At 57.1% G+C, this 57,671-nt stretch carries 39 protein-coding genes and 1 tRNA gene (1 of these 40 running past the window's edge); 21 read left to right on the plus strand and 19 right to left on the minus strand.

Annotation, left to right across the window (positions count from 1 at the left end; translation table 11 throughout):
- Positions 1-224 precede the first annotated feature (224 nt).
- Together LOH53_RS00010 and LOH53_RS00015 are read left to right on the plus strand one after the other, a co-directional pair.
- Positions 225-1,598 carry an FAD-binding oxidoreductase gene (locus tag LOH53_RS00010; protein WP_230065672.1) on the plus strand — a complete coding sequence of 458 codons (1,374 nt, stop codon included), beginning with the start codon at positions 225-227 and terminating at the stop codon, positions 1,596-1,598.
- Between the two features lie 87 nt (positions 1,599-1,685).
- Positions 1,686-2,327, plus strand: coding sequence for a hypothetical protein (locus tag LOH53_RS00015; RefSeq protein ID WP_230065673.1), 642 nt, complete (start codon positions 1,686-1,688; stop codon positions 2,325-2,327).
- Between the two features lie 8 nt (positions 2,328-2,335).
- Here LOH53_RS00015 and LOH53_RS00020 read toward each other — a convergent pair whose 3' ends face one another.
- From LOH53_RS00020 to LOH53_RS00035, 4 genes are all read right to left on the minus strand, one after another.
- The gene (locus LOH53_RS00020) at positions 2,336-3,703 is read right to left on the minus strand and encodes a DUF4032 domain-containing protein (protein WP_230065674.1); all 1,368 of its coding nucleotides are present in this window, start codon (positions 3,701-3,703) and stop codon (positions 2,336-2,338) included.
- A gap of 177 nt (positions 3,704-3,880) precedes the next feature.
- A complete protein-coding gene (locus LOH53_RS00025; RefSeq protein ID WP_230065675.1) occupies positions 3,881-4,981 on the minus strand; it encodes an ABC transporter ATP-binding protein in 1,101 nt (366 codons plus the stop codon).
- A 186-nt stretch (positions 4,982-5,167) separates the two neighbouring features.
- Entirely contained in the window at positions 5,168-5,965 is a 798-nt protein-coding gene (otsB, locus tag LOH53_RS00030) for a trehalose-phosphatase (protein WP_230065676.1), read from the minus strand.
- Positions 5,952-7,427, minus strand: coding sequence for an alpha,alpha-trehalose-phosphate synthase (UDP-forming) (locus tag LOH53_RS00035; protein WP_230065677.1), 1,476 nt, complete (start codon positions 7,425-7,427; stop codon positions 5,952-5,954). The genes otsB and LOH53_RS00035 overlap by 14 nt, the downstream gene beginning before the upstream one ends.
- A 161-nt stretch (positions 7,428-7,588) precedes the next feature.
- On the opposite strand from LOH53_RS00035, the gene LOH53_RS00040 reads away from it, so the two are divergent.
- Both LOH53_RS00040 and LOH53_RS00045 read left to right on the plus strand, forming a co-directional pair.
- Positions 7,589-8,491, plus strand: a complete 903-nt coding sequence (locus LOH53_RS00040; RefSeq protein WP_230065678.1) for a DsbA family protein — start codon at positions 7,589-7,591, stop codon at positions 8,489-8,491.
- Between the two features lie 126 nt (positions 8,492-8,617).
- Positions 8,618-8,691 (plus strand) — tRNA-Thr (locus tag LOH53_RS00045).
- Between the two features lie 263 nt (positions 8,692-8,954).
- On the opposite strand, the gene LOH53_RS16970 is transcribed toward LOH53_RS00045, so the two are convergent.
- The gene (locus tag LOH53_RS16970) at positions 8,955-9,131 is read right to left on the minus strand and encodes a helix-turn-helix transcriptional regulator (protein WP_376992022.1); all 177 of its coding nucleotides are present in this window, start codon (positions 9,129-9,131) and stop codon (positions 8,955-8,957) included.
- A 398-nt stretch (positions 9,132-9,529) separates the two neighbouring features.
- Between LOH53_RS16970 and LOH53_RS00050 the strand changes: the two genes are divergently transcribed.
- The 9 genes from LOH53_RS00050 to LOH53_RS00090 all read left to right on the plus strand — a co-directional run bounded on the left by LOH53_RS00050 (position 9,530) and on the right by LOH53_RS00090 (position 33,503).
- Entirely contained in the window at positions 9,530-11,392 is a 1,863-nt protein-coding gene (locus tag LOH53_RS00050; protein ID WP_230065679.1) for a lipase family protein, read from the plus strand.
- Positions 11,393-11,992: 600 nt separating this feature from the next.
- Positions 11,993-13,426: a hypothetical protein gene (locus LOH53_RS00055; protein ID WP_230065680.1), complete on the plus strand. Its 1,434-nt coding sequence runs from the start codon at positions 11,993-11,995 to the stop codon at positions 13,424-13,426.
- A 194-nt stretch (positions 13,427-13,620) separates the two neighbouring features.
- Positions 13,621-18,798 (plus strand): DEAD/DEAH box helicase, encoded by a 5,178-nt coding sequence (locus LOH53_RS00060; protein ID WP_230065681.1) that lies wholly within the window; start codon positions 13,621-13,623, stop codon positions 18,796-18,798.
- Positions 18,798-21,659, plus strand: a complete 2,862-nt coding sequence (locus tag LOH53_RS00065; protein WP_230065682.1) for a helicase-related protein — start codon at positions 18,798-18,800, stop codon at positions 21,657-21,659. Before LOH53_RS00060 ends, LOH53_RS00065 begins: the two co-directional genes overlap by 1 nt.
- Entirely contained in the window at positions 21,656-25,669 is a 4,014-nt protein-coding gene (locus tag LOH53_RS00070) for an Eco57I restriction-modification methylase domain-containing protein (protein WP_230065683.1), read from the plus strand. The genes LOH53_RS00065 and LOH53_RS00070 overlap by 4 nt, the downstream gene beginning before the upstream one ends.
- Positions 25,666-26,526 (plus strand): hypothetical protein, encoded by an 861-nt coding sequence (locus LOH53_RS00075; RefSeq protein ID WP_230065684.1) that lies wholly within the window; start codon positions 25,666-25,668, stop codon positions 26,524-26,526. The genes LOH53_RS00070 and LOH53_RS00075 overlap by 4 nt, the downstream gene beginning before the upstream one ends.
- Positions 26,523-29,531 carry an McrB family protein gene (locus LOH53_RS00080; protein ID WP_230065685.1) on the plus strand — a complete coding sequence of 1,003 codons (3,009 nt, stop codon included), beginning with the start codon at positions 26,523-26,525 and terminating at the stop codon, positions 29,529-29,531. Before LOH53_RS00075 ends, LOH53_RS00080 begins: the two co-directional genes overlap by 4 nt.
- Positions 29,531-30,745, plus strand: a complete 1,215-nt coding sequence (locus LOH53_RS00085; RefSeq protein ID WP_230065686.1) for an McrC family protein — start codon at positions 29,531-29,533, stop codon at positions 30,743-30,745. Before LOH53_RS00080 ends, LOH53_RS00085 begins: the two co-directional genes overlap by 1 nt.
- 355 nt (positions 30,746-31,100) lie before the next feature.
- The gene (locus LOH53_RS00090) at positions 31,101-33,503 is read left to right on the plus strand and encodes a HelD family protein (protein WP_230065687.1); all 2,403 of its coding nucleotides are present in this window, start codon (positions 31,101-31,103) and stop codon (positions 33,501-33,503) included.
- 230 nt (positions 33,504-33,733) lie between these two features.
- Here LOH53_RS00090 and LOH53_RS00095 read toward each other — a convergent pair whose 3' ends face one another.
- The 5 genes from LOH53_RS00095 to LOH53_RS00115 all read right to left on the minus strand — a co-directional run bounded on the left by LOH53_RS00095 (position 33,734) and on the right by LOH53_RS00115 (position 38,065).
- Positions 33,734-34,837 (minus strand): DUF4192 domain-containing protein, encoded by a 1,104-nt coding sequence (locus LOH53_RS00095; RefSeq protein ID WP_230065688.1) that lies wholly within the window; start codon positions 34,835-34,837, stop codon positions 33,734-33,736.
- 82 nt (positions 34,838-34,919) lie between these two features.
- Positions 34,920-35,888, minus strand: a complete 969-nt coding sequence (locus LOH53_RS00100) for a hypothetical protein (protein WP_230065689.1) — start codon at positions 35,886-35,888, stop codon at positions 34,920-34,922.
- Complete coding sequence (locus LOH53_RS00105) at positions 35,888-36,454, minus strand: hypothetical protein (protein ID WP_230065690.1); 567 nt, start codon at positions 36,452-36,454, stop codon at positions 35,888-35,890. The genes LOH53_RS00100 and LOH53_RS00105 overlap by 1 nt, the downstream gene beginning before the upstream one ends.
- Before the next feature lie 97 nt (positions 36,455-36,551).
- Positions 36,552-37,058 (minus strand): SRPBCC family protein, encoded by a 507-nt coding sequence (locus LOH53_RS00110; protein WP_230065691.1) that lies wholly within the window; start codon positions 37,056-37,058, stop codon positions 36,552-36,554.
- A 122-nt stretch (positions 37,059-37,180) separates the two neighbouring features.
- Positions 37,181-38,065, minus strand: coding sequence for an oxygenase MpaB family protein (locus LOH53_RS00115; protein WP_230065692.1), 885 nt, complete (start codon positions 38,063-38,065; stop codon positions 37,181-37,183).
- A gap of 770 nt (positions 38,066-38,835) precedes the next feature.
- Here LOH53_RS00115 and LOH53_RS00120 point away from each other — a divergent pair.
- Together LOH53_RS00120 and LOH53_RS00125 are read left to right on the plus strand one after the other, a co-directional pair.
- On the plus strand, positions 38,836-39,270 hold the full coding sequence (locus LOH53_RS00120; protein WP_230065693.1) for a helix-turn-helix domain-containing protein: 435 nt from the start codon (positions 38,836-38,838) through the stop codon (positions 39,268-39,270).
- Complete coding sequence (locus tag LOH53_RS00125) at positions 39,263-39,709, plus strand: hypothetical protein (protein ID WP_230065694.1); 447 nt, start codon at positions 39,263-39,265, stop codon at positions 39,707-39,709. The genes LOH53_RS00120 and LOH53_RS00125 overlap by 8 nt, the downstream gene beginning before the upstream one ends.
- Before the next feature lie 1,009 nt (positions 39,710-40,718).
- On the opposite strand, the gene LOH53_RS00130 is transcribed toward LOH53_RS00125, so the two are convergent.
- Complete coding sequence (locus LOH53_RS00130; protein WP_230065695.1) at positions 40,719-42,050, minus strand: DUF6414 family protein; 1,332 nt, start codon at positions 42,048-42,050, stop codon at positions 40,719-40,721.
- Positions 42,047-43,249 (minus strand): ATP-binding protein, encoded by a 1,203-nt coding sequence (locus LOH53_RS00135; RefSeq protein WP_230065696.1) that lies wholly within the window; start codon positions 43,247-43,249, stop codon positions 42,047-42,049. Before LOH53_RS00135 ends, LOH53_RS00130 begins: the two co-directional genes overlap by 4 nt.
- A gap of 919 nt (positions 43,250-44,168) precedes the next feature.
- Between LOH53_RS00135 and LOH53_RS00140 the strand changes: the two genes are divergently transcribed.
- Entirely contained in the window at positions 44,169-45,494 is a 1,326-nt protein-coding gene (locus LOH53_RS00140; protein WP_230065697.1) for an AAA family ATPase, read from the plus strand.
- Positions 45,495-45,856: 362 nt separating this feature from the next.
- A complete protein-coding gene (locus LOH53_RS00145) occupies positions 45,857-46,186 on the plus strand; it encodes a hypothetical protein (RefSeq protein WP_230065698.1) in 330 nt (109 codons plus the stop codon).
- Positions 46,187-47,149: 963 nt separating this feature from the next.
- On the opposite strand, the gene LOH53_RS00150 is transcribed toward LOH53_RS00145, so the two are convergent.
- The 5 genes from LOH53_RS00150 to LOH53_RS00170 all read right to left on the minus strand — a co-directional run bounded on the left by LOH53_RS00150 (position 47,150) and on the right by LOH53_RS00170 (position 52,801).
- A complete protein-coding gene (locus LOH53_RS00150; protein WP_230065699.1) occupies positions 47,150-48,781 on the minus strand; it encodes an FAD-dependent oxidoreductase in 1,632 nt (543 codons plus the stop codon).
- Between the two features lie 640 nt (positions 48,782-49,421).
- On the minus strand, positions 49,422-49,868 hold the full coding sequence (locus LOH53_RS00155; RefSeq protein ID WP_230065700.1) for a hypothetical protein: 447 nt from the start codon (positions 49,866-49,868) through the stop codon (positions 49,422-49,424).
- Between the two features lie 169 nt (positions 49,869-50,037).
- On the minus strand, positions 50,038-50,478 hold the full coding sequence (locus LOH53_RS00160) for a DUF2177 family protein (RefSeq protein WP_230065701.1): 441 nt from the start codon (positions 50,476-50,478) through the stop codon (positions 50,038-50,040).
- Positions 50,475-52,343, minus strand: a complete 1,869-nt coding sequence (locus LOH53_RS00165) for an AMP-dependent synthetase/ligase (RefSeq protein ID WP_230065702.1) — start codon at positions 52,341-52,343, stop codon at positions 50,475-50,477. The genes LOH53_RS00160 and LOH53_RS00165 overlap by 4 nt, the downstream gene beginning before the upstream one ends.
- Positions 52,340-52,801: a MarR family winged helix-turn-helix transcriptional regulator gene (locus LOH53_RS00170; protein ID WP_230065703.1), complete on the minus strand. Its 462-nt coding sequence runs from the start codon at positions 52,799-52,801 to the stop codon at positions 52,340-52,342. The genes LOH53_RS00165 and LOH53_RS00170 overlap by 4 nt, the downstream gene beginning before the upstream one ends.
- 142 nt (positions 52,802-52,943) lie before the next feature.
- Here LOH53_RS00170 and LOH53_RS00175 point away from each other — a divergent pair, with 142 nt between their 5' ends.
- Positions 52,944-53,813: a DUF1295 domain-containing protein gene (locus LOH53_RS00175; RefSeq protein WP_230065704.1), complete on the plus strand. Its 870-nt coding sequence runs from the start codon at positions 52,944-52,946 to the stop codon at positions 53,811-53,813.
- 220 nt (positions 53,814-54,033) lie between these two features.
- Here the strand turns inward: LOH53_RS00175 and LOH53_RS00180 are convergent, their stop codons facing one another.
- Positions 54,034-54,708, minus strand: coding sequence for an SDR family NAD(P)-dependent oxidoreductase (locus tag LOH53_RS00180; protein WP_230065705.1), 675 nt, complete (start codon positions 54,706-54,708; stop codon positions 54,034-54,036).
- A 227-nt stretch (positions 54,709-54,935) separates the two neighbouring features.
- On the opposite strand from LOH53_RS00180, the gene LOH53_RS00185 reads away from it, so the two are divergent.
- Together LOH53_RS00185 and LOH53_RS00190 are read left to right on the plus strand one after the other, a co-directional pair.
- Complete coding sequence (locus tag LOH53_RS00185) at positions 54,936-55,805, plus strand: aldo/keto reductase (protein WP_230065706.1); 870 nt, start codon at positions 54,936-54,938, stop codon at positions 55,803-55,805.
- Between the two features lie 68 nt (positions 55,806-55,873).
- Positions 55,874-56,575: a type 1 glutamine amidotransferase domain-containing protein gene (locus tag LOH53_RS00190; protein WP_230065707.1), complete on the plus strand. Its 702-nt coding sequence runs from the start codon at positions 55,874-55,876 to the stop codon at positions 56,573-56,575.
- Between the two features lie 108 nt (positions 56,576-56,683).
- Here LOH53_RS00190 and LOH53_RS00195 read toward each other — a convergent pair whose 3' ends face one another.
- On the minus strand, positions 56,684-57,172 hold the full coding sequence (locus tag LOH53_RS00195; RefSeq protein ID WP_230065708.1) for an SRPBCC family protein: 489 nt from the start codon (positions 57,170-57,172) through the stop codon (positions 56,684-56,686).
- A 171-nt stretch (positions 57,173-57,343) separates the two neighbouring features.
- On the opposite strand from LOH53_RS00195, the gene LOH53_RS00200 reads away from it, so the two are divergent.
- A protein-coding gene (locus LOH53_RS00200; protein ID WP_230065709.1) for an NAD-dependent succinate-semialdehyde dehydrogenase crosses the window boundary here: on the plus strand, positions 57,344-57,671 show its start. Its footprint extends 1,049 nt past the window's final position; 328 of the gene's 1,377 nt are visible here — the first part of the coding sequence; it begins with the start codon at positions 57,344-57,346; the stop codon falls past the right edge of the window.

A 57,671-nucleotide genomic window follows, 5' to 3' on the forward strand; every position in this document is an offset into this window, starting at 1 on the left:
ACCCGGGTTTAGCGGGTGGCGGCACTCCAGTACCCGCGTTCTTGCCACCACTGGGGCTTAGGGTCCAGCAGCGGCGTTAGCAGCAGGCCTATGCTCAAGTTCGCATCACTATCCCAAGTGCCTTCCATGGACGTCGTTCTTCTTCGCCGGACTTAGCTCCTAGACTGAGGGGGCCCACGTTGGGCGGCGAGGCTACTGGCGCGAGATGGAAGTTGGAAAAGTACGTGGATATAGGACTACTCCAAGAACTGAAGTCAGTAGTGGCCCCGGAGCAGGTGAGCACTTCTGCGCAAGACTTGAAGTTCTTCGCTTCGGATCAGGGCCCCATCACGGCGTATTGCGAACCGGACGTTGTGGTGTGGGCGGAATCGGTGGCTGATGTTCAGGCCGTGGTCCGCTTAGCTGCCATTCATGACATTCCCATTGTGGCCCGCGGGGCAGGCACCGGTGTCTCGGGAGGCGCCCATGCAACGCCTGGCTCGTTGGTGCTGGTGCTGGACCGGATGAATGCGATCTTGGAACTGAACGCGCAGGATGAGATTGCTCGGGTGGAACCAGGTGTCATCAACGCTGACCTCAATGACGCGGCGGCCGTCCATGGCCTCATGTATGCCCCGGACCCCGCCAGCTACAAGACGTCCACCATTGGCGGTAACATCGCCACGAATGCAGGCGGCTTGCGATGTGCCAAGTATGGCGTGACGCGCGACGCCGTCCTGGCGTTGGATGTGGTGCTCGCGGATGGCACTCTCATCCATACCGGGCACAGAACATTCAAGGGCGTGGCCGGCTACGATCTCACGGCCCTGTTTGTTGGGTCTGAGGGGACTCTGGGCATCGTTGTGGGAGCCACCGTGAGGCTGAAATATCTACCCGTAGACATACGAACTCTTGCCGTATTCTTCCCCGACGTGCGCTCCGCCGCTGCAGGCGTGCTGGCCCTCGGGAAGGCTCGTGTACAGCCTTGCATTCTAGAAATGATCGACGGCGCCAGTCTAGAAGAGCTCGACTCTCACCACGGCACCGACCTCGCCACCCGCGGCAACGCGTTGCTGTTGGCACAATTTGATGGATTGGCGGCTTCCCAAGAGAGCGACATTGCAGCGGCTGCTTTAAGCGATCTGGGCGGCGTGGTGAGCCGGGAAGATCCGGCCGAAGCGGAACGTTTGGTGGATCTGCGCCGGCACAACCGCGGTTTGGATCTGGACTCTGACATCACAGTGGGTGAGGACGTGGCACTGCCACGTTCCCAACTGGTCCACTACGTTGCCGCCTTGGAGGATATGGCTCTTCGGCACGGAGTGGGAGTTCGGATCATTGCCCATGCTGGCGACGGCAATCTTCACCCTACGTTCTGGGTACCGGAGGCGGAGCCGGCCAAAATCGCGGCACTCAATGCCGCCTTGGACGAATCCATCGAAAAAGCCTTGGAACTGGGAGGCACCATCACCGGTGAGCACGGAATCGGTCAGTACAAGCTGCGCTGGTTGCCGTTGGAACAGTCGGAAAAGGTGCGCCACATCCAGCAAAACATCAAAGATCTCTTCGATCCACAAGGGATTCTGAATCCAGGCAAAGCCATCGTAATGGCACTATGACTTGACTAACACCTGCTCTTTCAGGCAGTGTACTGGCGGGGGGTATGTAGTCCGGACCCGGGCTCACAGATGACGTTCGGAAGCCCAATGAACTATTTCTCGCATGTTCCCAGCAGAGCTTTGCGCCGGAAAGCGCTAGCATCCACAGCCCTAGCTGCCTTGTGTCTTGGCGCAACGCTGGGCATAGCGACCACCGCCAGCGCTTCGCCGTTGGCCCAAGAAAACGTCGTGAACCAAGAGCAGGTAGCGGCAACGACGGCTTCATCGGCACCGTCACCAAGTAGTGAGAGCCCAACCCCAGATAAGATTACCGCTCCACCGCCAGCGACGACCAAAGCTCCGGCACAAGTAAAAATGCCGGAGCAAGCTCCCGCGCAAGTTCCTGTTCAGGCGCCCGTCGAGGCGCCCAAGCCGGTGGAGACCACGGCACAAGCCACCGAAACGGTTACCCCGGTAGCTTCAGAAACGCCGTGGCCTACGTATGTGCCTAGTGCCACCTCGTCCAGATCCGTCACCGCAGTCCCGGCTGAAGCAACCGTGGATGTTGCGAAAAATGCCGAGATGTCACTGAGCAACGAGACCTCTCGCGGACCTGGCCTAATGATTGTGATGCTCATAGTGCTGGGTGTGGTGGCGATCGTTGGGGCCGGAGTAGCCGTCTACGCTTTCAAGTACCTAAGGACTCGCAATAGTGGCGGACCGGGCAGTGGCGGCCAGCACAGGGGCTAAGAGCCCCTTTAGTCGTCGTCGGAGCTATCTTGGAGTACGCCGCTTTCCAGCAGTGCGATCGTAGCGGTGTCCGTACTGAGCATGATGGCGTCCTCATCCCTGCGGTACCGCAGGATGGTATCCACATAAGACTGCACGGCTTCGGCGAGAGGGACGTTGCGTTCTTCCTCTTGGGATTTGTACCAACGGTGCTCCAAGACTTCATGGACCACTTCCGCCGGTTCCAGTTTGCCGCCTAGCTCGCGGGGGATGGCGCGGACAATCGGTTCAAAGATGGAACTGACCCACTCGTGCGCGCTGATTTCCTCATCAACCGGCACGCCCGAGTCGGCACGGAACGAGTCCATGGCGTTCAGGAGTCGCCGGGCCTGGTTCTCCTGGGCGTCGATGCCTGTCAAACGCAGCAGGCGGCGCTGATGGTGGCCGGCGTCGACCACCTTGGGCTGAAGCTGAATGGTGGAGCCATCCGGGGTGGTCTTGATGGCATACTCTTCGACGTCGAAGCCGAGCTCGTTCAGACGCCGGATGCGGGCGCCCACTCGCCATCGGTCTTCCAGCTCAAAGGATTCCTTCTCGGTCAGCTCAGCCCAGAGACGCCTATAGCTGTCCATGATGAGCTCGCTGGTGGCTACGGGATCCACCTTTTCCTCGATGAGCCCGCCTTCTAGCAGGTCCATGAGTTCTCCGGCGATGTTCACCCGCGCAATCTCGAGATCGTACTCGCGCTGGCCAGTTGAGAGGTCCGGGTACAGTTCACCGGTTTCCGCGTCTACCAGATACGCGGCAAATGCGCCGGCGTCGCGGCGGAACAGCGTGTTGGACAGGGAGACGTCTCCCCAGTAGAAGCCCACCAGGTGCAGGCGTACCAGCAGGAGTGCCTGGGCATCGATGAGGCGGGTGAGTGTCTCGCGGCGCAGCTTCTGTGAAAAAAGTGCTCGGTAGGGCAGGGAGAACTTGAGATGGCGGGTGACCAACACGGGGTCCAGGGGAGCGCCAGTCGGGGTGGTGCGTCCGGTGATGACGGCCACCGGCTCCACGCACGGGACGTCGAGGCGGGCCAGTTTGCGCAGCATGTGATACTCGTGCCGGGCCACGTGCTCGGAGGTTTCCTTGATGGCGATGACTGAGCCGTCGAGGTGGGCGAAGCGCACCACGTGGCGGGAGATTCCGCGAGGGAGAGCAGCCAAGTTCGCCGCCGGCCATTCCTCCAACTTGATGTGCCACGGCAGGTCCAATAGGCCGGGATCGGTGGCGGCAGCCGTAATGTTCAGCGATCCCATGACAGCGGCTGGCGGCGCGGACTGGCGCGGCAGTTTACCGATCTGCTCGAAGTCTGTGGGTTCGTGGTTCCACTGTGCGCCGGAAGTCTCAGTCATGGGCTTTATTCTCTCTTAAAAGGTCAGGCGCGGTTGCGTGCCGGAAAGATCCGGCAGGCAACCGCGCCTCAATGCCACTACAAAGTTCCCGAAGTGCTGGGCCATAAACTTGGGCCCACGCGCCCGAGGGCCACACGAAAAGTCGCGCAGGCGACTTTCCGCGGGAGGGCGTGGGGACTAGTTGGCGGCTATCGGTTCGTTGTTCAGGCGCGCACCGGAGGTGGCGTCGAACAGGTGGACGTGACCTACCTGCGGGCGGACGTGGATGGAGTCGCCCTTCATCGGTGGGCGGCGGCCGTCTACACGGACCACCATGTCGCGCTCGGCGCCGTCAATGGTGGTGTGACCGTAAACGTAAGCGTCGGCACCCAACTCTTCAACGACGTCGGCCTCTACCGCGAGGCCTTCTCCGGCGCCAACGAGTTCAAGATCTTCGGGGCGGATACCCAAGGTGACGGTGTTGCCGGCGGCGGCACCAAGAACACTGGGGTTGACCGGGTAGATGGACCCACCGAATTTCACGCCACCGTCAACGACGGGCAGTTCCAGCAGGTTCATGGCGGGGGAGCCGATGAAGCCGGCCACAAACACGTTCTGCGGGGCATCGTAGAGCTTGCGCGGGGTGTCAACCTGCATGAGCACGCCGTCCTTGAGCACGGCGACGCGGTCACCCATGGTCATGGCCTCGACCTGGTCGTGGGTCACGTAAACGGTGGTGACGCCCAGGCGGCGGGTCAGGGATGCGATCTGCGTACGGGTCTGGACACGTAGTTTAGCGTCCAAGTTGGAGAGCGGCTCATCCATGAGGAACACCTGAGGGTTACGGACGATGGCGCGGCCCATGGCAACGCGCTGACGCTGACCACCGGAGAGGGCCTTCGGCTTGCGGTCCAGGTAAGCCTCGAGGTCCAGGAGCTTTGCGGCTTCCTTGACGCGGGTCGCGCGCTCTTCCTTCGGCACACCGGCGATCTTCAGGGCGAAGCCCATATTGTCCGCCACGGACATGTGCGGGTACAGCGCGTAGTTCTGGAAAACCATGGCGATGTCGCGGTCTTTCGGCGGAACATCGGTGACGTCGCGGTCACCAATGAGGATTCGGCCGGAGTTGACGTCTTCCAGACCTGCGAGCATGCGCAGGGAGGTGGATTTTCCGCAACCGGAGGGGCCGACGAATACGAGGAATTCGCCATCGGCGATCTCAATGTTGAGCTTGTCAACGGCGGGCTTCGTGGTGCCCGGGTAAATGCGCGAAGCGTTGTCAAAAGTTACTGTAGCCACAGTAGTAGTTCCCTTCATCGGCAGGTACGTGCCGAACGATCCTCAAGTGAATGGTGGTTATTCAGTTATGTGGTTATGCAGTCATTCAGTTATGCAGAACAGACTTGACCTAGGGCGCGGTCGGCTCTGATATATGAAGTATGACACATTTGTGCTCTGAGTTGGCCAAAATTTCGGCCCCCGTCCTCATGGCGTGCGGGGCGCTCCGGAAGACGTCCTGATGGAGAGCAAGAGTTCCAACACGGCAGGGAGTGCTTGGGCGCAGGGGATGCGGAAGGACGCCGCGGTGGCTCCGGGGCCGACCTTGATGCCTAGATCGCCTGTGGTCAAGGCGGCAAAGGCGTGTTCATCGGTGACGTCGTCTCCGGCAAAGACGATGGCATCGGCGCCTGTTACTTCACGCAATAGCGCAATGCTCTCACCCTTGTTGGAGCGGATGGCGGAGACTTCCAGCACCATCTTGCCCTCCGTAATAAACAGTCCGTTTTCTCGCTCCAGGGCGTTACGGACATGTTCGACGGCGTCGCTGGCGGCTTCCGCGCTGGCCTGGCGGTAATGCAGGACGACGCCGGCTGGCTTGCGTTCGGCCACCGTGCCGGGGTGGGTAGCCACCACAGCATCCACACAATGGAGTGCCCGTGCCAAGGATTCCTGTTGGGAATCGTTGAGTTTCAGTGGCGTGGAATCGGGCCCCAGCCATATTTCGGCGCCGTGGCTTCCCACCAGCAGAGCTTCCTCTGGAGGGGTGGCAACGGCCCGCAAACTAGCCAGAGCGCGCCCGGACACGAGCGCCGTCGTGGTACCTTCCAAGCCTGAAAGCGCGGCAAAAGCTGCGGCAGCGGCGGGGAGTGGGCGGGCGTCTTCTGCCCGGGAGACAAGTGGGGACATGGTGCCGTCAAAGTCCATGGCCACGAGTAAGTGCGGGACGTGGCCGACGCGCACCAGTGCGTCGTATAAAGGAACGGGTAAGTCAGCGATCGTCACGAACGGCCTCATTTTGCAAGGCGGTGAGGAAGTCCTGGCTCCAGCGCTCGACGTCGTGGGTGAGGATTTGGCGGCGCATGGAGCGCATGCGGCGGCTCGATTCAGCGGGGGAGAGCTCGATGGCGCGGGTGATGATGGCCTTCAAACCGTCGATGTCATGCGGGTTGACCAGGAGGGCCTGCTTGAGCTGGTCTGCGGCGCCGGTGAATTCGCTCAGCACCAAGGCTCCGGTGTTATTTGACCGGGCGGCCACATATTCCTTGGCCACCAAGTTCATGCCGTCACGCAAGGCCGTCACGAGCATGACGTCCGCGGCCAGGTACAAGGCCACCATTTCTTCCACGGGGTAGTTGTGATGGAGGTAGCGGATGGCCGTGTTCGAGATGGTGTCGAACTGGCCGTTGATCCGGCCCACCATGCCCTCGACTTCCTCACGCAGGAGCCGGTAAGTTTCCACGCGCTCGCGGCTGGGGCTGGCGACCTGAATCAGGGCAGCATCCTGGACAGTGATGACCCCATCGGTGAGAAGTTCCCCATAGGCCTTGAGCCGGTGGGTGATGCCCTTGGTGTAATCGAGGCGGTCCACGCCCAGCAGGATGGTCTTGGGGTTGCCCAGATCAGCGCGGATCTGACGTGCGCGGGCAATGATGTCAGGGCGTTCCGCCAATTCCTGAATTTGGCGCACGTCAATGGAGATGGGAAAGGGCTCGGCGCGGGCAATATGGCTGACCGAGCCGTCATTTTCCTTCACATGAACCTGCTGGGCCTTGACGCTGGCGCCGAGGAAGCGCCGGGCTGAGCGCAGGAAGTTGGCGGTGTCATTGGGGCGTTGGAAGCCGATCAGATCCGCACCGAGCAGTCCGTTGATGATGGCCTGGCGCCAAGGGAGCTGGGCAAAGATCTCCGGGGGAGGGAAGGGGATGTGGTTGAAGAAACCGATCCGCAAATCTGGGCGCAGTTGGCGCAGATACCGGGGCACCAACTGGAGTTGGTAATCCTGAACCCAGACGGTGGCATTTTTTGCCGCGGCGCCGGCGGCTGCTGCGGCAAAGCGACGGTTCACCCTTTGGTAGGCGTCCCACCACGTACGGTGGAACTCCGGAGGGGCAATGACGTCGTGATAGAGCGGCCACAGGGTGGAGTTGGAGAAGCCCTCATAATACAGTTCCACCTCGTCATGGGAGAGCGGGACCGGGATCAAGTCCATGTTCTCGTGATGGAAGGGATCCAAGGTTTCATCGGGCGCGCCGTGCCAGCCGACCCAGGCACCGTCGCGGACTGCCATGACCGGGGCCAACGCCGTAACCAGGCCTCCCGGGGAACGCCGCCAGCCGCCGTCGTCCGTGGCAGTAGGAATCCTGTCCACCGGCAACCTGTTGGAAACCACCAAGAAGTCCGCCGATCCGTACTCAGTCCCGGAATGACGGGCCTCGTCGGGGTGGGACTGGACTTTGTGCGGCACGGAAATCTCCCTATGTAGGTGGCTGGCTTGGGGATAGTTTAGCCGGTGGTAGCGAGATGGGGCAGAGGTGGAGCCTTAAGCCTGCTCCAAGGTTTGTCCTTTAGGATTGATTAGAGAAGCCGCAGCGCGGCCATTGCGCCATGCCATCGACACGAGGAACTATGAGCCCTAAGAACGAAAAACGCTTGACCAACGCCGAGCGCACCGCACTAGCGCGTGAGCAGGCCAAGAAAATTCGGGATACGCAGCAGAAGAAGGAAAAGACGCGGAACTGGATTATCCGCGGCAGTGTCCTTCTGGTTGCTGTGGCGATTGTGGTGATCATTGCGATTGTGGTGCTGCAGACGTCCAAGAGCAATGAGCCGGTGGCCGCAACGGGGGCCGTGCCGGCAAATGCGAACTCCTATGGTGGCGTCACCGTGGGTAAGGATGGGGCCATTGTGGCTCCGGTGACCAAGGAAACCACAGTAGACATGGCGAGCCTGCCGCCTGCGCCCACTGCGCAGCCGACTGCCGTTTCCGGTCTGGACAAGTTGGGTCTGGCAGCAGCACCTGCTGACAAGCCCGCGCAGGTAGTGGTGTACCTGGACTTTATGTGCCCGGCGTGCAAGAACTTTGAAACGGCGTACGGCCCCACGCTGGATGGTCTGCGTAATTCAGGGAAGATCACGGTGGAGTACCGTCCGCTGAACTTCCTGGACCGTTTCTCCTCCGGAACCAACTATTCCTCGCGCTCGGCAGCTGCCGCGGCATGTGTGGTTGATAAGTCCCCGGATAAGTACAAGGCGTTTGTGGACTCGCTCTACAAGGAACAGCCTGCGGAGAATAGCAAGGGCCTGGATAATGCCACGCTGGTGAAGTTGGCTTCAGAGGCCGGCGCCGCAGATATCAATAGCTGCGTGAATGATAAAACGTTCCGTCCGTACATTGCGTTCGGTGGAGCGCTTGCCGTAGCGCGGGGCATTGCTGCCACGCCGACGGTGTTTGTGCAGGGTCAGCAGTGGATGCCGGAGAAGGACAAGGACTTCAACGCTTTCCTGACGACGGCGCTCGCAGCTAAGTAGAGTTTGTTTCTGTACTGGTAAAAAATTGTTTCCTTGCTGGTAAAAACCGGCCTCCGACTATGTTGGGGGCCGGTTTTCAGTTCCCGCGCATCCTACGGTAACCTTGTAACGCGCTTGATTGCGTTTGCCTCCTTAGCTCAGTTGGCCAGAGCACCGCTCTTGTAAAGCGGGGGTCATCAGTTCGAATCTGATAGGGGGCCCAAAAAGCCCGGATTTACAGGGATTTTGGATGCGAGAATGGCCCCTATTCGGGGCCATTTTTGCTTAACTCATACATAACTCATCCGTTTGGGTCATCCTTTTCATCATTTTCGGCTGCTGGGGCTGCTTAAGGAGGGTCCTCTAGGGGCTCCGATCCATCCTCGGGTGGGGCCCTTCGTCCTTCGCTGGCCCATCGTATCCGTCATCTGGTAAAGCCTGTCCATCCGTTGGTCGAGGTTCCCAGGGTATTTTGCTGCTCTTCCTAGTGGGGAAGTTGCGAGTCGGATCGGAGTTCGAGCCAGGCTTCTAAATCCTCCCTGCTGACGCGAACCTGCCGCCCGATCTTGTAGGCGTGAGGCCCGATTCCCTTCGCGCGCCACTGGTAGAAAGTTTGCAGTGGGATCCACAGTTCGTGGCAGATCTCGGTGGGCAGGGCCACGCCAAAACTGTTGTCGATGAGGAAACACTGGGCAGTGCCTGCTTATACATGTCAGCCTCTATGATTTTTCGGATCGATACCTATTCATGGCGATTCAGCAGCTAAACGACATGACCGGCGTCATTCGATTGTGGTGGGGATGGGCGGTTCTCGATGCAACGAGGTCGAGACGAACGCCTTCTTTGGTTCACCGACAGCCAGTGAGAAGTGTTGACGGCCAGGCATTCCCCCCATTCAATTTTGACTTGCTAATTGGCGGCGTTGCCTTTGTGGAATGATGTTGTCTATGCTCAGGCCGTCCGCAACGAAGAGATCTCAGTTGATTCGCTGTTAGTTGCCCGGACGCCCTTTGCATTCATCACTGAACGCCCTTGAGGGCGGCGACGAATGGGGTTTTCTTGTCTAACGAACCGATCTTGCTGTTCTTACATGGCGTCGGAGATGGCGACCGGGATGACAATTGGAAGACAGTACTCAATGAGAATCTGGTCAGTATTGGCTACCCCGAACTGGATACAGAGCGAGCAATCGCACCCAAATATGCGAACGCACTAAAGGGCTGGGACGAAAAAGTTCCACTGCCAGGGTTGAAGGCTAAGCAGCCTCTTCGTGAGGCGGCCAAGAAGAACCGTCGAGACTTCGAGCGTCGCACGGGAGCGCTCGAGCTCAGATTGGGACGTCCTGATCGCGGTATAGGTTGGGTAGGTGGCGAGGCGGTCATTGATGCAGCCTTTAAGCAGCGTCTTTTCGTCCAAGCTCGTAACTACTTGACGGATCCACAGATCCGCGCGCAAGTCCTCCACCGCATCCTCAACGCGCTTCCAGAGTCCGGGCGTCTCGTGATTGTGGGCCACAGCCTCGGCTCGGTAATCGCAGCCGACCTCGTTCGTCGATTGCCTACCGGCCTTGAGGTTGCAGGCATGGTGACTATCGGAAGCCCACTGGCGAGTGGCAACTTCGATGTCGACAAATTGAGGGAGACTCTCAGAGAGCCGCCAACGAACCTGCAGTGGTGGGTGAATTTCTGGAACGGCCTCGACCCTGTCGCGGCCCATCGCGGAGTCTCATCCGTCTTCCCATGGATAATCGATCTTCGCATCGATACGGGGCTGAGTCTCCATGTCCATGACGCAGCGGTGTATCTGGCCGACGAAACCGTGGCGGAGGCTATCGGCTTCGGAGTGTTCGGGTCCAGGTCAAGAGAACTTGCTCGTGTCAAAAAGGGGCTCGACATCCCCATGGACACCGCGGAACAGCTGATTATCCTAGCGTTGAGATACGCGCACCTTATCAAGGAAGAGCTCAGCGGTGATCTGAAGGATCGCTATGCTGGTGCGCTTCGGCAAGTGCAAGCGACCGTCGTCGACGCCATCGGGAGACGGAATAGCCGCGAGAAGCGAGCGATGCCGTTCGAGATAGCACGACTCGCGTTCGACCTCTCAGATCCAGACGCGCTTGTACCCGAACCTCTACCGGGTCGCCATATCGGGAAGGACGATGCAGTTGCTCTCCTGACGTCGATAGCTGCCCAGAACATCATTCAGCCATTTGAAATCTCGGTTCCGAAGGACAAGCTTCTGGTCGCCATAAAGGAACTCTCTGCAGAAATGGGACTGGGTAGCCAGTACGGCGCCGATGTGATTACTGCCGCCAAACGTGCGCAGGAAGCGCTGAACGGTGGCCGCGGAGTGAATTGGGTTAAGTGGGGTGTCATGGGTGCAGGCGCGGTGGCGATTGTGTTGGCAACCGGAGGACTGGCATTGGCGGCAGGTGCCGGCCTTACCGGAGCCGCGGTAATCACCAGCGCCCTGGCGGCGTTCGGCCCGGGCGGAATGATCGGTGGGTTGCTGACTGCGGGAACCCTCGTTACGGCAGGTGGCGGTGGCGTCGCATTTGGACTTGCCAGTCCCGGCACCACTGCTGCAACCGTCGAGGCAGTCGTCACGCACCAGCTGTCAGCGGTAATTCTGCGGCAACTACAACACCTCGAGCAAGACCAGACCTTGTGGAGGACACTGGTTGAGACCGAGATCGAAGTGCGGCGTCAACATGAGCGGCTCGACGAATTTTCCGACAAATCGGCCCAGTCAGTCAAGGAACTGACGCAAAAGATCAGTGCCATTGAACATGCGCTGAAGTACCTAAAAGACCACGGCCTTGAGCCAGACATTGATTCCAACACAGAAGCTGAGGCGGATGGAAGCCGCGAGCAGGGCCCGCATAGTCGTCAGGCCGACGACGACGAAGCCAGCTACCGCTAGGACTTGAAGTCAGCTCGTTGTCGTTCGCTGAAGCTTTCGGCATGGCTCGCGAGCCATGCTTCAAAATCAGCGCGATCAATCCGGATCACCTTGCCGAATCGATACGCGGGTGGACCCACGCGTCTGGCTTGCGATTGATAGATAGTCTGTTTTGGGATGTGCAATTGATGGCATGATGCAGGGGGCGGTTACGTCCCAAGGAATGGTGGAGTTTGCCTCGACACCGTGCGGTGTCGACGCCGACCGAAAATAGGGCCAGTAGTGCCGAAAACCGACGGCTAGGTCCCTAGATGCCAGACGTTTGACGGTCTGACGGTCTGGACCACTTGTCGGGGCTCCGGTGAGATTCGTGGGCAGCGATCGAAGGATTGAGCATGGCTAAGCCGAATCGAATAGCCGGTGAGTCGACGGATCTGTGCAACGTTTGTAGGGCACGGGATCGGAATTGAGCGGTCCGAACGCTGGAAGTAGGTTGGGGAGACTTGCCCTCGCCCTGCAAGTTGCAGTGATGGCCAGGCGAGTGCGGGGCTTATGGTGGGAGGATGCGGTCCGCATGGATTTGGCACGCCGGTTGATAAAATGGATTTTCATACTTGTAGATTGGGGCTGCAAATGCGATTTTCGGAGCACTATGACGTCGATCGGTCCACCGCGGACGATTGGTTCGACCCACATTTGACCGTTGATACCAAATTGTTCATTGATCCTCTGTTGCTACTTATTGCTGGTGAGCCGTGGGCTTCTGCTCATAATCGATTGTTGGATCACTTTGTGAGATGTTACGAGCTGGTGGCAAATGCTACGGACAAGATGTCAACTTCCGCGAAGATGGCACGTGGACTTCTTACATTTCCAGAACCTGCTGAGCTATGTCTGGGCTACACCGCCATAGGCAGCAATGGTTCAGGGTCTGGCGGCGCTTTTGCTCGGACGATGGCGGACGGTATCGCTGTTGCGATTGCTCGTGGTTTGACTAGGCCTGAACACATTGAAGAGATTGGCATCCTCAATGAAGGCATTGGTGCGGATCGGATTTCTGATGCGGTAGGCAATGTCTTGAAGGCTGATTTCATTGCATATACCCAAGAAATTTGCGCGCGACACAACATAGAGATGGTCTCCCACAGGGTTCGGAATTCCCGCGTTTTTGCCGGCGAAGGACGTTGGCTAATCGAATCGGTTTTGTTGCCTAGCAATCCGGAAAATGGGAAGCCAATAATACTTGTTCCTGAGGCTATCCTTAACGACCTACCTACTTTGAACGCTGATGAGTGGTTTGACTCCAGTTTGAACGAAGATATTCGAAACCAGCTAAACCTGAACGTGGGTCAGCGAGTTCGCAAAGCCGATGTTGTGCGAGTGGCACGGGAGAATCCAGAGCGAGTCCGAGCGTGGGCAAGGCAGCAGACTAGCCGAAAGGATCTTCACGGATACGACTTTGCGGATGATCCCCGCGGTGTTGTCCAGTGGGACAAGCTTCCCGTCGAGTACGCGGGTGCTCATCCGTTAAGCTTGCACGCCCAGGTAACGACTGTCAGTGAACTGCGGGAGTTGGTTGTGAAGATGCTGGATCATTTCCGACATTTCATCGAAGATCAGAGGGGTTGGTCGCTGCTTTGGGATGCAAATGGTGGAGAGAAACCTGAAGAGGCTGCGCAATTGGTATTTCTTGGGATGGCTCAGCATTATTTGAGGCTCTTCAATGTCGAAGTAGACAGAGAAGTTGAACTTGGCAGAGGACCAGTGGACTTCAAAGTTTCTTCAGGAGTTAGCCTGCGCCTGCTGATTGAAATAAAAAAGGCTCACAATGGCAAGTTCTGGAACGGCCTTGACGCACAACTACCCAGCTATCTCGAATCCGATTCCTGTGAACATGGTTGGTATTTAGCGATTCGGTATAGAAATAACAAAGCGTCGGAGACACGCATGAAGGCGCTTCCAGCTAGGGTGAAGGTTATTTCGCAGCGGTCAGGTAAAAATATCGAATATGCTGCTGTGGACGGGCGGCCTAGAATGTCGGCTTCGAAGCTGTAACCTCGGCAATTGTGCCCCACTGAACTGAGGGGAGACTCCTGCTTGCTTCTGACGATGGTGTTCCCTGTAGCCCGATGACTCTTCGGCAGCGAACTCGCGGCTGCCTCTTCGACCGTGCCCAAATGGCTAGTCATCACGGAACCTGCCTATTCTTACTATGGACAACACTGTCGTTAGCATCGTGGGGGTAGCAAGTGGACGCGTTTGGTATTCGGGACCAGCTGATCGAGGGCTACCGCTCGTTCACCGAAGGATTTGTCGACATCCAGGACCAGCGCATTAAGGATGCCGTCGTCGAACTGGGTGACAAGGGACGCCAGTGGCCTGATCCGTGGCTTTCGTTGAACCCGTCCTTTAGTTCCGGCGGCCGCGTGGATGAGCTTGTGCGGCGCGGGCTCCTACACCCCGACTGCGACGCAATTTTCCGGCCAAAAAAGGATCTCTCAGATCGTGGATCCTCGCCGATCACCCTGCACAGGCACCAACGGGATGCCATTGAGATCGCGGCCCAGAAGGCCTCATACGTTCTGACCACCGGAACCGGCTCGGGCAAGTCACTCGCCTACATCGTCCCGATTGTGGACCGTGTCTTGCGTGAGGGCACGGGAAAAGGTATCAAGGCCATCATTGTCTACCCGATGAACGCTTTGGCCAACAGTCAGATGGAGGAACTGTCAAAATTCCTCGATTTCGGTTTTGACGGCAGGCCACCGGTAACCTTTGCCCGTTACACAGGGCAAGAGCGCGGCGAGGACCGGGAAAACATACTGAAGAATCCTCCGGATATCCTCCTGACCAACTACGTGATGCTCGAATACGTTCTGACAAGGCCAGAGGAACGCCAATCGCTCATTCGGGCAGCCTCCGGGCTGCAGTTTCTGGTGCTAGACGAATTGCATACGTACCGGGGACGCCAGGGTGCCGACGTGGCAATGCTGGTCCGTCGGCTGCGCGATGCCTGCAACGCCCATCAGACACTTCAGTGCATCGGGACCTCGGCGACCATGTCCAGCGGCGGTACCCTGGCGGATCAGCAGAAGGACGTTGCCAAGGTGGCCTCGCGCATCTTCGGTGCGGACATCACCCCGGAACATGTAATTACCGAAACATTGGTGCAGGCGACTACCAGCCACCATCGCTCAGCGGGTGAACTTAGGTCAGCCGTCTTGGAACGAGGCGATGCAGAATTTAGCAGCCCGACCCTGTCGGGTGGCTACACACTGATGCAGTCGGATCCGCTGGCGTCGTGGATTGAGGACACCTTTGGGCTCACCACTGAGCCCGATTCGGGCAGGATCGTGCGCCGCAAGCCACAAACCGTCACTCACGCGGCGGAAGAATTGGCGACGATAGCTGGAGAGCCTGTGCGGAAGTGTGCCACAGCGATCCGTGCCACGCTCCTCGCCGGTTCCAAGGCCAAACATAGTGAGACAAACCGTCCCCTGTTTGCCTTCCGACTTCACCAGTTCATCTCCAAAGCAGGCTCGCTGTATGTCACGGCGGAGTCCGAAGACAAGCGACTCATCGAGACCAATTTTCAGTTAACAATTGGCGCAGACGAGAAACGACTTTACCCATTGGCATTTTGCCGGGAATGTGGCCAGGAGTATCTGATGGCCCGGCTGACAGAACGGGATGGGGAACACAGATTCATAACTCGTCATGAGCTCAAGATGCAGCAGAGTGGTGGCGACGATAATGGCCAAGACGGGTACCTGTATATTTCCACCACTCAGGAATGGCCCGACAAGGCAGTGGAAGCAGGGCGAATCCCGGGGTCCTGGCTCAGCAATGCAGAATCGGGCAATCCCATCATCGAGTCCAAGCGCAAACGGATTCCTGCCAGGTTCCGGGTGCAGCCTGATGGGTCGGCGGCCTTCGACAATGAGTACACCCAAGGTTCAGGACAACTGGCCGCGTGGGTACCTGGGAGCCTTGGGTTTTGCCTCAATTGCCAAGTGACGTACGAGTCCGCGCGGAGCGGGGAGTTCTCAAAGGTTGTCACCCTTGACCAAGAAGGCCGCAGCAGTGCCATGACGGTGATCGCCACCAAATTGGTGCAGCTCTTGCGGTCCAATGCTGGCGGGGACTTGAAGCCACAGGCCAAGAAGTTGTTGACCTTTGTGGACAACCGGCAGGACGCTTCCTTGCAGGCAGGGCATTTGAACGACTTTGTTCAGGTTGCTCAGCTTCGTTCTGCACTTTATCGGGCTGTTGCTTCAGCGGGTGACGCTGGTGTTGAGGCTATGGAGCTTGGCGATGCCATGGTCAAGACCCTCGATCTTGCCTGGACTGACTATGCGCGGACAGAAGACCCGCTTGACCCCAAACCCACCAAGCGCGCCCTGAATGAGGTGGTCACGTATCGCGCCCTGCGAGATTTGCAGCGCGGTTGGCGGATCACCTTGCCAAACTTGGAGCAGACAGGCCTGCTGGTAGTTGACTATCCGCTGGCGAAGAACCTTGCTGAACAAGAACGGCGCTGGGAAGGGGCTCACTACATCCTCCGTGACGCTGATCCAGGGAAGCGTGAAGAGATCATCAGGGTCTTGCTTGATGAGTTCCGGCGTGTGCTGGCCATTGATGCAGAGGAGCTGACTGCCGATTGGTTGGACCGAGTCAAGAACCGCAGCCGGGAGTTCCTCACCGGAATCTGGGCACTGCCCGAACAGGAATCCGCGGCAAGCGTCGGTTTGGTTACCACTGAGCCGAAGAAGATGGCGTTCCGAACGACCCTTCCCATCACCTCCTACGGTACGTTTGGACGCTGGCTGGCGAAAACTGCGTCCCCTGGTGGCAAGCTCAAGCGGGTGGAAGTTGATGAAGTCATCGCCTCGCTCTTTACTATCCTTCTGGAGACCGGGTTCATTGCAGAAGTGGTGGAGGGCAAGTCTGCTGGCTACCGGTTGAAGCTCTCGAGCATGGTCTTGAAAAAGGGCGACGGCGAATACGGCGCGCCAGATCTTTTGCGCCGGACTTATCATGCCGATCAAAAGCCTCGAGTTATTGATTTCTTCAAGGATTTGTACCTAGAAACCGGACAGGAATTGGCTGGCCTGAAGGCTGCAGAACACACCGCCCAAGTTCGCGCCGATGACCGTGAACGACGCGAACACGAATTCCGTAGTGCGGAGCTGCCGCTACTATTTTGCTCTCCCACCATGGAACTCGGCGTTGATATTGCCGACCTCAACGCCGTTGCCATGCGCAACGTTCCTCCCACTCCAGCGAACTATGCCCAGAGAAGTGGCCGGGCTGGAAGGTCGGGTCAGCCAGCCTTGGTACTGACCTACTGTGCCACGGGCAGTCCGCATGATTCGTATTACTTCGAGCGCTCAGATCTGATGGTTTCCGGGCAGGTGCAACCGCCTCGCCTCGACTTTGCCAATGAGGACTTGGTTCGTTCCCACGTGCATGCTGTGTGGCTAGCTGAAGCGCTAGCTGCAACAAAGACCGGTCTAGGTAAATCCATGAGCGGCTTGTTGAAGCTCGAAGACAAGAGCTACCCGCTTCAAGCTCAAATCAAGGCCGTCTTGGCTGATCAAAATGCAGGGGAAAGGGCCAAAAGTTCCGCCAAAGTCCTCATGCGCAGCATCGAAGGTGAATTGCGAGACACCCCATGGTGGACAGAGGCTTGGTCGGACCAAGTGATTGAGAATGCATTGACCAGCTTTGATCAGTCGTGTGAGCGTTGGCGCCAGCTGTACCGCAGCGCCATCGCTGAACAGGATGCCGCGCACCGGGCCAGCCAAGATCATTCCACGGATTCGAAGCAACGTGAATTGGCAATTAGCAGGCACCGTGAGGCTGGCCAGCGCCTTGAAATTCTCCTCAATGACAGTGATTCACGTGGCCAGTCGGACTTCTATACCCTGCGGTACCTTGCATCCGAAGGGTTTCTGCCTGGTTATTCGTTCCCGCGGCTGCCGCTTGCAGCTTTCATTCCGGGCCAGCGGCGTGGCAAGGACAGCAATAGCACCTGGCTACAGCGCTCTCGCTTCCTGGCCATCAGTGAGTTCGGCCCGGATGCGCTGATCTATCACGAGGGCGCGCGCTACCAGGTCAAACGGGTGAGCCTACCTCGGGACTCCGATGGCGGTGGCGTCGGGGATGTTGTCTTGGGTGAGGCACGCGTTTGTGACGCCTGCGGATACCTGCACCAACGGCAAGCCGGTCTGGATATCTGTGAGTCCTGTGAAGAACCGTTAGCAGGAAGCTGGTCCAATCTCATGCAATTGCAGTCGGTCATCACACGACGGCGCGAAAGAATTAGCGCCGATGAGGAAGAACGCAATAGGCAAGGCTTCGAGTTGGTTACCAACTATCGGTTTGCCCCGCATGGGGAAAAACCGGGACATTCGGATGCCGCAATCCTGAATGGCCAGAACAGTCTGGGACATGTTCTTTACGGTGATGGAGCCACAGTCCGCGTTACGAACCTCGGCCGTCGTAATCGTGCCCAGCAGGACCGCCATGGTTTTTGGCTGGATCTCATTACAGGGGAGTGGCTCTCGGAAAAGAAGGCAACTTCGGAAACGGGTGAAGTGGGCGATCTTTCGGACGCTGATGATGCCACCGTCGAGCAGTCCAAAAAGAAACAAATGGTCACCCCGTATGTCGAAGACAGACGGAACATTGCCGTCATTCGATGGCATGACGTGTTGACGACGGCGGAGTCAACGTCCATGCAGTTCGCGCTCGAGCGGGGCATTGAAGCCGTCTTCCAACTGGAAGATTCCGAGCTCTCGAGTGAGTTACTGGCCGACAACGAGGACCGTGGACGGCTGCTATTCATTGAAGCAGCCGAAGGCGGTGCAGGAGTACTTCGACGCCTCCAAGGTGAGACTGATGCGATGGCTAGGGTTGCCGTCAAGGCTTTGGAGATTCTCCATATAGATACCCAGACGGGGCAGGAGCTGGAAAACGCGTGTGTCCGGGGGTGTTACCGCTGTCTCCTGTCCTACGGCAACCAGCGTGACCATGAGATCATCGATCGCCGTCTTATCATCGACCGCCTGCTTCAATTGGCGGGAGCAACCACGGTGGCTTCTGTTGAACCCCGGCAAGCTAAACATTCCTTGCCGCCGGGGACGGTGGTGAGCTTTCGCGCCGAAGAGCTCCTGACTTACCTGTTGGAGTCTGGCCGCCGACTTCCGGACGAGGTGGGCTCCACCCTGGAGGGCAACGTCGTCGATTTTGTCTATGCGACCGGTTTGTCAGTCCGTTCTGCTGTAATCGTGGAAGACCCCTCCCGGCCAGCCGTAGATACGATGGCCTTAACCTTCAGTAACTGGAACGTCATCACTTGGCGCTCCAACGCGGACATGGAAGTGTTCGTCAATGAACACGCAAACATTTTTGGAGCTGTGTAGTGACAAGTACGACGACGGAGCAGGGTTTTGCGATCGGCTCACTTGTCGCTGCGCGCGGCAGAGAATGGGTTGTCTTGCCAGAGAGTCAAACCGATTTTCTGGTGCTTCGACCCATCGGAGGCACTGACGACGACATTGCCGGCGTCATCCCGGCCATCGAGGACGTCGTCCACGCATCATTCGGGCTGCCATCAGCCACCGACTTTGGTGATGACCGCAGTGCACGGCTGTTGCGCGATGCCCTGCGGATCGGTTTCCGCTCCAGCGGCGGTCCCTTCCGTTCGCTTGCCGGGCTGAACGTCAGCCCCCGCCCCTACCAGCTCGTCCCCTTGTTGTTGGCGCTCCGCCAAGACGTGGTTCGGCTCCTGATCGCCGATGACGTCGGAATTGGCAAGACCATTGAAGCAGGCCTGATTGCCTCCGAACTTATCGCCCAGGGTGACGCGGATGGTCTGGCGGTGCTGTGCCCTCCTAGCCTCGCCCAACAGTGGCAGCAGGAGCTTTCGGAAAAGTTTGGTATCGACGCCAAGCTAGTTCTTCCAGGAACAGTGAAGAGGCTTCAAAAAGAAGCCGGATACGACAAGTCGATCTTCGAGTACTTCAAATACACAATCGTCTCCACTGACTTCATTAAGTCCGAGTCCAAACGACATGACTTTATGAGGACAGCCCCAAACTTAGTCATTGTTGATGAGGCCCACGGCGTCAGTGCCGACGACTCCGGCAAGGGCGGCGCTGGCCGGACCCAACGCTATGAATTGGTGCGGGGCCTGGCCGACGATCCGGAGCGTCATCTCCTGTTGGTCACAGCCACCCCTCACAGTGGCAACGACGGTGCCTTCCGAAATTTGATTGGCCTGCTGGATAACTCGCTCAAGACTGCCGATCTCTCAACCGAGAGCGGCCGCCGCAAGTTGGCCGACCACATGGTTCAGCGCCGCCGCGTGGACATTCGCAGCTACCTAAAGTCGGACACCAAATTCCCCGATGACCGGCAAACCGTCGAAGTTGCCTACAAACTTTCCCCGGAGCACCGGGCATTTTTTGATGCCGTTCTCGACTACGTCCGAGGACAGGTACAGGACAACTCGGGCACCAAACGCGACCAGCGCATTCGTTGGTGGTCCGCACTTTCGCTCCTGCGCGCTATGGCATCTTCACCGGCTTCTGCGGCTGCGACATTGGGCACAAGGGCCATCGGTGAAGAAGCGGAAACTCGCGAAGCTGCCGAAAAACGCGGTATGGCCGTTGTTATGGACCAGGTGGAGGACGACGGTGGAGAAGCCATCGACGTCGTTCCAGGCTCACGTCCGAACACGATGGATGAGTCCTCGTCCCAGAAACGCAGTCTCAATACCTTCCTGAAAACAGCCAGACACCTCCAAGAGCACCCAGAGCTGGATACCAAACTCCTGCTGCTTTTGAAGCGGACCAAGAATCTGATCGCCGATGGGTACCAGCCCATAGTCTTCTGCCGGTTCATCCCGACGGCGCATTATGTTGCCGAATACTTGCGCGATGCCGGCAAGAAGAAATTCGATGTCGAAGTTGTCACCGGCGAGCTTCCCTCGGAGGAACGCGCCGCTCGCATTGCCGCACAGGCCGAGCGTGCGCAGGACGTACCCAAGATCCTCGTGGCCACGGATTGCCTGTCGGAAGGTGTAAACCTGCAGGACGGTTTCCAGGCCGTCATCCACTATGACCTTGCCTGGAACCCTACCCGGCATGAACAGCGAGAGGGCCGTGTTGACCGCTTCGGCCAGCTGTCCGAGACCGTTCGAGCCCTGACGCTTTACGGGGACGACAACGGCATCGACGGTATTGTCTTGGAAGTCCTGCTCCGTAAGCATGAGAGCATCCGCCGGGATTTGGGTATCAGTGTCCCGGTGCCGCCCAAGAGCGATCAGGTTCTGGCGGCCCTCTTGGAAGGCATTCTCATGCGGGGCAAGGACGGAGACCAGCTGGAATTGTTCACGTTGACACCCGAGGCAGAGCAATTTGATGCTGATTGGCGCAGCAGCGCCGAGCAGGAAAAGATCAGCCGGTCTCGGTTCGCGCAAAACGCTGTGCGGCCTGAAGAGGTGGAAAAAGTGGTGGAGGCTGCCAAACGGAGTTTGGGGGATCCTGACGACGTTGCAGCATTTGTTCGTGCCGCATTGGAAGAAACTGGTGCGCATATTCAGGACTCTGAGAACGGTTTCACTGCCGAGTTAACCGCTGCTGTCGCTGGAGTCCGCAGTGCGCTTAGAACGGACAAGGCTATGCGCTTTGTCAGTGACTTCCCGGCGCCCCGCAATGCTGCGGTTCTGGTCCGGACCGATCCAGCCGTTGCTGCAGCCGCCAACTACGTGCTGAATTCAGCCTTGGATGTGCAGCTCTCGGGCAAGGAACGTCCCGCCCGGCGTTGCGGTTTCATCAAGACGAACGACGTCGAACAGCTCACAGTTGCGCTGTTGGTGCGTTTCCGCACCAAGTTGGTGCTCCCAGCCCGGTTGGGAGACAGAACCGACATGGCCGAGGAAGCCCGGGTGCTGGCGTTTACCGGCTCCCCGAAGAATCCAATCTGGTTGGCGGAGGATCAGGTGGAGGCCTTGCTGGAATCCAAGCCGTCGGCCAATACCGGGGACGTCGGCAACATGATGACAAACATCCTGGACTCCATACCATTGTTGACCCCGCAGCTTAATGAAAAGGCGCAGGAAGTGGCGGATCAAATCCGCGATGCCCACCGCGAGGTCCGCATTGCCGCACGTGGCGACCGCGCCGGTCAACTGGGTATTCGTGGCCTCAGCGTTGAAGCCAATCTTCCCGTCGATATACTCGGCGTCTATGTCTACAGCCCGGCCGGAGGCAACAATTGAGCACCGCATTTCAAGCCATCACCGTTGTGGGCGGCGTTGTCCCACCTTCCTTGTTGGGCCGTATCCAGTCCGGTGAAGTTAACGACGTCAAGAGCTTGGCTCCGGCCGGCTACCACCTGATCGGCACCGAAACAATCCGTGACGCCGCCTCGCGAACCTGGATGTACCTGCAGGACGCCTGGAGCGCTTGGCGAGAATCCGATGCCTCGAAACGACCCGACGGAGAAGGCGCCGGAACCGGTGACGCCCGGCAAAAGTGGCTTCTTGTCCTGCTGCGCGAGCTTGGTTATGGCCATGTTCAGGTTACCCCTGGCGGCCTGACTATCGGCGAGGACAGCTACCCCATATCGCACCGGTGGGAGTCCGTTCCTATCCATTTGTTGGGTCCAGGACTGAATCTGGACAAGCGGACTCCGAAAGAGGCCGGTGCCGCACGACGCGCTCCACAGGCAATGGTGCAGGAATTCCTCAATCGCGAGGACAACTACTTGTGGGCCATTCTGAGCAATGGGCTGAAGCTGCGTCTGCTCCGTGATTCCACCGCACTGGCGGGTTCGGCATACATCGAATTTGACCTTGAAACGATCTTCGATTCAGATCTGTATTCAGAGTTTCAGCTTCTGTGGCAGCTGTGTCATGAGTCCCGACTTGCCAAGCGGGGTGGTGCCGATGCTCCGGCCGACGACTGTTGGTTGGAAACTTGGCGCAGCGAATCCGTGCAGGCCGGGGCCCGTGCGCTGGATAAACTCGGCTCCGGAGTCGAAAACGCACTTAACAGCCTTGGCACAGGGTTCCTGCGTCATCCTGACAACAGCTGGCTCCTCGAAGCATTGCACACGGGCGAACTCCGACACCGCGACTTCCACAAGGCCCTTCTTCGCACCGCCTATAGGCTTCTCTTCCTCTTTGTAGTGGAAGACCGTGGGGCACTCCTTGATCCTGAAGCCAACAAACTATCCCGCCAACGTTACGATGACTATTTCTCCACGCATCGATTGCGCAAGATGGCAAGGACGCGCGACGGCGGTCCTCATCCCGACCTGTGGCGCACACAAAAGATGGTACTTTCAGCCCTCGGCGGCGAAGGCCTGACAACAATTGGGCTGCCGGCCCTGGGCGGTCTCTTCGACCCAGACCCGCGAGCCAAAAAGGTTGAAGGGCAGTCACAAGACGACCTCCTTCTGGGTGCAGAGCTGGCCAATCAGGACTTCCTGAAAGCAATCCGCAGTTTAGGGTGGGTGTTGGGCAAATCCGGGCGTATGCAGCCGGTGGACTATCGCCACTTGGGAGCTGAAGAACTGGGCTCCGTTTATGAGTCGCTGTTGGAGTTTGTGGCCAAGGTTGACACTGAAACACGCTCATTCAAGCTGGCCCTCTTGTCCGGTAACGACCGCAAGACCACAGGCTCTTACTACACGCCGCCCAATCTGGTTTCCGCACTGCTGGACACGGCCTTGGATCCGCTTCTAGACGCTGCCGTCAACGGTGGCGGCAATACGGCGGACAGAGAGTCCCGCCTACTGGCCCTGACCGTTTGCGACCCGGCCTCCGGTTCCGGAGGGTTTCTGGTTGCCGCTGCCCGACGTATTGCACGTCGTGTGGCCGAGGTCCGCGCCGGCGACAATGAGCCGACTCCTTCGGAGGTGCAAACTGCCCTGCACGATGTGGTCGAACGCTGCATCTACGGCGTAGATATGAACGACCTTGCCGCAGAGTTGGCCAAGGTGTCTCTGTGGCTCGAAGCCATGCAGCCCGGAAAACCATTGGGATTCCTGGACGCACGCATCAAGATCGGCAACAGCCTCCTCGGCACGACACCGGCACTCCTTGCGGGCGGTGTTCCGGACGGGGCCTTCACAGTCCTGGAAGGGGACGATAAGAAGCACGCTGCGGAAGCCAAGAAACGAAACAAGGCCGAGAACACACGCACAGTAGACCAATTATTTGGATCCCTGGGCCAAGATGCCTTCAGCTTTGGCGGCACAACGTCAGCACTGGCCACTCTAATCAGCCAACGCCAGAATCTCGTAAAACCAGTCTCGAGCGCCCAAGAAGCGCGTGCACGAGCCAAGGCCTACACAGCCTTCGACCAGTCCGAAGGCATGGAACAAAAACGGCTCCACGCCGACGCATGGTGCGCAGCCTTTGTCTGGCCACTGAAAGTAGGCGAACCTGAACCTCCGACGTCTTCCATCGTCCGGCAATTGGGTGAGTCCGGCACGTCGGCTGGCTACGCGGAAACTGTGGAGCTTGTCCGCAAGCTGGCCCACGACTATCGCTTCTTCCATTGGCACCTGGAGTATCCAGAAATCTTTGGGGACTCCGAAGCCAGCGACGACGTCGGTGCGGAGGGATGGCCTGGAGGTTTTTCCTGCATGCTTGGTAACCCGCCGTGGGAACGTGTCAAGCTTCAGGAGCAGGAGTTCTTTGCAGCCCGTAATGAGGCAATTGCAAAGGCGCCGAATGCGGCCGCAAGAACGCGTTTGATCAAGAACTTGGTTGATGACGATCCGATTCTCCATCGCGACTTTTTGCAGGCCAAACGTGAGGCTGAGGGGCAGAGCGTTTCCATGCGAACTTCTGGCCGTTACCCGTTCAATGGGCGCGGAGATGTCAATACTTATGCGGTGTTTGCTGAGCTTTTCCGAAGTTTGACAGGCCCTCACGGCCGCTCGGGTGTCATCGTCCCCACGGGCATTGCCACAGACGCAACCACCCAGTATTTCTTCAAGGATCTCGTAGAGAGCAGCACCATCGCAGCACTGTATGACTTTGAAAACCGGGCCCCACTTTTTCAGGACGTCGATTCAAGGTTCAAGTTCTGCTTGCTAACGGTAGCGGGCCGGGAGGCGAAGGAAGAAACAGCATCATTCGCGTTCTTCCTTCACGACCCTGCTGATATTTCGGTGTCGGAGTTCGACCTCAGTCCGGCGGAGATCAAACTGATCAATCCAAACACGGGAACCTTGCCGATCTTCCGGACGCGCCGTGATGCGGAAATCACCCTCGGCATCTATCGTCGCGTGCCAGTCCTTATCAATGAGAGCGACCCCATCAACGGCAACCCATGGGGCGTCTCCTTCATGACGATGTTCCACATGTCGAATGATTCTCACCTGTTCTATACCCGTGAACAACTCGAGAACGACGGCTGGACCCTTAACGGCAACGCCTTCGAGCGCGAAATCGTCGGGGGGGGGGGTGATAGAATGCTTCCTCTTTATGAAGCGAAGATGTTCCACCAATTCGATCACCGTTGGGCAACCTACGATGGCCTCGACGTTCGCGATGCCTCACTTGCAGAGAAGTGCAACAAGGCATTCACGGTGCTCCCGCGTTACTGGGTTGCCGATGAGGAAATCAATGCCCGCCTGTCGGGAAAATGGGATAAGTCATGGCTGCTGGCCTTCCGCGACATTGCACGGTCGACAGACGAACGCACAATGATCGCCAGCGCATTGCCACGAGTTGCCGTGGGACACACAGCGCCAATTGTTGATGCAGATTGTCCGCTGGTTCTCAGCGCCATGTGGGCCTCGTTGGCGTTCGACTACGTTGCACGACAAAAAGTTGGTGGCACCCACATGACGTACTCCTACCTCAAGCAACTACCGATGTTGGATCGCGAGACCCTCGAAGCACCAGCTTTATGGGACAGCACTCAGTCGCTCCGGGAGTGGATTGAAGACCGTGCATTGAGGTTGATAGTCACTGCGGACGATGTCGTCTCTGCGTTGGAAACGAACACGATCGAATGGAACGATTCGGAGCGTCTAATCATTCGTGCCGAACTCGACGCCGCATTTCTGGTCCTATTTGGCGCTACCAGAACGGACGCTGAACATATCTTGGACTCATTCCCGATCGTACGACGCAAAGAATGGATCGAGCATGGCCGATTCCTCACGAAGGAACGCGTTCTGGATTCATTTGATCAGCTGCGTGATGCCATGAACGCCGGGCTGCCATACAACTCAAGGTTGAATACCTCGCAAGGAGCCACAGCATGACCACGACCACCGAACGCATGCTTCCCCTCTACGAAGCCAAGATGATCCACCAGTTCGATCATCGCTGGGCAACCTATGAAGGTCTCCATGTAAGGGACGTTACGGTGGAAGAGAAAGCTGATCCATCGTTCACGGTTCTCCCGAGATACTGGATTGAAAATACAGAAGTTGAATCTACTCTCAGCGAGGACTGGGTTGTGGGATTCCGCGATATTGCGCGAGCGACTGATGAAAGAACTACGATTTGCACGAATTTCCCGAGAGCTGGGGTTGGAAATAAGCTGCCAATTCTTCGATCGTCTGATGCGGATATATGGGTACTACCTACAATACTAAGTTCATTCGCTCAAGATTTTGTAAGTCGAACCAAGATCAGTAGTACTTCGTTGAACTTTTTCTTGGTAAAGCAGTTTCCGGTGCTTCCTCCGTCGATACTTCGTGGGCCTACTAAATGGGACCATCCAGAGACTCTTCTGATCGATTGGATAGGGCCCAGAGTGGCGGAGCTGGAATATATGACGCACGAGGTAATCCCAGCGTCTGCACAGAAACTGGAGTGTGGCGGCCCCTTCGTCTGGAATTCTGAACGACGCTCTCAAATTCGCGCCGAACTTGATGCGGCCTTCTTCTACCTCTATGGCATTGTTCGCAGCGACGTCGATTACATCATGAACACATTTCCCATCGTGAAGCGCAAGGATGAATCTGTCTTCGGGGAATTCCAAACGAAACGTCTGATCTTGGAAGCGTACGATGCCATGCAAGTCGCCATCGTTACCGGCGTTCCGTTCGAGTCCACACTCAATCCACCTCCGGGTCAGGGCCTCCGTCATCCTGCAAAGGAAACCGTCTCATGAGCACACAGCAGTGGAAAGAATTCATGGAATTTGCGGCCAAATTCGCCAAAACGGTCGATCTTGATGCCGAAGAATATGACTACAAGCTGGTCCTCGCTGAACGGTTGACGCAGACGAGAGAGTTGTTCCTTTCAAAGGACTCGGGATGGTTCGAGGCGCTGCGTAAGGACATTGCGTCGTCGAACCTCATGAACCAATACTTCATGATGCGGCTGATAGAGAAAGGGCGGACGCAGCCAGACGACCTTTGGGACATCATCAATCTGCTCTGGCGTAGGGATGAACCGTCTGCAGATCATATTGATGATTTCAGCGAACGCCTACGGCCCTTCAATCCCCAGCAACTGTCTGTCGGTGGAATCGTGGGATTCGCATCTCTGCTGCTAATGACGCGTGATCCTCATCGTTTTCCGCCTTACCGAGCGCGGGCCGTCAAGAAGTTCCTAAAACTTGTCGGATGGGATGACCGAGGCTCCAACGGAACACCATCGCGCCGATACGAGCTCTTGCTGGAGGCCTTGGACGAGATGCTTCGGCTGGCACCAGACGCGGGGATCGTGCTCCGGGACCGGCTGGACGCCCAAGGTCTTCTCTGGACAGTAATGAATGTTGATCCTACTGGGGAGTGGTCTTCAATAGAAGCCGCTGCACTGCGAAATTGGCGAGGAGAAGAAATGACAATAGTCGAAACTGACTATGTTCGCGGATTTGGGCTCGAACCGGTATTGGAAACCGCTGCGCGATTGATCATTGATGCCGGTATTCGAGGAGAGTCGTCACCGTTCTGGCCCCAAGGTTGTTCGTGGACAGAACAGAATGCAGCTGAATTGATCAAGCGCATTTATGAGAACTTTGACGGTGGCGACGATCCGTTCATGGTGAAACTGGAACGACAGCTCAGTGGCGCCGCCGTTGGGGTTTACGTCCTGGCGGCAGAGTTCATGGCTCTGCATATGCTTCCCCTGATCAATGTTCGAAGTGAGACGAAACTATCCAGAGTCGAAGAGATCCTTGGCTGGAGTGGTGAGAGCCTGGCGATTCCCGACGTCATCAGGGCCGGTCTGTTTGCCGGAGGTTCATTCCATGGAGGAACCGGTTTCAATGTAAGAATGTGGCGGCACTTCTGTTGGCTTGCAAGGTTTGTCTTGCAGGTGCGTACGACATCGGCCAGAGAACTGGAAGACGATCTCGCAGATCCTAGGAAGTTTGCCCTGCTCACGGAGTCTGTTCCGGACGACCCTCTGGGCATCAAATACTCGCTGGAGTACCTGGCGTGGCCAACATACTTTGAACCCATCACGAGCAGGACTCACCGTGTGCGCATCCAACAAGCATTCGCGGCGGACATCGAGGGAACATCCGGCTCAACGGATCCGGATATTTCTTGGGACCTGCATCGAATTCGGCAAGTCCACGAGGCCGCAGCCGACGGTCCGTCGGTGGACTGGTACGTGGAGCCCTACTTCAGCCGATGGATGAAGGGCGGTGTTAGCGGCCAGCGAGCATGGCTTGTCCGGCAGAGCCAGGGTGGTGTCGCCATGCTGGATTCATGGCTTGAATGTGGTTTCATTTCCACACGCGCCCAGCATTTAGGTTCTCCCAAACCCGGGTCAGGATTCGACGATGTCCAGACCGCCGTCAACCAGGGATACCAGCACATCGATTACTCGGAGCGGAAGGCCCGTGCACAAGAGTACTTTCGATTCTTGAGCCAGATGAAACCGGATGATTTCGTGCTGACTGCTGCCGAGGGCGAGCTGTATCTCGGCATCGTATCGGGCGACGCCGAATATGCAGACGATGAGACTTCCCGGCTGCGTCGCCGCGTAGATTGGCAATCGAACGGCATTAGCAGTGAAAACTTGCCGGCGCCGCTTCCTCGTCTGCTCGAGGAACAAGGCTCCGTGGTAGACCTGACGGACGCGCTCTCTGTGATCGCACCTTGGTTCGTAACAGACTTAGACCTCCCCTCGGACAAGGCGGACCTGGCACCCCAGCCGCAACCCGCCGTCGTACCTTCCCTGCGGGAAGCGACTCCGGAGCTTGCCCGCAAGCTCTACGTTCCCCGCGACGATCTCCAGGAAATAATCCGGTTGCTGCAGACCCGGCAACAGATCGTGTTCTATGGCCCTCCAGGAACGGGCAAGACATTCTTGGCTGGCAAGATTGCCAGGTTCCTAGCTGGGGACGAACATGGCGACCACGTCAAGACTGTGCAGTTCCACCCGTCCTATGCCTATGAGGATTTCTTTGAAGGCTACCGCCCGGCGAAGGCCGAAGGTGGCAACGTCGGATTCGCGCTAGAGCCGGGACCGCTGCGACGCATTGCCGCCGAGGCTGCCGCTGACGGCAACCGAGACAAGCCTTACTTCTTGATCATCGACGAGATGAACCGTGGAAACCTGGCAAAGATTTTTGGCGAATTGTATTTCCTGCTGGAGTACCGGGAACAGAGCATCAATCTCCAGTACAACTCGGAACAGACCTTTGTGTTGCCCCCGAACCTCTTTATTATCGGCACGATGAACACTGCCGATCGCTCGATTGCGATGGTGGATGCGGCCATCCGACGCAGATTTGCCTTCGTTGAGCTGCACCCACAAGACGGGATGATCGCCGGCATGTTGGAACGGTTCCTTGAAGGCAATGGAAAGCCGCTGCTTCGATCGAGTCTGCTCAATGCGTTGAATTCCGAAATCGAGGAAACCAGCCGTGACTTGATGATAGGACCTTCGTATTTCATGAAGGCACACGCAGAGAGTAACCAAGGGCTGGCTGACATTTGGAAGTATGAGCTGCTGCCTCTCTTGGAGGAGCAATACTTTGGTCGAATGAGCCGAGACAAAGTGCGGGAGAAATTTGGGCTGGAAACGTTGCTAAAGAAGGTTGCTTTGCTAGCCGGCCCGATTGACATGCTCGTTGATGAGTCCACTGACGCCAGCTTCGACGGAGAAACCCATGCCTCGAGTATTGATCAGATGGACGTTGAAGACGCAGGCCATTGATGCTGAAACATCTCGTACTTGATGAACTTCAATCGGATTCAGCTCCGGTAGAGCTAGACGACGAAACCGTCTCTAGTCTTGGCTTGACCGGCCTCGTATCTGTGATGCCTGCGCATGGTGGGATGTGGAAAATCCTGCCGTGCGGCCCGGTAGGTGCTGTGCAGATTGGTGGGTTGCTGGTTGAAGTGAAGCCAAAGGCAAAAGTGGGGCTGAGCAGGCTTTTGTTCTTGCTGGGCTATGCAAAAGATCCGGGGTTTCGCCCAGAGGATGTTGCCGGGCTGGAATACACCGATCTTTTTTCGGCACTGGCTGAATCGCTTGCCCGGCAAGTCTCAGGTGCACTGAGCCGAGGAGTACACAGTGGATATGTAACCCTCGACGAAGCATTGCGCACCGTGCGAGGCAAGATCCGTGTGGGCGACCAAATGTCACGGCGTCCCGGAATGCTGATTCCACTCGAGGTTACCTACGACGACTTCACGGTGGACATTCCGGAGAACCGCATTCTGCGCAGCGCCCTGCGGCTCATGATGCAGGTGCCGCGACTTGCGAATGATGTCGTGGCCAAACTTGCCCATCTGGATTCAAAGTTGGATGGCGTTTCGCTGCTGCGATGGGGGAGCCCGTTGCCTGCATGGACGCCGTCCCGCCTCAACGACCGTTACGTTCCGGCGCTCCGCCTTGCGGAAATAGTCTTGAAGAATATGTCGGCAGAAGCCGGGTTGGGGCCGCACCGGGTGGCGTCCTTTGTGGTGAACATGTCCACTGTCTTCGAGGACTTTGTTACGACAGCGTTGGCTGAATCGCTATCCAAATATCCAGGGCAAACTGTTGCGCAGTATCCCGCGTATTTCGACGCAGATGATGGCTTTCCGAATTCTCAGCGGGTGCGAATGTACGTGGACGTTGTTCATGAAGTTCGCGGGCGTGCGGCGCTGATTTTCGATGCCAAGTACAAGGCATCATCGTGGTCGGGGGCGTATCCGAATGCCGATTATTATCAAATGTTGGCATACTGTACGGCTCTGGACTTACCGCGGGCCTGGTTGGTGTACGCGGGGAGTGGTAGTCCAAGAGTGAGATCTGTGGCCAACAGTTCAGTTTCGATTGCCGAGTTTCCCATTGACGTTTCTCAAACACCCGAAGCACTACTGAGTAGCGTTGATGCGCTGGTGGAGGCAGCAGCGGACGCGTCTCTGCTGGCCCTTCGTTGACTGTAGAAGGTCGGCAGAAATTGGGCTTGCTGAGGATGCGGGTGGCGGGCAATGTGAGAATCAACTGATCTGCATCTGAGGGCTCCTTCACGGAAGAACAGGTATTCAATGAAAATATAGTTGCGGTATTTCATACTTGTGAAGCTGATCCCGGAATTCGGGCCGAGCCTAGGTATGCAGCGTTCTTGTCTGGGTTCGGGAGGCTTTTGGTTGGCATGAACCGTAGGTGATCCTGGGCCTGAATTGCGTGTAAATATGTATTGGCAGTAACGATTCATTGAATGTCAGTCCCCGCCTATAGGGTAAGTGACATTACCATTTTTGGCCTTGGGGCCCATTTTCTGGAAGCTAATACATGAGCGTTGAGGTTGACCGTTTCAACGACAGCGATGTGGAAATTCAAGTGGAGCAGGATTTTTTTGATCTTGCAGTGGCAGAACGAACACGTGCCAACGCTTGGACAGACACGTCCACATGGTCGGGCGGAACAGCAGCTGAACGGCGAGGGTTTCAGCGTATCCGTGACGCCAAAACGGCATTCAGCGACGACGATCAGGTGGCGCATGGAAGTATCACCCTAGAAGACGGGGAGACTTATCATGTGGGAAAGCTGCCGGTCTTTACTGAAGACCGCGATGCCCTAGTGGTCAGTTGGCAATCTGAGAAGGGTGCCCTGTACAACCAGGCCAGCTACAGCGACCCTCGGGGGCTGACCGCCAAGAGAGCAATTGTCGCTCCCCGCAACAAAGTGTTGTCAGTAGTTGACACCATTTTCGCCGATGTTCAAGCCAAAGTTGCGGAACTTCGTGGAGAGTCAAAGCCAGATGACGCGCTCTTGTCGTCGTTGGAATCCAGCCGCGATGGCTCAATGTCCGATATCGCCAGCACCATTCAGGCGGCCCAGGACAGAATTATTCGCTCAGACAAGGATCAATTGCTGGTGGTGCAGGGCGGTCCGGGAACGGGAAAGACTGCAGTTGCCCTGCACCGCGTTTCTTGGCTCCTATACAATTTTCCCGAAGAGTTGAAAGCCACAGACATCCTCGTCGTTGGCCCTAACCCCACTTTTACTCGGTACATTCGCCAAGTCCTGCCGTCGCTTGGCGATGAAAATGTGGTGCAAAAGGCCTTGAAGAACTTGCTGTCGCCCGGAATAACCGCAGTAGGCAGTTACAATGACGCGACAGCCGAGCTCAAGGGTTCAGCGATCATGCTTGACCTATTGGCAACAGCCCTTGATGACCGCATTCGAGAACCTGTGGATCCGGTAACGCTTCGCCTTCGCAACAGTGGTCGGAGCGTAGACCTTGATCAGCGTGCAGTTTCAGAGCGAATTCGCCAACTTCGAAGCGAAATTTATGTCAGCGGGAGATCCATGCTTAGAGACTTTCTAGTGGAACTGGCCGGCATCGAGCTTAAGCTTCTCGCGGGCACTACGGCGGCAGAGATGTTGGACTCCAAAGCGCTGGATTCGGCGACAGATCGAATGTGGCCACAATTGTCAGCTCAACAATTCCTTCGTGAGCTCCTAGGCTCCAAAGAACGATTGCTTCGGGCAGCCCCCATGCAGTTTCTGGCAGCAGACATCGAGACTTTGCATCGGCCATCCGCAGACAAGGTGAGCGATGAGCCTTGGACAATCGCCGATCTAGCCCTGCTAGATGAAGCCAACGAACTGTTGCGCGGTGAGCCCGAACTCTTCGGGCACATCGTCGTAGACGAAGCCCAAGACTTGTCGGAAATGCAGCTAGCCGCAATCCGGAGACGGTCCCGGACTGGCGCCATGACAATTGTTGGAGACATTGCTCAATCGACGGGACCGCATGCTTCCGACGATTGGGAGTCAACGAAGTCTTCTTTGTCTTCCAATTTGCCGGTGAATGAAGCCACGCTTGAACATGGATACCGAGTTCCGCGTGAGGTGTTCGAGGTCGCCCTTCCTGTATTGAAAGTTGCTGCACCGGGGGTTACTCCTCCTCGGATTGTCCGTGATTCGGGTGTGCAACCTCGGTTTACGAGTGTAGACGAAGGACAGTTCCATGAGGCTTTGGTCGAAGTTATTCGAGAGCATGCTGCCAGTGGCCGATCCGTCGGCGTCATCGCCCGGCTAGAACAATGGCCTGAAATTCGGGAGGAACTCAAGGCGACAGACAGCAAATGGGGAGAATCCATTTCTGGCCAGTTGACCAGTGCCATCAATCTCGTCACTCCTGAAGACTCCAAAGGTCTGGAGTTCGATGCAGTTGTCGTAGTTGATCCTCAAGATATTCTCAACATGCCAAGAGGTGAGCGCTTCCTCTACATTGCGCTTACGAGAACCACCACATTCCTCGACGTCATCTATCCGTCGGGACGACTCCCGAAGATCTTCGATACCGAATCCACAGAGTCGGAGAGTAGTCCACAGCTGCAGGGCGACATGTCGGGTTTTCGCGAGACCGTGACTGAGGCAGAGCAGGGCATCGAGCAGCCTGAAAGTTTGACAGGATCTCACGCTGAGGCAGCGACAGAGCCCACCTCAGGACGGCTAGAGGAAACCGTGGTCCCGTCGATCGCTACTCCCAAGGCTACGGCACCTAGTCAGAGTACGCAGGAATCATTGACTCCTCCTGCAGCTGTCCGTCTTTCCGGCGCTGCACTCAGGGGTGTGCAGTCAAACGCACGCATACTTCTGGATGAGTTGGTCGAAATATCCCCAGCGAAACACTGGGAATCGGTTGTTGCAGAGCTGGCACGTCTGATCGAGGAGTCTCGATAGACCCTCTCAAATGGTGCTGGTGGGACCCAACCGTCAGTCAGTCAAGTGGCGCGTACAGATCATGTGACGTTCCGTTTCAGCCGCTCGACGTGTTTGCGGGGTCCAGGTAGCAACTTTTTCCGCGAGGTCCGAGTCGAGGCGACCACCGTGGTGTGGGGATAGGACCCTGACGTGGACATTCGCTGGCCTACTATGGAAGACCGCACTACCCATCGAGAGCTCGGGATCGCCTACGTCATCCCCAATCCTTCGATCCGGGGCCCGCGGCTCATGGGCGGCTGATATGCGGAGCTCTTGTCCATTGCCCAGGGTGCGAGAATGCCGGCGGCGACCATTTGATCGCTGAGTTGGGCGAGCTTGTAGTTTGGATCGGATTCAAGGGCATGTTGGAAGCACTGGTGGGCGCGAGATCCCTTGCCTTCCCACCACTGGATGATACCCAAGCTGGTGAGGACCGGCGCCGCATCGGGGCCGTCGGCTCGAGTATATAGGTGAAGGAGAAGCTCTTGGGCACGGTCAACGCGTTGCCAATGAGGTGGGCGTTTCGTTTGGCCCAGCAGCAAGTTACCCATACTGTCGTCCAGCCCAGGAATATCAGCCAGCAGCCGGTCCCTCACGGAAATGAACTTGAAATCAGCTAGCAGCTCGGCCGACTGCGCATCAGTTGGTAGGTCGGCGCCTTCGAGCAAGGTGCCCCACAGGGTTCGCGCCTTGGCTGTAGCAACCGGCGGGGTCATGGCCTCGATTCGAAGGCAGTGTTTGAACACCTCTTCGCTCAGGTCCCTCCGAGCCAGAATGGGAATGCGGAATCCTGGGCCGGGCTCAATGCTGGATCCGCGAAACACCAGCTCCGCGTTAAGCTCGCTCGTCTTGATAGTTTCAAGGGGGCTGCGCGCCAGCGGATCGGGAACAATCTGGAAGTAGTTGGTGAATGAGGTTTCGCTGATGATCCAGCCGTCGCGGACATTGATGTCGTGCTGCGACAGCTCCCCGGCCAAGATTCCAATGACATCTTCGTATGGCCTGTCATCCATGGGTTCCCACAGAGCAGGTGTAAAGATGCCAAAAACGACGCCGGTTGCCTCACGGTCGTTGGCAATACACTTGACGACCTCATGCACATACCTTGCGGTGGCCGCTCCCTCTTTGGGAAGTCCCACCCGAAGAGTCGAGCCAATCCGGCGGCCGTCCAGGGTAATGCAGACCAGGCTTTCCTTTGGCCAATAACCGAGGGTATGCCCCATGAGGCTGATGAAGTCTTCCGGGGTCTTGATGCTGAGCCGTTCCACAATTCCTCCGACCATGCACGGGTCATGAGCCAAAGCTCCTGTCACCAGTTCATGGGAAGGAGAAGGGAATGCAACGTGGATGGTCCAGCAGGCGCATAGCTGGACCATCCACGAATGCCCAGGATAGTCAATGACCCTGCAGGAGCTGTTCTGCCTGGTTGATGAGCACGCGTTCGCGGGGATTCAGAGGCATCCCGCGAAACTGGTAGTCACGTACTTCAATGACACAGCGGTGGAGATGGACAGCGGATTTTGTCTTGAAGAGATCGAAGATGGGGGTCGCACGATTGCGGACCAAGTACATTTGATCGGTGGTGCTGCGCAGCCAAAGATTCATCAGTAGCACCATGAACCAGCGGGAGCGTATGTCGCGCTGTAGCCGCTGCGTGGACTCGCGGAACCGGGGCAGAATCAAGCCAATACTGACCAGAATGACAGCCAGACTTTCGAAGGCTGGAAAAGACCAATTAAGCCCATGGACCAATGCGCTGCTGTGACCGGAGGTCACTTCGAATAGCCCCAGCGCCAGCCGATTGGCCAGAGCTAGAACCATAAAAATGCAGCCAGTAGCGAAGCAGCCAACGCCCGATTGGAAGGTACGGCTGCGCATCTGCGGGAAGAACCGCCGAGAAGTGCGTGCGACGGAAACACACACCCCAATAATGAATGCTGATCCCACCCAAAGGAACAACTGCATGCCGGGCTGGTCTCCGTAGGCCAGGGGCAGATCCCGGTTCGTTACGTCCACTTTGCTGAGTAAAAAACCTGCAACGACGCACATCGCTGCCATGGCGGCAGCCAAGCGTCCCCACCTGAGGAGGCGCCGCCGTCGTGCTTCATTGTTGAAGGCGGCCAAGACCATGGCAGTGTGAAATTGCCAGAAGCCAGCCAGGATGGCAAGGATGAGGACCAGCCCCACATGGTTGTGCCCGCCGAGGATGGGGTCCGTTGCAGCATAGACGGACGGTATGAAGAGAGTGCAGGCGATGGCGGCAAATAATGTAGCGCGCAGGACGGACGCGCGTTCTTTGTCCAGGGCTGTCGGAAGGCGGACAGCGGTGAGGATCCAGAGCATTGCCGCTGGAACGTAGTCCATTATCCGAAGACCTTGTTGAATCCAGACGGGTCGGCAGATGGCTCCTGCGGGCGGCGGAGGATACGTTCGGTGAGGAGGTCGGCAAGGTACTCGGCAGTGCCTTCGGTGTCGCTGGCAAAGCTGCTGCGTCCGAGGATCATCAAAGGTATTTGGGGGATGCCAGGTAACGGCGGTAGAAGCAGTGAAGTGGCACAGAACTGGTGATTCAGGATCATGTGCGAAAATTCGTGGAGGATGATCAACTGCCGGTGCCAGACAGTTAATTCTGGCGCGTGGAGGACGTAGTCACAGTCTTCACAGTGAAGCCAGAGGCCACAGAGATCGTGCCTGTCAAGGGTAGGCATTTCCCCGATGACAATTGGCAAGCCACTCCTGGCCTCGATCAACGATTGGATGCTTTGCAAGTCCGGATACTCGCCAAGGTCGAGCCCACGAATGGTGTCGCGGGCGGTGTGACGAATCTGCCGGGCGTTCAGGTGGGACACCTCAGCGTTTGGGTCCTGGCCAGACCTTGCTTTGGGCGTGTTTTTACCGGACGGATCCTCTTGGTGCTGGCGAATGAACATTTGCGGAACCCATCGACTTCCTCAGCGGCTGAGACTCAACGCCATGCCTTAAATGTTAAATCCGTCAGTGCCGGCTGGGTAGGCGTGGGACGTAACTTTATTCGCCGTTGCTTTTCCGGGCAAGGTATTGCCTGAGGCCCTCTTCGCCACGACCCATCAGTACTCGGTGGGCGTATGTGAAAGCGGGGGCGGCCACGGGGCTCAGAAATGACATCCAACGGCTGGTGGGCCTGACCCGCCACTCGATTTTCATCCGGGTGCTGCCTCCGGTGAGGTCAACCAATGTGACACGACCTTCGCCGTGTAGGTCGCCCTCGGCATCAAAGACAATCTCGTTTGGGCTGTCAACGAAGGTCGGGTGATAGGAAACTTTCAGCGTGTAACCCAAAGAAGCCTTGAAGTTCAGGGTGGCGGTGGTCGCCATCAGAATTTCAGCATCGCTGGCACTAGGGGTATGCGGCGCCCGCTCGAGTGGTTTTGCCAAAGTACATCCCGGCCACCAATCGGGCCAAGCCATGTTGGGATCGGCAATAACATTCCAAACTTCCTGCATGGTGTTGGGGAATGTCCATGGTGATGAAAGGTCATAAAGTCGAGCTGCCATGGGGCTATTGTTGCACGGCGAATCCCTGCGGGGGTGGCCGCTGGGATGAGAAGCGGGCCGTTGGTCATTGGGTAGAAGACAACTGATCAACACCAATATTGGTTTTGCTGGCGTCTTCTTGGCTAATGATCCGGCTGGCTTGCTGGGGTCATGATATTTTCCGGTCCAATGTCATCGAGGCGGTAGCCGTTGGGGTAAAGACTTGAACCTTCTTCGCCTGGGACAAAATGAGGCGCTGAGCTGAGCGGACGGCGGCGATGAATTGTATTGCGCGCCTTCAACACCGTGTGCAGGGATGTTTTGATTATCTGTGTGGCTCGGGGGAGGCGGAGGGCATCGCTGAGGCGGTCGTCGTCGAACATGGCGGAGAGTATTGTACTGGTCAATGGCCTCGCGGCTGCAGGCAGCCTGGATTTCAAGACTTGGACTGTGCTGGCCATCAGTTGTGCACCGGCGGGGGAGTAGGCGATGTTGTCACGCTCGTAGCTATCGAAGAACCGTTCCGCGTCTTGGAATGTTGCGGGGATGCCTGCGATGTTCATGCGGGCGCCGAGCTCCTGGCAGAAGCGGGTTGCTGCGGTTTCCTCCGTCAGTGTTGGTGCCCGCCAGGCATGTGCGCGGGCCCATCGGACGGGGACGAAGAGAAGGGTGAGGAGGACGTAGAGGAAGTCGTCCTGGCTGCCAGAGACGTGACGGTGGACGTGGTTGAGGAGGCGCATCATGTGGCGGCCACGGTCGCTGTCCAGGCCGCTGGTGATGAGCTCGTAGGTGACGATGGCAGTGTCGTAGGAGCGCTTCATGGGGCGTTCGATGATCTCGCCGTTTCGTTGAAGCGTGGCAGCGATGCTGGGGATAGCGAAGTTGCGGTAGTAGGCGAGGAAGAACCCGAGCTCCATGTCCGCGGCGAGGTCGAAGAGGACCATTTGGCGGTAGGTGGCTTCCCAACGTTCGGGGGCCGCATCCGCCTGGTGGCCGGCGGACATGGTGAGGCTGGAGTGGATCGGCATTGTAAACCTCCCAACATCAGCGTCGACCTCTCCACTGAAGTCGACTGTTCCGAACAAAGGGTCCAACCCATTCTAGATCCGCTACGGATTGGCAACCATATGTACCGAGCCCACTTCCTACCTCACGTCAGTCGCAGACTCGGCTGAAACCACTGGCGGACGAACTACTTGCTGTATCGCGTGGCTAAACGATTTCCCATCGTGAGCATTCGTCTCCGAAGATGTCAGAAGCAGGTGGCGTAATATGCTGTTACGACTATTTTTGGGGGGCTCTTGAAGCGAATATCACGGTGCACGGTGGGGAGGAACTCGCCATATATTTGGCGAGACTATGCTGACTGGGAGCATTCCTCTACTCAGGAGCTCGGCACTTGGCTTGCTGCGTTGTCAATACAGGACCGGGAATCGGTTCAAGAGAGCGTTGAAGCCCTGAGGCAACTTGCAGCCGGCGGTGAGTTGGAAGAAGGCTGCGAAGACGAACTTGGGCCGTGTTCAGTGGACCCCGTCATCTGGGCACTGAAGTGGACCTTTCTGGATCGGCACATACGCCAGTATCATGCGGAGCCGACCGACCACCCGGAGCTTTTGGTGAGTTTGCACATACATACCAAGCCCAGGAACACCGCTGCACCCGGCGTATGGGCCACAGTTAAGGCACAACAAGATCTGGAAATGAGCCAGGCCAAGCTACGTTACCTTTCGGGCGCAAGTTCCGAGTGGATGAAATAAGCGAATTGCCACACCGAGAACAACAATATAGATTGTAATCTATGTCCTCGCTCATGCATCTCCTAACGATCGATCACAGTTCGCGATCGCAACTTCTCGGCGTCGAGCTTGCCAAGAACGACTACCGTCTCGTAAGAGACCTCATTCGGCTGCGAAAACAACTCGGTGTAAGTCAGGAGCAACTGGCCGACAAGATGGGCGTTACCCAGCCAACAGTCTCTGCCTTTGAGTCCATGGACTCGGATCCGAAACTATCTACGATTCGCCGCTACTCGAAGGCGCTTGGCGTTTTGGTTACACACAAAGCTGCCATAGCCGATGAGTCATCAACCGTGTCGGCGGCCGATGGGTTCACCAGGGCGGTATGGCACACTGCGCCCAAGCTGACGATCCCGGTGACGCTTAGCCACCTATCATCGTTCGCACTAGCAGCACCTATGGAAGCCACGCGCACAGATTTTGCTCTCAGTGCCTGACGATCAAGAATCTTTAGTTAATGACGGCTTGAACATTCATGCACTGCTTGCGAATGTCGAGCTAGTCGAAATGAGGGTCTATTTGGTCGCGGGCGAACGGAAAGACGTCCCAGTAGACGGAGCTACCGATCAGTCTGCGGATGTTGATCTCAAGTTCATGGAGCGACACAATCCAGATATTCTTGAGAACCGATTTCGTCTCAAAGTGGAAAACGAAGAGGCCCGCTACGAGGCTGAAATTGCAGCAATATATTCGCTCGAGAAGCCGATGGATCCTTCGTCAGAACTTATTGCCGAATTTGCCGAGCGGGTGGGCTTCATGGCAGTTTTTCCATATTTGCGTGAATCAATTTCGACTTCAGCTTCGCGCCTCGGTCTTCCCGTTCCCGTTCTAGGTATAATGCGACCCGGTGATTTTCGAATTTCACCACCGGAATAATTAGACCAATGAATAATCGAACTTTCAGGCCGTGTATGGAGGTTTTTAACCCGTCGAGCGTTACGTGAAGCATCCCGGGTATCGCGGCGCCGCTTTATTTACGTCGTGCGTAACCTCAACCGATCCGATCAGGGGGAGGCAGTGAAGATCTGTGCCATGAACGGAACGACTTGCAGGCTGAATACGATGGATCAAGAGTAAAATTGTAAACACGATGCGACGTCTGACTGGCTATGCGCGAGGTTGCGCGGCAGTTAGCGGGGACTTCTGACCACGTCATACAAAACTCATCCCTATCAGTGCAAAGTGGAGAGTATTTAGTATCACTCGTTGTTGCAACCGGGCCATGCAGGAGCAGGTCGAAAGGGCCTATCGACAGCCCGAAATTACCCCTTGGCAGGACAGCGGGGCTGATAAATAGTGACAACTAACGAGAGGTGTTGAGTGCTCTACATGCTCTGACCTGCGAGGATAGTATTCGTTGGTATTTACATGCGGTTGTAATTCCGTCCGCTCCAAGCGGGCTGTTTCGGTTCGAATTTCCCAGATGCCATTTCGGTTCAAATGCCGCGACTATGATGCACGTTGGCCTTAGCGTTTTGGTCGGAAACCTATGGCGGTTGCACAAAAAATCCTACGTCGCCATTGCCCGTACCCCGAATGATTCCGTCCCAATTTACGCTGAAGCGGCTATCCACGGTGATTGTTCGTAGCGTGGATCCGCTCGTGCTCACTGCCACTGTTTCGGACGTTCGTTGACTGAAGGCGGCAGGAAATTCGTCAAGGCCTGGAAACAATGGCTGGTTCAGCTAGCGTTTTTATTGGATCTTTTTGGCTCGGTGGATATGTTTTTCTCCGAAAGTGAATAAAGTGCGTTTCGCCGTCAAACGGTCAGAGAGTTGTGAAATCGGTTCCGTTCGTTCGGTTCTACGAAACTTGTAGGTGTGCTGCGCTAGTCATTGAGTGTCGATAAAAATATGAGTTCATCTAATTGCTGACCAATGGCTCGCTACCAGTAGATTGCGATGATCTCCATCTCGAGGTAAATCGGTCCAGTACCCTCTCCCTGATCAAATTCGATTTGATGCGCTATTGGCGGTGTGGGTGGCGCAGTGGGGACGGAAGCTTGTGGGAATTTTCCCCGGAGATCGAGCAGAGCTTCGGGGCTGAGAGGTTGCTCGGCCCTCGTTGAAATGCGCTCTGCAAGGCTTTTTTGCAGGTCAGTCCAGTCGGTGACAGTGGAAGGCGCAACTGGTGACGCGGAGATCAGCTCGTTCAGCTCAGAGTTGAGCTCATTGGTGAGAGTCACATTGTTGAGATTGGCGCATTCCTCCACGTACGCACGCAAGATTTCGTGCATCAGTGCCGGCGACGGATTGGGAGCGGGAGGAAGCGAAACGCCTTGCTGCAGAGTCGACAAGAACAATGGGCCGAAAGAGTCGATTGTGTCGGCTAGCTGCGCGTTTACGCGGGAAAGAACTTCAGTGATTTTGAGAGAACTCCAACCATCACGAGCTCCGTTATTAACGAGTCGGCCCAGGAGCCTGTAAGTCTGATTTGAGAAGAGGACACGTCGGACGTCTTGCCAGTACAAGGGCTCGAGACTCACCCCGGCGACAACTACGTCGCGGACCGTCGCACCCTCCGCCTGCAATTGGCTTGCTTTGTCCGCCGATACGATTCCCTCGAAGTCATCGTGCCGGACGTAGCGAAGGCCTGCGACTTCGCCTTCGATGGGAATCAATCCTTGCGAGAGGCTTCCAAGAAGATCTCCGAGCGGGGCTGCTGCCCTGATTGCTGCCGTTTCGGTAGCGCCCATCAGGTCAGGATAGGCGTCGACAACACCAATCATGGAATCAATAACGGCTCTGACTTGGAAGACTTCTGACGCTCCCAGTCTGGCATCGACTTCAATGAGATCGCCCCGGAGAAGGCTCGCAATTGGAACACGAATGGCGTCGGGCCGCAAACGGTCTGTATTGGAGTTTTCGGTGGCGTGGAGGCGTAGATTCCGGTAGTGTCGGCTCCGAAACCGAGCGAACGCGGACTGAGCAACGCTTTTCCGTTGCTCCTCCACGGTGATTGACCGTGATCGCGTGAAGGACGGGCTCAGCCCAGTGGGCACTCCGATTGCTTCTCCTGTCGCGGCAATCCCAACGTCATGCCCTTTGGTGCGACTTTCAGTGATGCCCGTGAGAACTTCTCCGTCCAAAGAGGCAAGAAGGCTTTCCACACTGGTCTCGTCCAAGTACACGAACTCTCTAAGTGTGCCTGGCGCGGCCTGTTTTGCTCGGAGTGTTTTCCAGAAAGCGCCAAAAGCGCGTCCAAGCTTTCGGATCATTGAGTGGTCCTTTCACGGTTCAACCGCTGTTGCTGTACCTGTTCGAATGCCCGGTTGAGGTCTTCTTGCGCAATGGACAGGCGTTGATCGCCTGCGGCATTCCATCCGGCTTGTTGCCAAATATCAGCGAGGTCAGCACCGGACCAACCCGCTGTTTCCTGTTCGATACGGGTCGTTTTCGCGTCGTCTCGTACCTGGAGTGTGGCTCTCACCGAGTCAAGAATTTGCCGGCGTTCTGTCAGCAGCGGGAGAGAAAAATTCACCTCGGCCTGGAACCGTCCGTTGCGTCGAAGTGCGGTGTCGAGAGTATTGACCCTGTTCGTGGCCCCGATGACCATCACATTCGAGGAGGAGTTGAACCCGTCCATCAGTGTTAGCAGCATGCCAACGAGTCGGACCCCTGATTCATGTGTTTCTTTGTCGCGGGAGGGGGCGATGGTGTCGATTTCGTCGAAGAAGATGATCGCACGTTCTCGTGATGAGGCTTCGCGGAATATGTTGCGCAGTGCTAGCTCTGCGTCGCCGACATAACGGCTCATGATTTCGGGCCCGTCGACTACGAAAAAGCTTGCGTCGACGCGTTTGGCGATCTGGCGTGCAACCATAGTCTTCCCGGTTCCGGGTGGTCCAACGAACAGTACGCCTTTGGCAGGACTGACGCCGATCGTGGCGTATTCAGTTTTACGTCTGATAGGGAGTTCGACGTACCTTTCGATGGCGTCGCTGACAGTCTCTCCGATGAATGGTGGCAGATTGCCTTCTGGAGGCTGTCGTTCAAACCGCCGACCATCAGTCTCGCCCTTGTTACCTGAGAGGTCTTTTTCCCCCGCAAGCACCACTCCAATTCCGGTTTCATCGAGAATTTGTACAACGTCACCTTCTGCGATCTCCCATACGTCCGTTTCAGGCAAGGGGAATGCTCTGAGTTGGGACCCGATTTCCACGATGACGTGAGATTCGCCGATATGTCGGATCGTCCCAAGCGTCACCCAATCGTTCCCCCAGGTCATGTTTGGTGGAGCAGCAAAAATTTGCCCGCCCTGTTGGCCTATGAGAACGAGAATTCCCTCAATGGGGTTCTCGAGGTTTGCCTTCGGCACATAGGTGTACAAGCCGTTCTGGTAGACAGCAACCCAGTAGTCGGTGTCCGTCGGGTCCGGGGCTATGAGCCTCGCCAGCGCATACGCTTCTTCGGCCAATAGTCTCCACTCAATTCTTGCGCGTCGTGATGGAGTTACAGCTGCTGTACCTCGCGGACTCTACGCTACGACAGAACCGCCGCCTGGCCGCGCAGGACGTTGGCGGGGCGCGCGTGGCAAGATCCTTGGCCAGGCAATTTTTGCAGGGTACCCAAGACGGGGATCGTGGAATCGTTATCGTATGTTGCCATCGAATGGTCGGAGAAACGAGCCACTGAGGAGAGGCTTTAGTTGCTCGTGACTATCCGTCATTGAGGTCAACATGCCCGTGCGGTTCCCACCACGTCATACAAAATTCACCCTAATCAGCGCAAAGTGGAGAGTATTTAGTACACTCGTTGTTGCAACTGGGACATGCAGGAACAGGTTAAAGGGCTTCTTGACAGCCCGAGATGGACCCATGGCAGAACAATGGGGCTGGTAGACGTTGATAATCAACGCTGGGTTTTGAGTACCCAACATACTCTGACCTGCGGTGATAGTTTTCGTTGATATTTACATGTGATTGTGTTTCCGACTCTTCAGCACGGGCTGTTTCGGTTCGAATGTCCAGGGTTGCCGGCCCACTGAATGCCGCTCTGGACTGGGGGTGCTTTGTGCTGCTCGCGCCGAACGGGGCAGCTCGGCCTAAACCTTTGATTCGCGCGGTGGGTCTGGCCAGGATCAGGTGAGTCGAAGGGATTGCTCGGATTTGAGTCCATGCAGACCGCAGACCGCAGACACGGAAGGGTAATCAGTGAGTTGATCAAGGACCATGCGCGCCGCGCGGTCACGACCTCCGGCAGGATACCTTCTGGGCATAGTTGCCATCACTCTCAAAGCGAGTGGCGTTGAAGGCGGCGAACGAAATCCCCTCTGCATGTGAGACTCACCGGACCGGAAACAGTGATCGCTGGGGGCATCTGCGTAGACTCAAACTATGACTGAACTTGGTGGATGGCACATTAATACACTCACCATCGAAAATTTCCGTTGCTTTGATCGTTTAAAGATCGACTTCGACAAATCCATGACCGTGCTGGTCGGTGTCAACGGGGCTGGGAAAACCTCAATTCTCGATGCGCTTGCCGTTATGGTGTCAACTGTTCTGCGAGAGTTCGAAGGGCCTGGACGCGGGTTTTCTACTCAAGACGCCCGTGAGATTCCATACGACTTAAAATCCGAATCTTCGGTTGCGCGTATGGAACCTGTCTATCCTGTCTCAGGGACCGTCCATGGAACGCTTTCGGGACGTGACTATCAATGGAGCCGGACGCGGAGCAGTGCAAAAGGACGGACCTCATGGTCTGACAGGGACAGTGCTCTCAGTCCTGACCTCGCTTTATTATGGAGCGGGCCAGACGAGTCCAGTTCTGATGAACCGTTGCTTCCGGTCATTGCTCTCTACGGTGTAGAGAGACTTACGGGTGTGCGCAAAGCCTCGGGTGCTATTTCCCGAAGCCGAGCCGGGGCATATGACGCTGCGCTGGACGGAAAATCCGATTTCTCAAGGCTCTCCTCGTTCATTGAAGCACTGACAATGGCTGAGTTTGTTGCCGTGCGAAAGGGTGAAACTGCCCAGGCTGCGAGTAATCAGCTACGAGCCATCACATTGGCCTGCAATGCCATATTGGCGGAAACGGGTTGGCGCAACCCGGAATGGAGCCCCATTACTGGGGAGATTGCGCTTACTCACGCCGAGCATGGCACGCTGCCGTTGTCCTTCATGTCCAGCGGCACCAAGATCGCGGCGGGTCTGGTCATTGATCTGGTCAGCCGCATGGCCAGGGCAAACCCGAGCTTGGGGGCCGACGATCTTTTGGCCAGGGTACCAGGCATCGTGATGATCGATGAAGTTGAACTTCACCTTCATCCCACCTGGCAACAGCGGATCCTGTCTGGGCTGCAAGGCGTGTTTCCTCGAGTTCAGTTCATCGTCACAACTCACAGCCCGCAGGTATTGTCGACGGTGGATGCGACGAGCATTCGCATCATCGACGTAGCAGAAGTCCGTGGCGCCGAATACGCTGCGGGGCTCCGAAGCGACATCATTTTGGAAAGAATTCTGGGCACACGCTCTGAGCCTCCTCTGGACATAAATAGAAACTTGGACCGCTACATGGATCTGGTTGAAGCGGGGGAGGGTGAAACTGCCAGTACGAAGAAATTGAGGGAAAAACTAGACGAGGAACTCGGTGGCGTCAATAACGTTCCCAGACTCGCTGACGCTGATGCTTTCATTGCCTTTTACGATTTGGACGACTGATGCGGCAGATACCTTCCGCGCAGCCTCCAGCTAGATTCAACCATCTGCGCGGATTGAAGGCTAATTTCCACGAGTACTCTTCCGACGAGACCATTAGACAGGCGTTGTGGGATCAGCAGGATGGGCTATGTGCCTATTGCGAACGACCGCTCAAGAAACTGTCAAAGCCTGACCATCGCACGCGTATTGAGCACTTTCACCCGCAGGGTTCCTCGTCTTGGACACGTGACTGTCAACAATGCAGCGGAGGGGCAAACAATAACGACGCTCCCACCACCTGGACAAACCTTTTACTTTGCTGCGATGGGAATGAACGCGCAGGTCAAGACTTCACCTGCGATAAATTGAAGTCAAATACGGACGTGTGCACTGAATTTCGCAATCCAAAGACTTGGGGCTCGGGAAACCTGATCGTGATTGACAGGGCAGGAATTGCACTTCCTGCTAACGGACTTCCCACAGATGCTGAAAAAGTCATCAATGAGGTCTTGAACCTCAATGCCAAGCACTTGGTGGATGTACGGAAAACGATCCTTAGAGCGTGGCGTAAGGAAATTCTCCAGAAGAGTGGTCGTCAAAAGGGGCTTTCAGGCACGGCCCGTAGTCAGATCACTTTACGGATTCGCACGCAGGCCAGCAAGAGTGAGTATCCGAGCACATTGCTATCGCTTGCTGACACCCTAGCGCGCTAGCCTCGAGATTTCATGACGGTGTCAACGTGGCGCGTCGTTAAAGCCTGGAAGCTGAACCGTCCCGCGAATCATGCCACCTTTTCAGTGGCGTCGTCGGCGCATCCATCCCGAACCAATCCGATCGAGGGTCGCAGCGTTTGCAAGATCAGCGTCCGGTGTGACAGTCAGCAAATTCCCGCGTCGGTGCGATGAAGATCGGTTCCGTGAGTTGGCGACTTGCGGGCTGAACGTGATGACGCAAGAGTAAAATAGAAGCACAGATTTGGCGACTGATTGGACATGCTCGAGGTGGGCATCACTAGGACGGGAGTTCCGACCACGTCATACAAAACTCATCCTTATCAGTGCAAAGTGGAGAGTATTTAGTACCGCTTGTTGTTGCAATCGCGCCATATAAGAACAGGTCAAAACGACCTATTGGCAACTCTGAATGACCCGTTGATCAGCAAGCCGGGATCATCGGTTCGAATCCGATAGGGGCCCAGAATATGTGCAGGACCAAAAAGCCCGAATCCTCGGGGTTTACTGCGGCATGGGGGAGAGCCTCCTCCCCTACGTTCTGCGCATACCAGCCGGAGCCCTTCGAACGCAACGCTCATCGGTTGGAATTGCTCGTTAGTGTGGGGTATGTGCCGCTGACCTGCAGAGTGTCGAGTTGACAGCACCAGCGATTTTCCCGTAATTCAGATGGCTACTTTTGATAGTTACGGACTCAAACGCGCCGTAATTTTTGCCCCATACAGTTTGCGGAACTATCCATGATGCTGGTGGTGAATCCGGGCCTTTGGGGGAACTTTTGGATTGCGTTGGGGACTCATTGGGACCATAGGCATTCGGCGTGGATGGATGGCGGCGGGTACGCAATGATGGCGAGTGAGTTGTTGGGGTCCTCCCAAACTGTCAACCAAACGTTAGGCAGACCCGCCGTTGGCTACCTCGCGAACCGTCTAGACCTAGATATTTCTAAGTCAGCAGTTTGCGCAGTCCAATGCCGTAGCCTGCTCTTGCCACAACAACTCCAAGCGGACGCAGCCACCGCGGCAGCCACGCGGGTCGAAGGCTTTGTCTCCAAACGACCATGACCTCGGAGCCGTCCTGTTGGATGCTAGCCTCGACTTCGCCCGCGACCGGACCAAACTTCGACACTTGTAGACGTCCCGGTTTGCCCTCGCTGGGCGCTTCGGCTTTGCGCACCAGCATGCGATCTGAAATTTTCACGGGCCCCAAAGACGTGAGCCCGACAAATTCCAGGCCGTCGCGCATATGGTGTTGTGTGGGTGTGACGACGGTGAGGGGAATCGCTCGGGTGTGACCATCGAGATCAGTAAGCTTGGCCCATACGTCCCGAGCGCTTCCTTTGCAGCGGATCCGAAGGGTGAACGTATCGCTGAAGGTCGCTCGCGAAGTGACGGCCTCTCGTGTGTCGTCAAGGGCATGTGCAGCTGCTACTCCACTGGCCAATGCGCCCTGAATAGAGGATTCAGCAGTATCGCCCGCCATTATCACTCCAGCCATTTTGCTAACCAAGGGACGATTCCCTGGCTCGATCGAGGGCAATGCATCGGCAATTTCGTGGCGCACCAGCAACCGCCAGCCAGAATGATGAACACCCATGATGTTGGCGGCTTGGGACATAGCTTCGCTGTCATCTAAATCGTGCGTCCCCACGGCCGTTGCTTGCACCAGATGCCGTCCAGCAGGAGCGTACGACGGGCACACATTGGATATCACCGACGTGTGGATCAGCCGGGCGTCGCCTCGGACGTCAAGGTAGAGGAACGGCAACTTACTGGGACGATCAGGTGCATCGAACCACCACGTGGTCAGAGAATTCATGGGCGGCTCTGGCTCTCCAGCCAGCCGGGCACTAGCCCGGGGCCCGGCCGCCAACACCACCCGGTCCGCTATCAGCTCTTCCCCGGAAGCACAGATTACGTTTACTTGGCCATCCTGGCTGATGAGGGATTTTACGGTCTTTGAGAACTGAATATGTTCTAAGACGCGATCTGCCAACTGATGTGACACTGCCGACATTCCTTGGGCCGGTAACGACGGGATTCCCCTAGCGAAATACCAGGCAAGTGATCGGGCTGAAATGGCCGCGGTTTTAAGATCCTCGTCCGCCACCACACCCGAAAAGAATCTTTCGATGACCTTGCGCAAGGGCACAGAAAAACCGGCATGGTCGATGGCTTGGCGCAGGGTCAGGGATCCTCCGCTTGCGAGGCGGTTCCAACGGAGAAAGGCCGCAACGTCGGTCAATTTCACCGTACCGCCCAACAATCCTCTGAAGTATGAGCTATGCCGGAAGGGATCCGCCAATATCTGCACACCAGACTCATCCCGAACCGCGACGCCGCGTCCTGACGGATGTAGATCGAGGTCCTTAATGTTCAGTGCCCGCCGAGCATCCGGGTAGCTAGGATTCAGGAGTTGAAACCCTCGGTCGCATCGAAATCCGTCGACTAGCTCAGTATCGACGCGGCCACCAACTCTTTGTGAGGCTTCCAGCACCGTGACGGCGTGACCTTGTTCGACGGCGAGGCCTGCTGCACGCAGCCCCGCTAGTCCTGCACCAATCACAATTACTTTCACGGCAATTTCCTTCTGCAGTCAGCAATAATCCAAATATTTCATGTCAATATCAGAAAATATCCTAGATCTCAGAATGAAAATCTGTGCCCAAAGGACGCTTCTTCAATCCAAGTGTCTCACCGTCCAGCTTCGTCCCGGGTTCCTCCATAAAGGAACTCACAAGCCCCTCTGAATCACCGAGGTTTGTGTCCAAGAGGCACTACAAACGACACGGCACCTCTCGGAGAGCTGCTCAAGGGAAAACCACCCTATTTTGAGTGTCTTGGGCGGGGGCGGGCCCGGTGAGGAGACCGTCCACAGTTCTCAATCCTTGTCGCGGGGACAGTCCTGAAGACACTGGGTGCTCGCAGCCCTCACTCTTTCGGTGGAGGGGTTTTAGCAGTCGGTTCATCGCGGTACAGAACGGTGTCGAAGTGCCGTGAGGTATGACAGATCAACAGCCTTGCCAAAAATGTGCGAAGCCACGATCTTTTCCAAGTACGTCGCTATGCCGAGCACCTTGTTGCCGAGGTCCTTGTTGAGGGTACGTTTGACAACGCTGGTAACCGCGCGTTCCGGTACCTTTTTCTTACATCAGTGTTGAGTGTCAGGAAGCCGTGCGGGCCGGTGCACGGTTTGCACGAGCCCGCACGGCCAACGGTTACAAGCTGTCTCCTGACGCGTCCTCGTCGGACTCCGAAGAGAACGATTCACGCTCGTGGCTGGCCTGTTCGGCAGAACCATCATTCAGCGGGGTTTCGGTTGATGGCGCCTCTAGTGGCGTCTCATCCGCGGGATCAACTCTCGCCGCGGCTGCATCCGAGCGAGTGAGTTCCTCACGAAGCTGGTCGTCCGTGCCGCCGAACCGACCGGCACCCGGCTCACCGTTGCTGCCTGCATCCTCAGCTTCAAAAAAGTTCTGCTCCGGCGCGCCCAAACTCTTATCGTCTTGCAGTGCTTCTTCGTCGCTTTCCTGCCCGAGGAGTGTCGGATCTGGCGACCCCGGATTGGTTGCCGCATCCTGCGGGACTTCCTGTTCCGGAGTGGGTGAACCGTAACCACCCTCGGTCGGCTCCTGCTGGTGGCTATCTGCTTCTTTGGCGTTCATGGTGTTCTCCTTCGTTGACTGCATACATGGTCTCGTTCGGAGGTTTCGAGCTTGCGGTGCGAGCCTGCACCCGCTTTTCTTACTGTAGCCATAACCTTTGCTTGCGTCACTCCACCCACCTGCTGACGGTGGCTACGGCAGCTACTGTGGATATTTCTACTCCGCCTCGTTACGGCACCGGTTGCTGCTTGCGGCCTTTTCGTAGCGCCGTTGACACCAGGAGGGTTAGCCACACCACTACGGCGGAGGCGCCAGCGCCCCAGAGGATATCGGTGATCGCAACACTGAGGGGAAAGCCTTTCAGGATTGAAAATGCCGTCAAAGCCCAGGTTGCGTAGCTGAAGAAGCCGAAGAGCGCCCCCGCAGCCACGCGTTGGCGCAGCGGGGCTTTGAGCTCGAGTGGGCGGACGCCGTAGTGCACTATTCCTGCCACGAAGATCAAGTAAAAGAATGCGCCTCCGGCCAGTTGTGGCGAAGTCGCCATCAGGTCCGGGATGTTCCTCTGGTACTGCGGCAGTGCAACCGTAAGAATCCAGACCACATCGATGAGGGCGAAAATCACCGCCGCGAGAACATAGTGCAGGAGCCAGGACTTGCAGCGCGAAGTCATGCTTGAGACCTTTTCTCTGCGTAAATTTTTTCAATAAAGATCAACGCACGTTCGGTAAAGATGTTCCGTTTAAGCTTCATGGTAGGGGTCACTAACCCGTTGGCTTCACTGAGATCGACCACCAGCAACACGATCTTCTTTACCTGTTCCGAGCGGGCAATCTTCGAGTTAGCCGCGGCCACCACCTTGCTGATGGCTTTGCGTAGGCGAGCATCGTCAACTTCCACGCACCCGCCGTCGTCCGGGGTTCTCAAGGTTTGGAGATCAGCGAAACCCTTACTTTGCGCCCATTCTGAGACAGAACCGGAATCCAAGAGGACCAGCCCGCCTAAAAAGGGTTTACCCTCACCCACCATGACCGCGTGGGCTATCAAGGGGTCGCTTTCCACATAGCCCTCCCAGATAGTGGGGGAAACGGTTTTCCCTCCGGCGGTAACAATGACGTCCTTGATGCGGCCGGTCAGCGTTAGGCGTCCTTGATCATCGAGGACGCCGGTATCGCCGGTGCGGAAGAAGCCGTCCTGGAAGGCCTGAGTGTTATCCGCCGCCCTGTTGTATCCGGCAAAAACCCCAACGCCACGGGCCAGCACCTCACCGTTTTCCGAGATGCGTATGGTGGTTCCAGGCATAGGCACGCCAACGGATCCTGACTTGATGGAGAACGGCAGATTTCCCGTCAGCGGCGCCGTGGTCTCTGTCAGTCCGTAACCCTCAATAACCGGCAAGCCCAGCCCCCGGAAGAACAGCGAAAGTTCGGCATCCAGCGCGGCTGCTCCGGAGAGCAGATACTCTAGGCGTCCGCCAACGAGTTTGCGGATCCGGGAGTAGAACAAACGGTCAAAGACTGCATGCCGAACCCGGAGTGAGAGCCCAGCTTTGCGGCTGGGATCGCTCTCGCGCTCCTGCGCCAGAAGCCCCCAGTCCACGGCAGTTGCCTGCGCCACTGACCACAGGCCACCAAGGTTCTTCTTAGCAGCGGCACCAGCCGCGGAGGCCTGGATCTTCTGAAGTACGCGTGGCACCACAACCAAAAATGTAGGCTTCAGAACCCCCAACGCCGGCACTATTTCTTTGGTCTCGCTGAGATGGGCAATGCGCATGCCGTTGGCCAGGCAAATGAGTTGCAGGCCGCGGGCCAGTACGTGGGCCATAGGGAGAAAAATGATGGTGTTCCCGGATTCCTTGACCACTTCGGTATAGGCCCCGGCAACACTGAGCACCTGGCCCACGAAATTTCCGTGTGTGATGAGTGCGCCCTTGGGGGCGGCGGTGGTTCCGGAGGTGTACACAATGGTGGCCACCGAGTCTAGGGTGGCCAGCAGGCGCCGAGCTTCAAGGGTTTCTAGGGCGATATCCGCGCCGCCATGGATCAGATCTTTCAGTGTTGCCCCCGTATCAGCGTCCATGCACCAGATCTGCCCGCCGGACACGCCGGCCTGCGCAAATCCTTGCTCCAGTAACTGTGCGTGCACGGCGCTGCCGGCGACAGCGAAGCGCACGGAGGCGTCTTGCAGGATAGCCGATACCTGATTCAGTGCTGATGTCTCGTAGATAGGTACCACCACGGCAGAGGCAAACCATGCAGCCATGTCCATGAGGGCCCACTCATACCGGGTGGGGGACATGATGGCCAGGGTTTCACCTGGTTCCAACCCAGCGGCTATCAACCCCTTGGCCAGAGCCCGGACTTCAGTGACAAATTCGCGTGTGCTTACCGGCCGCCACGGATCTGTGATGGAAGCATGGCTGGACCGCACCTCAAAGGCGATGTGTTCTGGTGCGGTGCGGAACCGCTTCATGAGCAGTTCAGTCGCATTGGGGTAGTCAGAGGCTCCGGACAAAGCTGGAGTGGTGATCTCTTTCATGTGGCGTCCTCGCTGGAAAGTATCTGCAGATGTGTGCGCATGAGATCTTGTGTGACATCAAGAAAAGCAACAACCGTGGTGATTTGATCAGCCGGGAGCGCTTGGAGCTTTTCGGAGAGGACCGATACCAAAGGCAATGTCAGGTCCAGAATGCGCTGGGACGCTTCCGGACTCGCGGACAGAGTTACCAAGCGCCTATCCGTTTCGCTGCGCTCACGGGACACATAGCCACGTAATTCCAAGCGTTTGGTGATGGCTGTGGTGGTGGCAGCGGTATAGCCCAATTCTTCGGCCAGCCGCCCGGAGGTGAGCGGCCCTAACTCCGCTAGCGCACACAATGCCCGGTAATCTGTGAGATTTAGCCCCAGCCTCAGTGCCATCTCCCGCTCGCTTTCCCGGACCAGAGCAACCAGGGCTCGTAGGGTTCCAGCAACGGGCTCACGCGACGATTCACTCACAGCTTCCCTCATCTTCTTAGGCTTCAATCATACTCAATTGCTTTTGATCATCAAAACAATTTGAGCAAGATAGAATGTGGGGGAAACCTCGTCACCGATGGATTCTCCGCTTACAGCCCGCAGTCAAGAGAGGTCACCTCCCATGGAACAGTCTGATCGTAAGGCGCTCGCTATTTTTCCCATGGCTTTGTTGATCGGAGCGCTACTTGCACTGGCTGGCAGCAGTGGCGGCAGCTTCATTGGAGCTATCCCCACCTTCACTCTGGCGGTAGCAGGTGCCATCGTGATTCAGTGGATTGTCTTCGTCCCCTCTTTCATGAAGCAAACCGAAAAGTTCTATGACATCACCGGAACATTGACCTATGTATCCATCACCGTGATGATCCTTTTGGTGACCCCCGATCTCGACGCCCGATCATTGCTCTTGGGCGGCCTGGTTTTGGTGTGGACCTTGCGGCTGGGCATCTTCTTGTTCCGGCGTATCAGCAAGGCCGGTAAGGATGATCGCTTTGATGCACTCAAGCCTTCTTTTGTCCGTTTCTTGAATGTCTGGACTATTCAAGGACTGTGGGTCACGTTCACGGCAGCGGCGGCGTGGGTGGCCATGACTTCCGGAAAATCGGTACCGCTTGATGGCTTCGCACTTCTCGGATTTGTCCTGTGGGCGCTGGGATTTGGTATGGAAGTCATCGCTGACCGGCAAAAATCGCGCTTCAATGCGGACGCGGCAAATAAGGGCAAATTCATTTCCACGGGCCTGTGGTCCGTCTCTCGCCACCCCAACTATTTTGGTGAGATCCTCTTGTGGATCGGCGTGGCCATCATCGCCTTCCCCGCACTGGAAGGCTGGCAGAACATTGCACTTATCTCACCGGTCTTTGTCATCTTTTTGCTGACCAAAGTCAGTGGCGTTCCCCTGCTGGAAAAGAAGTCAGAATCTAAGTGGGGCGGACAGGCCGACTACGAGGCCTACAAGGCGAAAACGCCGGTGCTGCTCCCGAAGTTCTTCTAAACCCACCAGTGAATGGTGCCCTTGTCGGTAGCTTGGGTTCCAAGCTCCAGGACGTTTCCGTAGCAGGGATTAGCCACGCCAGCGAAGATTTTTGGGCACTGAGCTGTCGTGATGGTCTGTGGATCCGAACCACAGGGTTCCCAGAACCCGGCATGCTAACCGTTAGCGGATTCCAGCCGACTTCTCCGATGCAGACTTATGAGCAACGCTGATAGGGCTGCTATTCCCTGCCGTCCTCGAGCGGGATGAGCATAGTGCGGAAAGGTCCAGCGACGGCGTGGAGGCTCCAAATGCGATCGGCGACGTCGTCGATGCCATTGACAAGCTTAAGCTTGGGAATGCCACCGGGGATTACTAGTTGCCTGACACGAATGCCCTCAGCCTTGAGTGAGTCGTGAAGCATCTCTCCTAAGGCGCTCTCGGCCGGAAACGCGAGCGACGTGCCTGCGAAGTCGGCACGCGCCTTCACCGAGGTTCCTCCGTTGATCAGGATGACGCTGCCTTCTCCTGCCTGACGCATCGCTGGTAGCACCGTACGCACCGCATGAAGGAGCCCGAGAGCCGAGAACCGCAGTGCTTCCAGCGCCAGCTCAGGAGTCATATCAAGCACAGGCTTCAGGTATTCCCGCGACGGGAGCGGGCTGTACTGCAACGTAGTTATAGATCCCAGCTCTGCCGCGGCACGCGCTAGGGCGGCCTCAAGCGATGCTGGTTCTAGCACGTCCGCGGCGTAACCACGGGCGGTCAAGCCACTGGCTTCGAGTTCCGCAGCCATCGCGTCAAGCTTTGATTGGTTTCTGGAGATCAAGGCTATCGAGAAGCCTTCGCGCCCAAACCTCCGCGCAACTGCCGCTCCGAGTCCCGGCCCAGCTCCAATGATGGCAATGACAGGCACAGTGAACTCCTTCGATTGATATGTTGTCTTGACAATAGCGCGGTCAGGTTAAGCAACAGATTTTAGACATCACCGGCCGAATACCCCGATTTCTGTGAGTATAGTTCACGCCATCATTCGCAGCGAGCGACGCAGACAGCGAGCGACGCAGACACTGAGCGGCGGCGGCCTTCACTGGGTGGCACGCCTAGGGGAATACGCGGCGGCGCTAGGGGGTTACAGCACCTATGAGAAATGACAATTCACGGAATCTGGAAATATCGGCCACCATCGATCTAAAGGATCTGGGAAGGGTCCATCGTCTAGGGTTCGGAGCCATGCGCATCGTCGGGGACGGCGTCTGGGGTGAGCCTGCGGACCGCGGCGCCGCGATCGCCGTCGTGCGCCGTGCCGTGGAACTCGGGGTCGACTTCATTGACACCGCTGATTCCTATGGTCCCAACATCAGCGAGGAGATCCTGGCTGAGGCGTTGCATCCGTATAAGGATGGCCTGAAGATTGCCACCAAGGTGGGGTTTACCCGCACTGGACCCGACGTGTGGGTTCCGGTGGGTCGCGCCGAATACCTGCGTCAGCAGACCGAGCTGAGCCTACGCAAGCTTAAAGTGGATTCCTTGGACCTGCTGCAACTGCACCGGATCGACCCCAAGGTGGATCCGGAAGAGCAATTCAGTGTCCTGCGTGAGCTGCAAAAAGAGGGCAAGGTCAAGGCGCTGGGCCTCTCGCAGGTCAGTGTGGCCGAGCTTGAGGAAGCCGGAAAATACTTCACCGTCTCCACCGTGCAGAACCGCTACAACCTCACCGACCGCAGTTCCGAGGACGTCCTGAACTATGCCGAGCAGAATGGCATCGGCTTTATCCCGTGGGCGCCGATTTCCGCCGGTGAGCTGGCACAGCCCGGCGGACCCTTGGATGAGGCTGCGAAACGGCTAGGTGCCACAACGTCGCAGGTGGCCTTGGCATGGCTTTTGCGCCGTTCCCCGGTCATGATGCCAATTCCAGGCACTGGCTCCGTGAAACACCTCGAAGAAAACCTGGGCGCGGCCGGCGTCGTACTCGATGACGAAACTTACGCGGAACTCGAAGCGGCTCGCTAACCGTTTTCCACCACAGACAAAAACAACACCCGCTGGCCCCGAAGAGCTGGCTAACAAGGAGCAAGAAGATGTCTAACATATTGATGGTCGTTTCCGCAGCCGATTCACTCACCATGAGGGACGGCAGCGAACACCCCACCGGATACTGGGCAGAGGAGCTGGTGGTTTCTCACAAAACCCTGCTCGACGCCGGCCACACAGTTCACATCGCAACTCCCGGAGGCGTGAAGCCCACGGTGGACCAAGTGAGCCTTGCGGCTGAATCGGCAGGGGACAAGGAAAAGGCAGACAGGTTCCGCGAATACATCGCTTCGATCGACGCTGAGCTGACCGCCCCGCTGGTGCTGGCCGAGGTGAGCATCGAGGCCTACGACGGCGTTGTCATGCCCGGCGGACACGGACCCATGACCGATCTCTACAAGGATGCGGATTTGGGCAGGCTGCTGATCGAAGCCAACAAAACCGGCAAAATCATTGCTCCGTTCTGCCACGGTCCGGCCGCTCTACTCAGCGCGGTGGATGACGACGGAAAGTTCGCCTTCGAGGGGCGCCGCCTGACAGTATTCACCAACGAGGAAGAACTCAATGGCGGCACCGGGCCCAACACTCCTTGGTTCGTTGAAGACGTCCTGAAGGAAAAGGGCGCCATCATCGAAAACGCCGCCCCCTGGAGCTCGCATGTGGTCCGCGACGGCAACCTCATCACCGGACAAAACCCTCAGTCCAGCGAAGACGTCGCCAAGGAAGTCATCAAAGCACTCCAGAAATAGCCACGCTCTGAGACGGGTCCGGCACTCAGGACCCGTCTCAAGCAAGGGAAACACTCGTGGCGGCATCCCACCTTGGGGTTTGCCCTGGTAGTCCTCAAATCATCAGGCCTACTCACTTGCCGCGATGGACTCTGCGATCCGCTTAATCGCGGCCAGCGTTTTCGGGATGCCCGCTAGCGCCTGCTTGGTGCGATCCGCGATCTGGGCGCCAGCCTCCTCACCATACTTTTCGTCGAACATGGCGATACCACCCGGCAGGAACTCCCAAGACTCGCTCAGGATCGTCCCAGTATCTGCTGGAGACAGGGTGTAGCCCCACCGGACGAAGCTGCCGCCCACCACCCAGGCGAACTCGAGACCGCGCTCGGCAGCAACCACCTGCGAGCGGGTCTCCCACGACCGGTCTGGGAGCTCATTGTGCCCAGTGAACCAAGCACCAAGCTGACCGGCGTCGGCCTCGTGATCCCACCAACACGAGGTGCAGACCGGACTCCACTCCCCAGTGCGAGTGATGTCGGAGACCAGATCGTAAAGGACCTGTGCTGATGCCTGGACCGTGACGGACTCTTCATGATGACGTTTGCTTATGTGACTCATGGGTCCATCCTCACACAGTGTTCATTTCTTGAGCCGGCGGCGGCCCCACGCCAGTCTTCCTGCTGATGACGGTCTCCAGGACGGCAGCTCCACGCCTACTCTTCGGTGCCGTGGATTGGGCGCTCCCACAGCGTTTTCCTACGCAGCCAACGCTGGCGGTAGCGTAGAGCTATGACAGCTTACAAGGTAGTGAACCCCGCCACTGGCGCCACCGTCGAGGAATTCGCCGACGCAACGGATGCGGAAGTATCATCCGCCATTGCTCAATCCCATGTGGCATTTGGCCGGTGGAAAAACTCCGCGATCCCTGACCGCTCTAGCATTTTGCACAAGGTTGCCGGGCTATACCGGGCTCAAAAGCAGTCCCTCGCCGCGATCATCACCGAGGAAATGGGAAAGCCCCTGCGGGAGTCCCTGGGCGAGGTGGACTTGGTGGCAGACATCTTTGACTACTACGCCACGGAAGGCCCCGGCTTCCTTGCGGATGAGTTCCTTACCG

Source organism: Arthrobacter cryoconiti (genome assembly GCF_020905375.1).
GTDB classification, from domain to species: Bacteria; Actinomycetota; Actinomycetes; order Actinomycetales; family Micrococcaceae; genus Specibacter; species Specibacter cryoconiti.

Excerpts from the sequence above, each read along its gene's own strand:
- LOH53_RS00160 (WP_230065701.1), bottom strand. The coding sequence starts at position 50,478 with ATGACTTCGCGCTGCAAGTCCTGGCTCCTGCACTATGTTCTCGCGGCG.
- LOH53_RS00115 (WP_230065692.1), bottom strand. The coding sequence starts at position 38,065 with ATGCCGATCCACTCCAGCCTCACCATGTCCGCCGGCCACCAGGCGGAT.
- LOH53_RS00040 (WP_230065678.1), top strand. The coding sequence starts at position 7,589 with ATGAGCCCTAAGAACGAAAAACGCTTGACCAACGCCGAGCGCACCGCA.
- LOH53_RS00195 (WP_230065708.1), bottom strand. The coding sequence starts at position 57,172 with ATGAGTCACATAAGCAAACGTCATCATGAAGAGTCCGTCACGGTCCAG.
- LOH53_RS00020 (WP_230065674.1), bottom strand. The coding sequence starts at position 3,703 with ATGACTGAGACTTCCGGCGCACAGTGGAACCACGAACCCACAGACTTC.
- LOH53_RS00190 (WP_230065707.1), top strand. The coding sequence starts at position 55,874 with ATGTCTAACATATTGATGGTCGTTTCCGCAGCCGATTCACTCACCATG.
- LOH53_RS00110 (WP_230065691.1), bottom strand. The coding sequence starts at position 37,058 with ATGGCAGCTCGACTTTATGACCTTTCATCACCATGGACATTCCCCAAC.
- LOH53_RS00185 (WP_230065706.1), top strand. The coding sequence starts at position 54,936 with ATGAGAAATGACAATTCACGGAATCTGGAAATATCGGCCACCATCGAT.
- LOH53_RS00080 (WP_230065685.1), top strand. The coding sequence starts at position 26,523 with ATGAGCACACAGCAGTGGAAAGAATTCATGGAATTTGCGGCCAAATTC.
- LOH53_RS00090 (WP_230065687.1), top strand. The coding sequence starts at position 31,101 with ATGAGCGTTGAGGTTGACCGTTTCAACGACAGCGATGTGGAAATTCAA.
- LOH53_RS00175 (WP_230065704.1), top strand. The coding sequence starts at position 52,944 with ATGGAACAGTCTGATCGTAAGGCGCTCGCTATTTTTCCCATGGCTTTG.
- LOH53_RS00100 (WP_230065689.1), bottom strand. The coding sequence starts at position 35,888 with ATGGACTACGTTCCAGCGGCAATGCTCTGGATCCTCACCGCTGTCCGC.
- LOH53_RS00105 (WP_230065690.1), bottom strand. The coding sequence starts at position 36,454 with ATGTTCATTCGCCAGCACCAAGAGGATCCGTCCGGTAAAAACACGCCC.
- LOH53_RS00165 (WP_230065702.1), bottom strand. The coding sequence starts at position 52,343 with ATGAAAGAGATCACCACTCCAGCTTTGTCCGGAGCCTCTGACTACCCC.
- LOH53_RS00130 (WP_230065695.1), bottom strand. The coding sequence starts at position 42,050 with ATGATCCGAAAGCTTGGACGCGCTTTTGGCGCTTTCTGGAAAACACTC.
- LOH53_RS00085 (WP_230065686.1), top strand. The coding sequence starts at position 29,531 with ATGCTGAAACATCTCGTACTTGATGAACTTCAATCGGATTCAGCTCCG.
- LOH53_RS00075 (WP_230065684.1), top strand. The coding sequence starts at position 25,666 with ATGACCACGACCACCGAACGCATGCTTCCCCTCTACGAAGCCAAGATG.
- LOH53_RS00155 (WP_230065700.1), bottom strand. The coding sequence starts at position 49,868 with ATGAACGCCAAAGAAGCAGATAGCCACCAGCAGGAGCCGACCGAGGGT.
- LOH53_RS00120 (WP_230065693.1), top strand. The coding sequence starts at position 38,836 with ATGTCCTCGCTCATGCATCTCCTAACGATCGATCACAGTTCGCGATCG.
- LOH53_RS00015 (WP_230065673.1), top strand. The coding sequence starts at position 1,686 with ATGAACTATTTCTCGCATGTTCCCAGCAGAGCTTTGCGCCGGAAAGCG.
- LOH53_RS00140 (WP_230065697.1), top strand. The coding sequence starts at position 44,169 with ATGACTGAACTTGGTGGATGGCACATTAATACACTCACCATCGAAAAT.